The organism is Pseudomonas sp. R37(2017) (genome assembly GCF_002113375.1).
Taxonomy (GTDB): domain Bacteria; phylum Pseudomonadota; class Gammaproteobacteria; order Pseudomonadales; family Pseudomonadaceae; genus Aquipseudomonas.
In genome coordinates, this window is record NZ_NEHO01000017.1 from 1 (window position 1) to 57,671 (window position 57,671).

46 protein-coding genes and 1 tRNA gene (1 of these 47 running past the window's edge) are annotated in these 57,671 nt (G+C 61.5%); 35 read left to right on the top strand and 12 right to left on the bottom strand.

Annotated features, from left to right (window positions below):
- A partial coding sequence (locus tag CAG47_RS22415) for a retention module-containing protein (protein ID WP_143515910.1) occupies positions 1-2,538 on the bottom strand: 2,538 nt, incomplete at its 3' end.
- Positions 2,539-2,895: 357 nt separating this feature from the next.
- Here CAG47_RS22415 and CAG47_RS22420 point away from each other — a divergent pair.
- The 15 genes from CAG47_RS22420 (at position 2,896) to CAG47_RS22490 (ending at position 22,126) form a co-directional block, all read left to right on the top strand.
- Positions 2,896-4,248: a TolC family outer membrane protein gene (locus CAG47_RS22420; RefSeq protein WP_085727514.1), complete on the top strand. Its 1,353-nt coding sequence runs from the start codon at positions 2,896-2,898 to the stop codon at positions 4,246-4,248.
- A gap of 42 nt (positions 4,249-4,290) precedes the next feature.
- Positions 4,291-6,447 carry a type I secretion system permease/ATPase gene (locus tag CAG47_RS22425; protein ID WP_085727515.1) on the top strand — a complete coding sequence of 719 codons (2,157 nt, stop codon included), beginning with the start codon at positions 4,291-4,293 and terminating at the stop codon, positions 6,445-6,447.
- Positions 6,437-7,801: an HlyD family type I secretion periplasmic adaptor subunit gene (locus CAG47_RS22430; protein WP_085727517.1), complete on the top strand. Its 1,365-nt coding sequence runs from the start codon at positions 6,437-6,439 to the stop codon at positions 7,799-7,801. The genes CAG47_RS22425 and CAG47_RS22430 overlap by 11 nt, the downstream gene beginning before the upstream one ends.
- Before the next feature lie 400 nt (positions 7,802-8,201).
- Positions 8,202-9,089, top strand: a complete 888-nt coding sequence (locus CAG47_RS22435) for a TauD/TfdA family dioxygenase (RefSeq protein WP_085727519.1) — start codon at positions 8,202-8,204, stop codon at positions 9,087-9,089.
- A gap of 18 nt (positions 9,090-9,107) precedes the next feature.
- Positions 9,108-10,133, top strand: coding sequence for an ABC transporter substrate-binding protein (locus CAG47_RS22440; RefSeq protein ID WP_085727521.1), 1,026 nt, complete (start codon positions 9,108-9,110; stop codon positions 10,131-10,133).
- A gap of 5 nt (positions 10,134-10,138) precedes the next feature.
- On the top strand, positions 10,139-10,999 hold the full coding sequence (locus CAG47_RS22445) for an ABC transporter ATP-binding protein (RefSeq protein WP_085727523.1): 861 nt from the start codon (positions 10,139-10,141) through the stop codon (positions 10,997-10,999).
- A 21-nt stretch (positions 11,000-11,020) separates the two neighbouring features.
- The gene (locus CAG47_RS22450) at positions 11,021-11,887 is read left to right on the top strand and encodes an ABC transporter permease (RefSeq protein ID WP_085727525.1); all 867 of its coding nucleotides are present in this window, start codon (positions 11,021-11,023) and stop codon (positions 11,885-11,887) included.
- A 98-nt stretch (positions 11,888-11,985) separates the two neighbouring features.
- Positions 11,986-12,915: a LysR family transcriptional regulator gene (locus CAG47_RS22455; RefSeq protein ID WP_085727527.1), complete on the top strand. Its 930-nt coding sequence runs from the start codon at positions 11,986-11,988 to the stop codon at positions 12,913-12,915.
- A 225-nt stretch (positions 12,916-13,140) separates the two neighbouring features.
- Positions 13,141-14,673, top strand: a complete 1,533-nt coding sequence (locus CAG47_RS22460; protein WP_085727529.1) for an MFS transporter — start codon at positions 13,141-13,143, stop codon at positions 14,671-14,673.
- Between the two features lie 26 nt (positions 14,674-14,699).
- Positions 14,700-15,770: an HlyD family secretion protein gene (locus CAG47_RS22465; protein WP_085727532.1), complete on the top strand. Its 1,071-nt coding sequence runs from the start codon at positions 14,700-14,702 to the stop codon at positions 15,768-15,770.
- Positions 15,767-17,344 carry an efflux transporter outer membrane subunit gene (locus CAG47_RS22470; protein ID WP_085727534.1) on the top strand — a complete coding sequence of 526 codons (1,578 nt, stop codon included), beginning with the start codon at positions 15,767-15,769 and terminating at the stop codon, positions 17,342-17,344. The genes CAG47_RS22465 and CAG47_RS22470 overlap by 4 nt, the downstream gene beginning before the upstream one ends.
- A gap of 80 nt (positions 17,345-17,424) precedes the next feature.
- Positions 17,425-18,204, top strand: a complete 780-nt coding sequence (locus CAG47_RS22475; protein ID WP_085727536.1) for an efflux RND transporter periplasmic adaptor subunit — start codon at positions 17,425-17,427, stop codon at positions 18,202-18,204.
- Positions 18,201-19,520, top strand: a complete 1,320-nt coding sequence (locus CAG47_RS22480) for an efflux RND transporter periplasmic adaptor subunit (RefSeq protein ID WP_085727538.1) — start codon at positions 18,201-18,203, stop codon at positions 19,518-19,520. The genes CAG47_RS22475 and CAG47_RS22480 overlap by 4 nt, the downstream gene beginning before the upstream one ends.
- Positions 19,521-21,617 (top strand): HlyD family efflux transporter periplasmic adaptor subunit, encoded by a 2,097-nt coding sequence (locus tag CAG47_RS22485; protein ID WP_085727540.1) that lies wholly within the window; start codon positions 19,521-19,523, stop codon positions 21,615-21,617.
- A gap of 11 nt (positions 21,618-21,628) precedes the next feature.
- On the top strand, positions 21,629-22,126 hold the full coding sequence (locus CAG47_RS22490) for a GNAT family N-acetyltransferase (protein WP_085727542.1): 498 nt from the start codon (positions 21,629-21,631) through the stop codon (positions 22,124-22,126).
- 23 nt (positions 22,127-22,149) lie between these two features.
- On the opposite strand, the gene CAG47_RS22495 is transcribed toward CAG47_RS22490, so the two are convergent.
- Both CAG47_RS22495 and CAG47_RS22500 read right to left on the bottom strand, forming a co-directional pair.
- Positions 22,150-22,461 (bottom strand): hypothetical protein, encoded by a 312-nt coding sequence (locus tag CAG47_RS22495; protein WP_085727544.1) that lies wholly within the window; start codon positions 22,459-22,461, stop codon positions 22,150-22,152.
- 53 nt (positions 22,462-22,514) lie between these two features.
- Positions 22,515-23,102: a phage tail protein gene (locus CAG47_RS22500; protein ID WP_085727546.1), complete on the bottom strand. Its 588-nt coding sequence runs from the start codon at positions 23,100-23,102 to the stop codon at positions 22,515-22,517.
- Positions 23,103-23,410: 308 nt separating this feature from the next.
- Here CAG47_RS22500 and CAG47_RS22505 point away from each other — a divergent pair, with 308 nt between their 5' ends.
- The 4 genes from CAG47_RS22505 to cysC all read left to right on the top strand — a co-directional run bounded on the left by CAG47_RS22505 (position 23,411) and on the right by cysC (position 35,600).
- Positions 23,411-24,256: a sulfotransferase gene (locus CAG47_RS22505; protein WP_085727548.1), complete on the top strand. Its 846-nt coding sequence runs from the start codon at positions 23,411-23,413 to the stop codon at positions 24,254-24,256.
- A 155-nt stretch (positions 24,257-24,411) separates the two neighbouring features.
- On the top strand, positions 24,412-33,453 hold the full coding sequence (locus CAG47_RS22510) for an Ig-like domain-containing protein (RefSeq protein WP_371917237.1): 9,042 nt from the start codon (positions 24,412-24,414) through the stop codon (positions 33,451-33,453).
- Between the two features lie 43 nt (positions 33,454-33,496).
- Entirely contained in the window at positions 33,497-35,011 is a 1,515-nt protein-coding gene (locus tag CAG47_RS22515; RefSeq protein ID WP_085727553.1) for a TolC family protein, read from the top strand.
- Positions 34,995-35,600, top strand: a complete 606-nt coding sequence (cysC, locus tag CAG47_RS22520) for an adenylyl-sulfate kinase (protein ID WP_085727555.1) — start codon at positions 34,995-34,997, stop codon at positions 35,598-35,600. The genes CAG47_RS22515 and cysC overlap by 17 nt, the downstream gene beginning before the upstream one ends.
- Before the next feature lie 12 nt (positions 35,601-35,612).
- On the opposite strand, the gene CAG47_RS22525 is transcribed toward cysC, so the two are convergent.
- Both CAG47_RS22525 and CAG47_RS22530 read right to left on the bottom strand, forming a co-directional pair.
- Entirely contained in the window at positions 35,613-36,371 is a 759-nt protein-coding gene (locus CAG47_RS22525; RefSeq protein ID WP_007975649.1) for a slipin family protein, read from the bottom strand.
- Between the two features lie 2 nt (positions 36,372-36,373).
- On the bottom strand, positions 36,374-36,907 hold the full coding sequence (locus CAG47_RS22530) for an NfeD family protein (protein WP_085727557.1): 534 nt from the start codon (positions 36,905-36,907) through the stop codon (positions 36,374-36,376).
- 199 nt (positions 36,908-37,106) lie between these two features.
- On the opposite strand from CAG47_RS22530, the gene CAG47_RS22535 reads away from it, so the two are divergent.
- From CAG47_RS22535 to CAG47_RS22585, 11 genes are all read left to right on the top strand, one after another.
- Positions 37,107-37,568, top strand: coding sequence for an aminoacyl-tRNA deacylase (locus CAG47_RS22535; protein WP_085727560.1), 462 nt, complete (start codon positions 37,107-37,109; stop codon positions 37,566-37,568).
- Between the two features lie 132 nt (positions 37,569-37,700).
- Positions 37,701-37,946, top strand: coding sequence for a DUF2789 domain-containing protein (locus CAG47_RS22540; RefSeq protein ID WP_085727562.1), 246 nt, complete (start codon positions 37,701-37,703; stop codon positions 37,944-37,946).
- Positions 37,947-38,028: 82 nt separating this feature from the next.
- Positions 38,029-38,274, top strand: coding sequence for a type II toxin-antitoxin system prevent-host-death family antitoxin (locus CAG47_RS22545; RefSeq protein WP_085727564.1), 246 nt, complete (start codon positions 38,029-38,031; stop codon positions 38,272-38,274).
- Entirely contained in the window at positions 38,264-38,545 is a 282-nt protein-coding gene (locus CAG47_RS22550; RefSeq protein WP_085727566.1) for a type II toxin-antitoxin system RelE/ParE family toxin, read from the top strand. Before CAG47_RS22545 ends, CAG47_RS22550 begins: the two co-directional genes overlap by 11 nt.
- A gap of 129 nt (positions 38,546-38,674) precedes the next feature.
- Entirely contained in the window at positions 38,675-39,103 is a 429-nt protein-coding gene (locus CAG47_RS22555; protein ID WP_177409062.1) for a MarR family winged helix-turn-helix transcriptional regulator, read from the top strand.
- Positions 39,100-41,172 (top strand): FUSC family protein, encoded by a 2,073-nt coding sequence (locus CAG47_RS22560; protein WP_085727572.1) that lies wholly within the window; start codon positions 39,100-39,102, stop codon positions 41,170-41,172. The genes CAG47_RS22555 and CAG47_RS22560 overlap by 4 nt, the downstream gene beginning before the upstream one ends.
- The gene (locus tag CAG47_RS22565; RefSeq protein ID WP_007987399.1) at positions 41,169-41,378 is read left to right on the top strand and encodes a DUF1656 domain-containing protein; all 210 of its coding nucleotides are present in this window, start codon (positions 41,169-41,171) and stop codon (positions 41,376-41,378) included. The genes CAG47_RS22560 and CAG47_RS22565 overlap by 4 nt, the downstream gene beginning before the upstream one ends.
- Positions 41,375-42,262 carry an HlyD family secretion protein gene (locus CAG47_RS22570; RefSeq protein WP_085727574.1) on the top strand — a complete coding sequence of 296 codons (888 nt, stop codon included), beginning with the start codon at positions 41,375-41,377 and terminating at the stop codon, positions 42,260-42,262. The genes CAG47_RS22565 and CAG47_RS22570 overlap by 4 nt, the downstream gene beginning before the upstream one ends.
- Positions 42,259-43,707: an efflux transporter outer membrane subunit gene (locus CAG47_RS22575; RefSeq protein ID WP_085727576.1), complete on the top strand. Its 1,449-nt coding sequence runs from the start codon at positions 42,259-42,261 to the stop codon at positions 43,705-43,707. Before CAG47_RS22570 ends, CAG47_RS22575 begins: the two co-directional genes overlap by 4 nt.
- A gap of 93 nt (positions 43,708-43,800) precedes the next feature.
- Positions 43,801-44,436, top strand: a complete 636-nt coding sequence (locus CAG47_RS22580) for an NADH:ubiquinone oxidoreductase subunit N (protein WP_085727578.1) — start codon at positions 43,801-43,803, stop codon at positions 44,434-44,436.
- 281 nt (positions 44,437-44,717) lie between these two features.
- Complete coding sequence (locus CAG47_RS22585) at positions 44,718-46,223, top strand: YdgA family protein (protein ID WP_085727581.1); 1,506 nt, start codon at positions 44,718-44,720, stop codon at positions 46,221-46,223.
- A gap of 63 nt (positions 46,224-46,286) precedes the next feature.
- Here CAG47_RS22585 and CAG47_RS22590 read toward each other — a convergent pair whose 3' ends face one another.
- On the bottom strand, positions 46,287-47,816 hold the full coding sequence (locus CAG47_RS22590; RefSeq protein ID WP_085727583.1) for an FAD-dependent oxidoreductase: 1,530 nt from the start codon (positions 47,814-47,816) through the stop codon (positions 46,287-46,289).
- Between the two features lie 139 nt (positions 47,817-47,955).
- Between CAG47_RS22590 and CAG47_RS22595 the strand changes: the two genes are divergently transcribed.
- Complete coding sequence (locus tag CAG47_RS22595) at positions 47,956-48,516, top strand: YbhB/YbcL family Raf kinase inhibitor-like protein (RefSeq protein WP_085727585.1); 561 nt, start codon at positions 47,956-47,958, stop codon at positions 48,514-48,516.
- A 35-nt stretch (positions 48,517-48,551) separates the two neighbouring features.
- Entirely contained in the window at positions 48,552-48,818 is a 267-nt protein-coding gene (locus tag CAG47_RS22600) for a hypothetical protein (protein ID WP_256577515.1), read from the top strand.
- A gap of 77 nt (positions 48,819-48,895) precedes the next feature.
- On the opposite strand, the gene CAG47_RS22605 is transcribed toward CAG47_RS22600, so the two are convergent.
- The 4 genes from CAG47_RS22605 to CAG47_RS22620 all read right to left on the bottom strand — a co-directional run bounded on the left by CAG47_RS22605 (position 48,896) and on the right by CAG47_RS22620 (position 50,648).
- Positions 48,896-49,225, bottom strand: a complete 330-nt coding sequence (locus CAG47_RS22605; RefSeq protein WP_085727589.1) for a hypothetical protein — start codon at positions 49,223-49,225, stop codon at positions 48,896-48,898.
- Between the two features lie 62 nt (positions 49,226-49,287).
- Positions 49,288-49,818, bottom strand: coding sequence for a DUF5384 family protein (locus CAG47_RS22610; RefSeq protein ID WP_085727591.1), 531 nt, complete (start codon positions 49,816-49,818; stop codon positions 49,288-49,290).
- A gap of 10 nt (positions 49,819-49,828) precedes the next feature.
- Positions 49,829-50,338: a hypothetical protein gene (locus CAG47_RS22615; protein WP_085727593.1), complete on the bottom strand. Its 510-nt coding sequence runs from the start codon at positions 50,336-50,338 to the stop codon at positions 49,829-49,831.
- A gap of 233 nt (positions 50,339-50,571) precedes the next feature.
- Positions 50,572-50,648, bottom strand: a tRNA-Arg gene (locus CAG47_RS22620).
- 349 nt (positions 50,649-50,997) lie between these two features.
- Here CAG47_RS22620 and gabD point away from each other — a divergent pair.
- The 3 genes from gabD to CAG47_RS22635 all read left to right on the top strand — a co-directional run bounded on the left by gabD (position 50,998) and on the right by CAG47_RS22635 (position 55,254).
- A complete protein-coding gene (gene gabD, locus CAG47_RS22625; RefSeq protein WP_085727595.1) occupies positions 50,998-52,440 on the top strand; it encodes an NADP-dependent succinate-semialdehyde dehydrogenase in 1,443 nt (480 codons plus the stop codon).
- Positions 52,441-52,625: 185 nt separating this feature from the next.
- On the top strand, positions 52,626-53,903 hold the full coding sequence (gabT, locus tag CAG47_RS22630; RefSeq protein WP_085727597.1) for a 4-aminobutyrate--2-oxoglutarate transaminase: 1,278 nt from the start codon (positions 52,626-52,628) through the stop codon (positions 53,901-53,903).
- A gap of 136 nt (positions 53,904-54,039) precedes the next feature.
- Positions 54,040-55,254: a response regulator gene (locus CAG47_RS22635; protein ID WP_085727599.1), complete on the top strand. Its 1,215-nt coding sequence runs from the start codon at positions 54,040-54,042 to the stop codon at positions 55,252-55,254.
- Positions 55,255-55,393: 139 nt separating this feature from the next.
- Here the strand turns inward: CAG47_RS22635 and CAG47_RS22640 are convergent, their stop codons facing one another.
- Positions 55,394-56,383: a sensor domain-containing diguanylate cyclase gene (locus CAG47_RS22640; RefSeq protein WP_085727601.1), complete on the bottom strand. Its 990-nt coding sequence runs from the start codon at positions 56,381-56,383 to the stop codon at positions 55,394-55,396.
- 216 nt (positions 56,384-56,599) lie between these two features.
- Positions 56,600-57,671, bottom strand: the 3' portion of a protein-coding gene (gene desA, locus CAG47_RS22645) for a delta-9 fatty acid desaturase DesA (protein WP_085727603.1). It continues 113 nt past the right edge of the window; 1,072 of the gene's 1,185 nt are visible here — the last part of the coding sequence; its start codon lies beyond the right edge, outside the window; its stop codon occupies positions 56,600-56,602.

Consider the following 57,671-nt stretch of genomic DNA (forward strand, 5'->3'; position numbering starts at 1 on the left):
GGGGCCATCGACGCTCGAGGTGCCGGTCAACACACTGCCGCTGACGGCGGTGTCTTCGGCGGTGCTCACGCTTTCACTGAGGTCGGTGAAGCTGTCGTCGACCGGGGTGACGTTGATGGTCAGGGTCGAGGTGACATTGCTGCCGGAGCCGTCGGTGACGGTGTAGCTGACCGTCGGCACGCTGCCGTTGTAATTCTCGGCAGGCGTGAAGGTATAGGTGCCGTTGGCACCGATCACCAGGGTGCCGACGTTGGCGATGGTCGCTGTCTGGCCGGCGTTGAACGTGCCAGGCACGCCGTCGATGGTGAAGTTGACCACGCTGACTGGGCCGTCGACGCTCGAGGTGCCCGTGAGGACGTTGCCGCTGACGGCGGTGTCTTCGGCAGTGGTCACGTTTTCACTGAGGTCGGTGAAGCTGTCGTCGACTGGGGTGACGCTGATGTTCAGGGTCGAGGTGACGTTGCTGCCGGAACCGTCGGTGACGGTGTAGCTCACTGTGGGTAAGCTGCCGTTGTAGTTGGCGTCCGGGGTGAAGGTGTAGGCGCCGTTGGCGCCAATGACCAGGGTGCCGACGTTGGCGATGGTCGCGGTCTGCCCGGCATTGAACGTGCCGGCCATGCCGTCGATGGTGAAGTTGACCACGCTAACCGGGCCATCGACGCTCGAGGTGCCGGTGAGGACGCTGCCGCTGACGGCGGTGTCTTCGGCGGTGGTCACACTCTCGCTGAGGTCGGTGAAGCTGTCATCGACCGGGGTGACATTGATGGTCAGGGTCGAAGTGACATTGCTACCCGAGCCGTCGGTGACGGTGTAGCTCACGGTTGGCACGCTACCGTTGTAGTTGGCGTCCGGAGTAAAGGTGTAGGCGCCGTTGGCGCCAATGACCAGGGTGCCGACGTTGGCGATGGTTGCGGTCTGCCCGGCATTGAACGTGCCGGCCATGCCGTCGATGGTGAAGTTGACCACGCTGACCGGGCCGTCGACGCTCGAGGTGCCCGTGAGGACGTTGCCGCTGACGGCGGTGTCTTCGTTGGTAGTCACGCTTTCACTGAGGTCGGTGAAGCTGTCGTCGACCGGGGTGACGCTGATGGTCAGGGTCGAAGTGACATTGCTGCCCGAGCCGTCGGTCACGGTGTAGCTGACGGTTGGCACGCTGCCGTTGTAGTTGGCGTCCGGGGTGAAGGTGTAGGCGCCGTTGGCGCCGATCACCAGGGTGCCGACGTTGGCGATGGTCGCGGTCTGCCCGGCGTTGAACGTGCCAGCCACACCGTCGATGGTGAAGTTCACCACGCTGACCGGACCATCGACGCTCGAGGTACCGGTCAACACACTGCCGCTGACGGCGGTGTCTTCGGCGGTGCTCACGCTTTCACTGAGGTCGGTGAAGCCATCATCAACCGACGTGACGCTGATGTTCAGTGTCGAGGTGGAACCGTCGGTCACGGTGTAGCTCACCGTCGGCACTGGACCGTTGTAGTTCTCGGCCGGGGTAAAGGTGTAGGCGCCGTTGGCGCCGATCACCAGGGTGCCGACATTGGCAATGGTCGCCGTCTGCCCGGCGGTGAAGGTGCCATTGACGCCATCAATGGTGAATGTAACCACGCTCAGCACGTTGTCGATGTCGCTGTCGTTGCTCAGCACGTTGCCGGTCGCCGCGGTGTCTTCGGCGGTGACTTGGGTATCGGCAGTCAAAACGCTCGGATCATCGACCGCTGTCACGGTGAGATCCAGTGTGCTGCTGGAGCCGGTGTTGGTGGTGTACGTAACTTGCGGTACGGCACCGTTATAGTTGGCGTCCGGAGTAAAGGTGTAGTTGCCATCGGCACCGATGGTCAACGTACCGACGCCGACGATGGTCGCTGTCTGGCCTGCGGTGAAACTGCCGGTCACGCCAGCGATGGTGAAGCTGGTGACACTGAGCGGCGTTTCGGCATCGCTGTCGTTGGTCAGTACATTGCCCGTCGCGACGCTGTCTTCGGCCAGTGTGGCTGTATCAGTGGTCAGTACGCTCGGAGTGTTGGCGGACGCGATGGGCGTGGTGGTCGTGATGTTCTGGTTGCCGGTATCAAGCGTAGTGAGGGCAGCAGTGGACTCAAGACCGTTGGTGGGGAAGCCGATAGTCGGGTCGACACGGCCAGCCGTGGCGTCCAGCATGACAAAGCTGTGACCGCCATCGGCGGCACCCCCACCAGAACCTGTGGCAGTCGGGCCGGCGGCGGTGGCTTCAAGGTCTTTTGTCGGGTCGGCACCGGCAACAATGGCCTGTTGCAGCTCTTCTACCGAAGGCGCGGCTTGCGCGGTGGCGGTTGCCAGGTCAGTGCTGGAGTCCGGAGCGTCGGCGCTCCACTGGGTGTCACGGCCCAGATCGAGGGTGCGGCCATCGGCCAGTTCCAGGGAGACGGCACCGGAAAGAGCGGTGTCGATCTGGTCACCGGCGAACAGCTTGTCGCCTTCAACGAGTACACGGCGGACGCCCTCCGGGGACACCACGAAAACTTGACCGACAATGCTTTTGACGATGGCAACAACACTGCTCATTGAAGACTCTCCGGGTGTCACGTTCAGTTGACTTCCATGGACCTGATAGCGCTCCGCGCCGACCAGTCTGGACGTTCTTTGCAAAATAGATGCACAAATTTGACGCTTCAATTCGTCAATATTTTGGCTATATTTTTTCGCTATTAACTTTATGCCAAAGTATTGACCTTCTTGGAGTCATCCTAAACAATCGTCCCAGTAATGTCACATTGATATTTGAGCTGTGACCCGCCCTCGGTCTGTGATCCAGTTCCGCTTTTTTAACTTTCCGACATACGGTCATTTCGCTTGCCATCTTCCAACACGGCGCGCTGTTCCGTCGTGATTCAAGACAAGAAGTCCCGGGAAATTCCTACAATGCGTTCGCCTTTGTTCATGGCTCTACCTTTCGCCCTCGCCGCGTCTTTCGTCCAGGCACAATCCTTACCAGAAGCCATGCAACAAGCACTGGATGTCCATCCGGAGGTCCAGGCCGGCGTCAACAGTCGGTTGGCGGCTGATTACCAGTTGAAGGCTGCGCAAGGTGGATACCTGCCTCGGGTCGACCTGTTGGGCGGTTATGGTCGCGAAGGCACCGATAGCGTGACTACACGCACTGACGGCAATAACAATCACTGGGAAACCCTGAATCGCAGCGAGTCGAGTTTGCGACTGACCCAAATGGTTTTTGACGGTTTTGCGACGTCCAGCGAAGTAGGGCGTCAACAAGCCACCGTCAATTCCCGCGCCTATTCGCTGTTGAGTACTTCCGAGCGTACCGGGCTGACCGTGGCCCAGGTTTATCTCGATGTGCTGACCCGTCGCGAATTCGTGCGTCTGGCCGAGGACAACCTCAAGAGCCACCAACGCATTTACGACCAGATCCAGCTGCGCACCCAGCGCGGCGTCGGCAGCGGTGCCGACCTCGATCAGGCGGAGGCGCGGATGGCCCAGGCACGTAATAACCTGATCACCGAGCAGACCAACCTGGCTGACGCCGAAACCAACTACCTCTCCGCTGTCGGCCAAATGCCGGATCAACTGGAGCGTCCGGCGAGTTTTCTGGCGCTGATGCCGGCCAATCTGAATGAAGCTCGCGCGCAGATGCTGGAAAACAGTCCGATCCTGCGCTCGGCCGAATCCGATATCGCCGCTGCCGAGAAGCAGTACGACACGGCCAAGTCGACTTTCTACCCACGCTTCGACGCTGAGTTGGGTCGTACCGCGGACAACGACATCGATGGCCAGAACGGCCACGACAACGAATGGCAAGCCATGCTGCGCATGCGCTTCAACCTGTATTCCGGCGGCAGCAACAAGGCTGACCTGGAATCCAAGTCCTACCTGTCGAACCAGGCGCTGGACATCCGCAACAACGCCTTGCGCCAATTGAATGAGGAACTGGGCCTGGCCTGGAACGCCTTGAACAATGCCAACGCGCAGGTGCCGATCGCCCAGCAATACGTCGATCACAGCACCGCCGTGCGTACCGCTTACCAGCGTCAGTTCACCCTCGGCGAACGCTCCCTGCTGGATTTGCTCGACAGCGAGAACGAGCTGTTCACCTCTTCGCGCCGTCTGGTGGAGATCAAGAACATTCAGTTATTTACTCAATACCGAATCAAGGCGACCATGGGCGAGTTGCTCAAGAGCCAGGGAGTGGTCGCACCATTGGCATCCGTTGTGCAGAACGACGTGAAGCCCAAGGTCCAATTGCCCGGTTTGAATTGAGCAGGACCTTCATCGTTCAATTGTCAGCCAAGAGTGCCGAGCGTGGAATCAGAAGTCAGTCGGGTTCAACTCATTCATGATCCGCGCGCGATGCATGACGATCCGCTACTGGATGGTCTGCTCGCTCTTTGCATGCTGCACCAGAAGCCTGCCAGCGCGGCAATGCTTACCACCGGCCTGCCGCTGCCCGAGCAACGCTTGAGTGCCGACCTGCTGCCTCGCGCGGCAGCTCGCGCGGGGCTGCAAGGTCGGGTGCTGCAACGCAGGCTGGAAAATATTCCGGTTATTGCCATGCCGGCATTGTTGCTGCTCAAGGACGGTCGCAGTGCCGTCCTGCTCGGCTGGCAAGGCGAAGATCAGGCGCGGGTGCTGCTCAGCGAAAGCGATGGCGGTGAGTCCCTGGTCAGCCGCGAGCTGCTGGCCGACGACTACACCGGCAAGGTCTTTTTCGCCCAGCCCCAGCACAAATTCGACGTCAATCACGGCACGCTGATTCCGCGTGCGCGCTCGTGGTTCCGCGACACCCTCAAGCGTTCGCGCTGGTTGTACACCGACGCCATCGCCGCCAGTTTCCTGATCAATATCATTGCCATGGCCGCGCCGTTGTTCGTGATGAACGTCTACGACCGCGTCGTGCCGAACCAGGCCGAAGCGACGCTGTGGGTGCTGGCGCTTGGCATCTCTGGCGCCTACCTCTTCGACCTCATCCTGAAAAGCCTGCGCAGCCTGTGCCTGGATCTGGCGGGCAAGAAAACCGACCTGATCATCTCGGCCACGCTGTTCGAGCGCATCGTGGGCATGGCCATGAAGTACCGGCCGGCGCGGGTCGGCAGCTTTGCCCAGAACATCCATGAGTTCCAGAGCCTGCGGGATTTCCTCGCTTCGCTGACCCTCACCAGCCTGATCGACCTGCCGTTCACCCTCCTGATTTTCCTCGTCATCGCGATCCTCGGCGGGCATCTGGTGTGGATACCGGTGCTGGCGTTCCCGATCGCCCTGGCCATCGGCTATGCCTTGCAGAAACCCCTGGTGGCGACCATGGAACGAACCATGGCGCTGGGGGCCGAGCGTCAGTCGAGCCTGATCGAAACCCTGGCCGGCCTGGATGCGGTGAAGGTCAACAACGCCGAAAGCGAACGCCAATATCAGTGGGAACAGACCATCGGCACCCTCAGCCGCCTTGAACTGCGGGTGAAAATGCTTTCCGGCCTGGCGATGAACATCACCTTGCTGATCCAGCAACTGGCCGGCGTGATCATGATCGTCTTCGGCGTGTATCAGATCATCGACGGTAACCTGAGCATGGGTGGCCTGGTTGCCTGTTACATGCTCAGTGGTCGTGCGCTCAGTCCACTGGCGTCTTTGTCCGGGTTGTTGACCCGCTATCAGCAGGCACGGGTGACCATGACCTCGGTCGACCAGATGATGGAGCTGCCCCAGGAGCGCAATTTCGAGGAGCGCCCGCTCAGCCGCAAGGTGCTGCAAGGTGGCATTGAGTGCCGCCAGCTCAACTTCACTTACCCGCAACAACAGAACCCGGCGCTGAAGAACATCACCCTGTCGATTCGTCCCGGCGAGAAAATCGGCATCATTGGCCGAAGCGGCTCGGGCAAGAGCTCGCTGGCGAAATTGCTGGTGGGGCTGTACCAACCGGATGATGGCGCGTTGTTGGTCGATGGTGTGGATATCCGCCAGATCGACGTCAGCGAACTGCGCTACAACATCGGCTATGTGCCCCAGGACATTCAGTTGCTCGCCGGCACCTTGCGCGACAACCTGGTTTCCGGCGCGCGCTATGTCGAAGACGAACTGGTGCTGCAAGCGGCAGAGCTGGCCGGCGTCCACGAATATGCGCGCCTGCACCCTCAGGGTTATGAGCTGCAAGTGGGCGAACGCGGGCAGAACCTCTCCGGCGGTCAAAGGCAAAACGTCGCCCTGGCCCGTGCATTGTTGCTCAACCCGCCGATCCTGCTGCTCGACGAGCCGACCAGTGCCATGGATAACACCGGCGAAGAGCGTCTCAAGCAGCGTCTGGCGGCCGTGATCGAGAACAAGACCATGGTGCTGGTAACGCACCGGGCATCGCTGTTGTCGCTGGTTGAGCGGCTGATCGTGATCGACCGCGGGCAGATACTCGCCGACGGCCCGAAAGCCGCGGTGATGGAAGCGTTGAAGAAGGGGCAGATCAGTGTTGCTTAAGTCGGGTAAGGATTCGATCCGTCGCTACTTCAAAGGCTCTGCTTCACTGCAGGGCCAGCCGCTGCCGGAGGTCAACAAGGCACTGATCGAGGATGCGCCACGGGTCGTGCGTCTGACGATCTGGGCGATCATCGCGTTCTTCGTGTTCCTGATGCTCTGGGCCAACTTCGCGGTCATCGACGAAGTGACCAAGGGCGACGGCAAGGCGATTCCATCGTCGAAGATCCAGAAAATCCAGAACCTTGAAGGCGGCATCGTTTCCGAGCTGTTCGTCAAGGAAGGGCAGATCGTCGAGGCTGGTGCACCACTGGTTCGCCTGGATGACACTCGATTTGCGTCGAACGTCGGCGAAACAGAGGCCGATCGGTTGTCGATGGTGCTGCGGGTCGAACGCTTGAGCGCCGAGGTCGATGACCGTCCGCTGAACTTCCCCGAGGATGTGCTCAAGGCCGTGCCGGGCCAGGCCAAGAGCGAAGAGTCGCTCTATATCAGCCGCCGCCAGCAGTTGCATGACGAGATTGGTGGCTTGCAGGAGCAATTGATCCAGCGTCAGCAAGAGCTGCGCGAATTCACCTCCAAACAGGCGCAGTATCGCCAGCAATTAGGCTTCCAGCGCCAGGAAATCAGCATGTCCGAGCCGTTGGTGGCCCAGGGCGCGGTATCGCCGGTGGAAGTCCTGCGTCTCAGACGCGCCGAAGCGGAGACCCGTGGTCAGCTCGACGCCACCACCCTGGCTATTCCGCGAGCCGAATCGGCAATCAAGGAAGTGCAGCGCAAGATCGACGAAACTCGCGGCAAGTTCCGTAGCGAAGCCCTGACCCAGCTCAATGAAGCACGTACCGATCTGAACAAGGCCCAGGCCACCGGCAAGGCCCTGGAAGACCGGGTCAGCCGCACGCTGGTCACTTCGCCGGTGCGCGGTATCGTCAACAAGTTGCTGGTCAATACCATCGGTGGGGTTATCCAGCCAGGCAGCGACCTGGTGGAAATCGTACCGCTGGACGACACCTTGCTGGTCGAGGCGAAGATCCGCCCGCAGGACATCGCGTTCCTGCACCCGGGACAGGAAGCGACGGTGAAATTCACCGCCTATGACTACACCATCTACGGCGGGATGAAGGCCAAGCTGGAGCAGATCGGTGCCGATACCATCACCGACGACGACAAGAAAACGACTTACTACCTCATCAAGCTGCGCACCGACCGCAGCCACCTGGGCACCGATGAAAAGCCGTTGCTGATCATTCCGGGGATGGTGGCCTCGGTGGACATCATTACCGGCAAGAAGACCATCCTCAGCTATCTGATCAAGCCGATCATCAAGGCGCGGTCCGAGGCGCTGCACGAGCGGTAGGCATTCATCGAGGCTGATGGCCTCTTCGTCGGAACGCCGCCCGGAGCAGGCTCGCTCCCACATGGATATTTGCTGGAACACAATTTTGTGCCAAGCGCAGACCCCCTGTAGGAGCGAGCATGCTCCGGGCGGCGTTCCGACGATGGCGTCAACGGAAATACAAAGATCTACGTCAGAAAGTGACAATTAACGTCACACCACGATTCCTCGATCCCCCGTAGCAATCGCCATATCGTTATTCGTTAACGGTATTTAAATTTCAATTCTTATATCTATAAAGTTAATCCCCTGCGTACCTGCCGACCAATCGGCGCGCCGCACGACACGAACCAACACGGGATTTCCGTGAGTTTCTGATCGACGCGCGCGCCTTTGAGCGTGCCGTGCGTGGGAGTGATTTATGTCTGCAGCTTCAGCTTCGCCAAGCATCGCGCCACAATTCTTTGAAGTCCGCCCGTTCGGCGGTGCGGTGGGTGCCGAAATCATCGGTCTCGACCTGTCCCGCCCGATCAATGATCAGGATTTCGCACGCATTCACCGCGCGCATCTGGATCATCACGTGGTGGTGTTCCGTGACCAGCGCATCACCCCCGAACAGCACATCGACTTCAGCCGTCGTTTTGGCGTGTTGCAGATCCATGTACTCAAGCAGTTCCTGCTGGCAAACCACCCGGAAATCCTCATCGTTTCCAATATCGTCGAGAACGGCCAGAACATCGGCCTGGGCGATGCCGGCAAGTTCTGGCACTCCGACCTCTCCTACAAGGAACTGCCGAGCCTTGGCTCGATGCTGCACGCCCAGGAGCTGCCATCGGAGGGCGGCGACACGCTGTTCGCCGACATGCACAAGGCCTGGGACACCTTGCCCGAGGCGCTGCGCAAAGCGGTGGAAGGCCGCTCGGCCGCGCACTCCTACACGGCGCGTTACAGCGAAAGCAAATTCGAAGGCAACTGGCGCCCCACCCTGACCCCTGAGCAACTGGCCCAGGTCGCCGAAGTCGTCCACCCGGTCGTGCGCACCCATCCGGAAAACGGTCGCAAGGCACTGTTCGTCAGCGAAGGGTTCACCACCCGCATCCTTGGCCTGCCGGAAGACGAGAGCCAACAACTGCTGAGCGAGCTCTACGCCCACAGTGTGTTGCCGCAAAACATCTACCGCCACCAATGGCAGCCCCATGACCTGGTGTTCTGGGACAACCGTTCGCTGATCCACCTCGCCGCCGGCTGCCCCAGCCATCTGCGCCGCAAGCTTTACCGCACCACCATCCAGGGCGACGCGCCTTTCTGATCTATCGGAGATTTGACCATGTCCAAACGTCTGTCCTTTGCACCCCTGGCCGCCGCCATTGGCCTGGGATTCAGCCTGATCGCCGGGAGCCTGGTGGCGCCGACCGTGGCCCACGCCGAAGGTGAAATCCGTATCGCCGAACAGTTCGGCATCGTTTACCTGCTACTGAACGTGGTGCGCGACCAGAACCTGATCGAGAAGCACGGCAAGCAGGAAGGTATCGACATCAAGGTCGACTGGACCCAGCTCTCGGGCGGGGCGGCGGTCAACGATGCGCTGTTGTCCGGGTCCATCGATATTGCCGGTGCCGGCGTCGGTCCGTTGCTGACCATCTGGGACCGTACCCACGGCAAACAGAACGTCAAGGCCGTGGCTTCCCTCGGCAACTTCCCGTACTACCTGGTGAGCAACAACCCCAAGGTCAAGACCATCGCCGACTTCACCGAGAAGGACCGTATCGCGGTGCCGGCCGTGGGGGTTTCGGTGCAGTCACGCTTCCTGCAATACGCAGCCGCCAGGCAGTGGGGCGACCAGGAGTTCAATCGCCTCGACAAGTACACCATCGCGGTTCCGCACCCTGACGCGACAGCGGCACTGGTGGCCGGTGGCACCGAGCTGAGCGGGCACTTTTCCAACCCGCCGTTCCAGGATCAGGAACTGGCCAACCCCAACGTGCACGTGGTGCTGAACACCTATGACCTGCTCGGGCCGAATTCGCCGACGGTGCTGTTCGCTACCGAAAAATTCCGCAATGAGAACCCGAAAACCTACAAAGCGTTCATTGACGCTTTGACCGAGGCGGCGCAATTCGCGCAGAACGATAAAGGCGCGGCAGCCGACACCTACATTCGCGTCACCAAGGCCAACATCGACCGCGCCGCATTGCTGAAAATCATCGACAACCCGCAATTCGAGTTCAGCGTCACGCCGAAAAATACCTACCCGTTGGCCGAGTTCCTCTACCGCGTTGGCGCGATCAAGAACAAACCGGATTCGTGGAAGGACTACTTCTTCCAGGACGCCAAGCCGCTGCAAGGGAGCTGACCGAAATGAATGCCCCTTTGCAAGGCCATACGGTCAGCAAACCGATCGCGGCAGCCCAGGCGTTGCTGTCGGTCGACAACGTCAGCCTTGAATACCGTACGCCGCAGCGTGTGGTGCGGGCGACCCATCAAGTCAGTTTCGAGGTCGACCCGGCGGACCGTTTTGTCCTGCTCGGGCCGTCCGGTTGCGGCAAGTCGACATTGCTCAAGGCCGCCGCCGGATTCATCCAGCCCGTGGAAGGCGAGATCCGTCTGCAAGGCCAGCGTGTCGATGCGCCGGGGCCGGACCGGATCGTGGTGTTCCAGGAGTTCGATCAACTGCCGCCATGGAAAACCGTCAAACAGAACGTGATGTTTCCGCTGCTGGCCTCGAAAACCCTCAAGCGCAAAGAGGCCGAAGCGCGAGCGCTGCATTATCTGCAGAAGGTGGGTTTGGCGGCGTTTGCCGATGCCTATCCGCACACCTTGTCCGGTGGCATGAAGGCACGGGTTGCCATTGCGCGGGCGTTGGCGATGCAGCCGAAAATCCTCCTGATGGACGAACCCTTCGCCGCCCTCGATGCGCTGACCCGACGCAAGATGCAGGAGGAACTGTTGCTGCTCTGGGAAGAGGTGCGCTTCACGCTGCTGTTCGTCACACACTCCATTGAAGAGGCGCTGGTGGTGGGCAATCGCATCCTGTTGCTGTCACCCCATCCGGGGCGAGTGCGAGCCGAAGTCCACAGCCATCAATACGATTTGCACAGCCTTGGCGGTGTGGCGTTTCAGGAGTCGGCACGGCGCATCCATCGGTTGCTGTTCGATGAAGGCCAATCAGCGCAAACCGAGCATGAGCTGGGCTTCGCCGACATCCGCATTGCTTATTGAGCCAGTTGAGAGGAGGGCCCGATGAGCCATTTATCATCCCCGCGTGAAGCGTTCGAAACGGTTTTGCAGCCACTGATCAGCGTGCCGCTGGAGCGTGAATTGCCCCTCGGCCAGCGCCTGTGGCAGCAAGGTTGGTTGCGTAAAAGCCTGATCCTGATATTGCTTGCGGTGCTATGGGAAGCCGTGGCGCGGTATCAGAGCAATGATCTGCTGCTGCCGAGTTTTCTGCAGACCGCTCACGCACTGTACGACGGCCTGCGCAGTGGTGAATTGCTGGGCAAGGTGTGGATTTCCCTGGTGGTGCTGCTCAAGGGATACCTGATCGGCATCGTCCTGGCATTTGCCCTGACCACGCTGGCGGTGTCGACCCAGTTTGGGCGCGATCTGCTCAGCACCCTGACCTCGATGTTCAACCCGTTGCCGGCGATTGCGCTGCTGCCGCTGGCGCTGTTGTGGTTCGGCCTGGGGCAGAACAGCCTGATTTTCGTGTTGGTGCATTCGGTACTCTGGGCCTTGGCGTTGAACACCTACGCCGGGTTTCTCGGCGTCTCGGAGACCTTGCGCATGGCTGGGCGCAACTATGGTCTCAAAGGCATGCGCTTTGTGCTGTTCATCCTGATCCCGGCAGCGTTGCCGTCGATCCTGGCCGGCCTGAAGATCGGCTGGGCGTTTGCCTGGCGCACGTTGATTGCCGCTGAGCTGGTGTTTGGTGCGACCAGCGGGAAGGGTGGGCTGGGGTGGTACATCTTTCAGAATCGCAATGAGCTGTACACGGACAAGGTGTTCGCTGGCCTGGCGGTGGTGATTCTGATCGGGCTGCTGGTGGAGAATCTGGTGTTCGATTCGTTGGAGCGGGTGACAGTGAAACGATGGGGGATGGTGCGCTAGAAACATCGCGAAGGCAGCCGACTCTTCATCACCGAACCAGACGGGATGTTTGCTAGCATTGCGCTTGGATCAATTTTGGTCAGATATGAGTGCTTGCCATGCAACTCCCGGACATGAATCTGTTGGTCGCCCTCGACGCTTTGCTCGACGAGGGCAGTGTGGTGGGCGCCGCGCGGCGGATGAACCTGAGCCCGGCGGCCATGAGCCGGACGTTGACGCGCATCCGCGAAGCCATTGGCGATCCGATTCTGGTACGCGCCGGCCGTGGCCTGGTGCCAACGCCCAAGGCGCTGGAATTGCGTGAGCAAGTGCGCAGTGTGGTGGAACAGGCCGGGCTGCTGTTTCGCTCGGCCGATGCGGTGGAACTGAGTTCGCTGCGGCGTCGATTCAGTATTCGGGCCAACGACTTCTTTGTCGGCGTTTACGGCGGCAAGCTGTTCGACACCCTTGACCGGCAGGCGCCGCACTGCGAGTTGCGTTTCGTCCCGGAAGGCGATGGCGATGATGAGGCGTTGCGCGAAGGGCGGATCGACCTGAGCGTCAGCAACACCCGGCCACTGACCCCGGAGGTGAAGATTCAGAACCTGTTTTCCACCCACTTCGTCGGCCTGGTACGCGAGGATCATCCGCTGCTGGACGAAGAGATCACGGCAGAGCGCTATGCCGGTTACTCCCATATCAGCATGTCCCGGCGTGGCATTGCCCGTGGTCCGATCGATACCGCGCTCAATGCCCTGGGGCTGGAGCGACGGGTGGCGGTGATCGCGCCAAGCTTTCATGCGGCGATGTTTGCCTTGCCCGATTCCGACCTGATTCTGCCGGTGCCCAAGGAAGCCTTGCTGAGTGTGCGCCGGCTGGGATTGAAGCTGCGCTCGTTCGACCTGCCGATTCCTTTGCCGACCCTGATGCTGACCCAGGCCTGGCACCCGCGTTTCGACAAGGATCCGGCCCATCGCTGGTTGCGTGAAACACTCAAGACCTGCTGCGACGAAACCTGGCTGGCCGCTCAACCTGAAAATCACCGCTGAACCCTTGTAGGAGCGAGCATGCTCGCGATGGTCGTTAACGATAACGCGTGTTTGCTGGTTAAACGCGGCGCCTTCAAGTCCATCGCGAGCATGCTCGCTCCTACAGGGGGGGGGAGGTTTGTATTGTTGTGTCTGGCGCACTTATAAGCTGCGGATAAGTTGATTTTCGTCAGGCATCGCGCTTCTTAGAATGCTTCGGTCTTTCCACACCGGAGCTCGCAGTACATGACTTCTCTCACGGCCCCGGCACCTCTCGCTGCGGCCAGCACGGCAATTGCGCCGCCAGTCTTCGGCGCGCGGATCATCATCGGCCTGGCAGGCGTATTGCTGGCGGTGCTGGTGTCGGGCCTGAACGAGATGGTGACCAAAGTCGCCCTGGCCGACATCCGTGGTGCGTTGGCCATCGGCTACGACGAAGGAACCTGGCTGGTCGCCTGTTACACGGCGACTTCCGTGGCGGCCATGGCCTTCGCGCCGTGGTGTGCAGTGACGTTCTCGTTGCGGCGTTTCACCCTGTGCGCCATCGGCCTGTTCACCTTGCTGGGCGTGCTGTGCCCCTTCGCCCCGAATTACCAAAGCCTGTTGTTGCTGCGCACCTTGCAAGGCCTGGCGGGCGGGGCATTGCCGCCCATGCTGATGACCGTGGCCCTGCGGTTTCTGCCGGCCAGCGTGAAGCTGTATGGCCTGGCCGGTTATGCCCTGACGGCGACGTTCGGCCCGGGCCTGGGCACGCCATTGGCCGGGTTGTGGACCGAGTATGTCGGCTGGCAGTGGACTTTCTGGCAAATCGTCGCGCCTTGCCTGATTGCCATGGCTGCAGTGGCGTATGGCTTGCCCCAGGACCCGCTGCGCCTGGAACGCTTCAAGTCTTTCAACTGGCGCGGCGTGCTGTTGGGTTTTCCAGCCATTTGCATGCTGGTGATCGGCATTTTGCAGGGCAATCGCCTGGACTGGTTCGAGTCCAGCCTGATTTGCGGACTGCTCGGTGGCGGGTTGTTGCTGCTGGTGCTGTTTTTGGCCGGCGAGTGGTCGCAACCGACACCCTTTTTCAAGTTGCAGATGCTCGGCATCCGTAACCTGTCTTTTGCCCTGCTGACCCTGGCGGGCGTGCTGGTGGTGCTGCAGGCGGTGATCATCATTCCGTCCAGCTACCTGGCGCAGGTCCAGGGTTATCGCCCGGTGCAGACCGCTCCGATCATGTTGCTGGCGGCGTTGCCGCAATTGATTGCGCTGCCGTTGGTGGCGGCGCTGTGCAACTTTCGCTGGGTCGATTGCCGTTGGGTGTTGGGCCTTGGCTTGAGCATGCTGGCGCTGTCGTGCGTTGGTGGCTCGCACCTGACGTCCGCATGGATTCGCGACGATTTCTACGTGCTGCAATGGCTGCAGATTTTCGGCCAGCCCATGGCGGTGCTGCCGCTGCTGATGCTGTCCACCGGTAGCATCAACCCGATGGAAGGGCCATTCGCGTCGGCCTGGTTCAACACCGTCAAAGGCCTGTCGGCGGTCATCGCCACCGGGGTGATCGAAGCACTCACCACGGCACGCCTGCACTTTCACTCGACCATGCTGGTCGACCGCCTCGGCAACTCGCCGCTGACCGAGTACGACAGCGCAAGCCTGGCTCATCGTCTGCATGAGCAAGCGCTGGTGCTCGTTTCCTCTGATCTTTACCTGTGCATGGCGGGTATCGCCGTGGCCTTGATCCTGTTGATTTTCTGGCTGCCGACGCGGATCTACCCACCGCGCGCACCCACCTGAATGCTCCACTGATACAGAAGGTTTTGATGAACACTCAAGCAAAGCAGAAAGTCGTGGTTGCCGTGGCCGCCGCATTGGCCGTCGGTGTGTTGCTGTACCTGGCGATGCCCGGCCTGTTCGGCAAGCGCACCCGACAGAACACCAACGATGCTTATGTCTCGGCGGACTTCACCCTTGTTGTGCCGCGTGTCGCCGGGTTCATCAAGCAAGTGCTGGTCGAGGATAACCAGCAGGTCAAGGCCGGGCAGTTGCTGGCACTGATCGATGACCGGGATTTGCGCGCCGCCGCCGAGGCCGCTGACGCCGAAACGCTGGTGGCCAGGGCGCAACTGCAAAACGCCACGGCGACTCTGGAGCGCCAGGCCTCGGTGATTGCCCAGGCGCAATCCTCGGTGGTTTCGGCCAAGGCGGAAATGGCCTTTGCCGAGCATGAATTGAATCGCTACAACCACCTCGCCGGAGTGGGCGCCGGCACGGTGCAAAATGCGCAACAGGCGCAAACGCGCATCGACCAGGCCTCCGCGCGGCTGGCCAATGCCACGGCGGTACTGGCGGCGGAGCGCAAGCAAGTGGAGATCCTCACGGCCCAGCGCGATGCCGCCGAAGGGGGGCTGAAACGGGCGCAAGCGAAGCTGGAAATGGCCAGCTACGAGTTGTCCTATACGCGGATCGTCGCGCCACAGGACGGCATGGTCGGCGAACGCGCGGTGCGGGTCGGTGCCTATGTCACGCCGGGCAGCAAAATCCTCGCGGTAGTGCCGCTGGCACAGGCCTATGTGATGGCCAATTTCCAGGAAACCCAACTGACGGATGTGCAGCCGGGCCAGGCTGTGCAAGTGCGCGTCGACAGTCTGGGCGGTGCGGCACTCAACGGTCGAGTCGAAAGCATTGCACCGGCCACCGGGGTGACGTTCGCCGCCGTCAAACCGGACAACGCCACCGGCAACTTCACCAAGGTGGTGCAGCGAATACCGGTGAAGATCGTGCTGGAACCTGGGCAAGCGCTGGCCGAGCGCTTGCGGGTGGGGATGTCGGTGGAGGCGAGTATTGATACTGGCAGCGATGCGTCGTCTGCGCGAGAGGTGACTCAGCGATGAAGGACGGTGTTGGCTGGTCAGACGCTTTCGCGAGCAGGCTCGCTCCCACAAGGGATCTGCGTAATGCTGAAGTTTCCGGGATCACAGTCAGTACACTGTGGGAGCGAGCCTGCTCGCGAAGAGGCCTGTGGCAGCGACTCACCTTCAGTGCCTTACTCGTCATGAGTCTCAGCGCCTGCACCGTCGGCCCCGATTTCCAAAAGCCCGACACCCCACGGATCGCCGAATGGGCAAAACCCTCAAGGGCAGCCACCAGCCAGGCCGTCGCCGAAACGATGGACGAGCGCTGGTGGGAAGTGTTCCGCGACCCGAAACTCTCGGCCCTGAGCCAGCGCGCCCTGACCGACAACCTCGACCTGAAGCTGGCCGGCAGCCGCTTGCAGCAAAGTCGTGCAGTACGGCAGGTCATCACGGCCGACCGCTACCCCAACACGGCCGTCAGCGGCAGTTACGGACGCAATCGCAACAGTGCTGAAGGCCTGAGCGACCCGTCGGGTCACAATGGCCAGTCGGCTTTCAACCTTTGGAGCGCCGGGTTTTCCGCCTCCTGGGAGCTGGATTTCTGGGGCCGCGTGCGTCGGGAAACCGAAGCCGCCGACGCCAACCTGGAAGTCGCCGAGAATGACCGGCGCGGCGTGCTGCTGTCGGTACTGGCCGACACCGCGCAGGATTACATTCAGTTGCGCGGCGTGCAGAACACCCGGCTCGTCACCGAACAAAACCTCGATGTCGCCCGCCACAGCCTGAAGCTTTCGCAACTGCGCCTGGTCGACGGCGTCGCGACGGATCTGGATGTCGCCGAAGCCGCCGCGCAGGTAGCGGCCATCGAATCGCGCCTGCCCGCGCTGGAGCAGCGTCAGTGGCAACTGATCAATGCCTTGAGCCTGTTGATGGGTGAACCGCCCCAGGCATTGGCCGCGGAGTTATCCACAGACGCACCGGTGCCACAAACACCGCGACAGATCGCCATCGGCCTGCCTTCGCAACTGGCTGAACGGCGGCCGGACATTCGTCAGGCCGAAGCCCGGCTGCATGCCGCCACGGCCGGCATTGGCGTGGCCAAGGGTGATTTCTATCCGCGCATCACCCTGTCGGGGAACATCGGTTCACAGGCCATGCAACTGAGCGATTTCGGTTCCTGGGGATCGCGCTCGTTCGGGATCGGCCCGCAATTGAGCTTGCCATTGTTCGACGGTGGCCGCTTGCGCGGTGTGCTGAATGTGCGTGAGGCGCAACAACAGGAAGCCGCTATCGCCTATCAACAAACCGTGCTGCGCGCCTGGCATGAAATCGATGACCAACTGACCGTCTACAATGCCAGCCAGTTGCGTCGCGACAGCCTGGCCGAAGCCGTGCGCCAGAACCGTATTGCGCTGGACACCGCACAACGGCAGTACGTCGAAGGTGTGGTGGATTTCGTCACCGTGCTCACCGTGCAAGGGGCCTTGCTGGCCACGCAGGAGCAGTGGGTCGAGAGTTCGACCGGCGTGTCGCTGGCGGCCGTCGGGTTGTACAAGGCACTGGGTGGCGGTTGGGAGTCGGTGTATCCGTTGGCCGAGACGGCACAACGTTAAATAAGCAGGCAATGATGGCCATCTGCTTGACGCTAACTACCGCTGTCGTAGACTCCGATGATCCGAAAGGGAGTACGGTCATGCGGTTTTTCTGTGTGTTGGGGTTGGGTTGTTTCTTCGCCGCGAGCGTTGTCCAGGCGCAAACGCCCGGGGCAGACGATCCGCTTGCGCAAATGGATGCAGGCGCCAGTGCTGCGACCAGCGCCGAGGCCCGCGGTGTATTGCGCGCCCGGGACCAGGCCGTTCTGGCCAGTGAGGTGCCCGGACGGATTGTCGAATTGCCATTCAGTGAGGGGGAGTCGTTCAAGAAGGGCGATACCCTGGCGCGGTTCGATTGCTCCGCCTATCAGGCGCAGCTCAATGCCGCTCAAGCGGCCAGCCGTGGTGCGGGTGAAGAACTGGCGCACAATCGGCAACTGGCCGCGCTGAATTCGGTCGGGCGTTTCGAAGTGGCACGTGCCGAGGCCAAGGTCAGCGAAACCCAGGCGCAGTCCCAGGTGTATCAAGTGCAGGTCAAGCGTTGCAGCGTGCTGGCGCCGTTCGATGGCCAGGTCGTCGAACGCAAGGTACAGCGCTATGAAAGCGTACCTGCCGGTGCACCCTTGCTGGACGTGGTCGACAATCGCACCCTGGAAATCCATCTCCTCGTCCCCTCGCGCTGGATGGCCCGACTCAAGCCCGGCCAGACCTTCAGCTTTGTTCCAGATGAAACCGGCAAGTCGTTGGAGGCTACGGTCAAGCGCCTGGGCGCGCGAATCGATGAAGGCAGCCAGACCCTGCTGCTGGTGGCCAGCGTGCCCGACGCCAGCGGGTTGCTGGCGGGCATGAGTGGCACGGCGCATTTCGCGGAGTTCAAGTGAACGCGCCGGTGAACGGCGGCGCCGAGCAGGTGTTCGCGCGCTTTCTTGACCTTGAGCGCCAGACCCGCGCCGCCCAAACCTCCGCTCAATTGGCCTACAGTCTGGTCAATGATGGCCAGGCACTGTTTGGCTTTCGCCATGCGGCATTGTTGATCGCCGGGAAGGTGCAGGCCGTGACCGGTGTCAGCGCGGTGGAGCCGAATGCACCGTTTGTCGCGTTCGTCGAGCAGGCGGTGGCGCAGTTGTTCAAGCGCGACCAGTTGCACCCGGCACGGGTCGTTCCCGCCGATGCCTTCGATGAGTCGCTGCAGGCGCAATGGCAAAGCCTGTCGGCGGCCCAGGTGTTCTGGTTGCCGCTGATCGATCGCCAGGGCGAGGTGTTCGGCGGGTTGTGGCTGGCCCGGGACGTTGCGTGGAACCCTGCCGAACAAGTATTGCTGGCGCAGCTGGGCGATACCTACAGCCACGCCTGGCAAGCATTGCAACCGCGCAAGCCTTGGCGCCTGCGCTGGACACGCAAACGCCAGGCGCTGCTGGTCGCCGTGCTATTGCTCGGGCTGTTGATCCCGGTGCGCCAGTCCGTATTGGCACCGGCCGAAGTGGTGCCGCTGGGCGGTCGGGTGGTGGCGGCGCCACTGGACGGTGTCATTGCCGAATTTCTGGTCAAACCCAACCAGACGGTGAAGGCCGGCGAATTGTTGCTGCGCTTCGAAAGCACCACGCTCAAGGCCCAGGCCGATGTCGCCGAGCGCGCCCTCGGGGTTGCCGAGGCGGAACTCAAGGCCAACTCCCAGCGCTCTTTCGCCGATGCCGAGTCCAGCTCGAAACTGGACTTGCTGGCTGCCCGCGTTGAACAGAAACGCGCCGAGCGCGACTACGCCCGTGAACTGCTCAAGCGCAGCGAAGTGCGCGCCGAGCGCGATGGCATCGCGGTATTTGCCGACGCCGAGCGCTGGACCGGCAAGCCAGTGCAGACGGGCGAGCGGCTGATGGAAATCGCCGATCCGGCTCAGGCGCAATTGCGTATCGAACTGGCCGTGGGGGATGCGATCTCCCTGGAGCCCGGTGCTGAAGTCGCTTTGTTCCTCGACAGTGACCCGCTGCAACGTCATCTGGCGAAACTCGAACGTTCGGCCTATGAAGCGCAACCCACGGCGGGCGGGCAATTGGCCTATCGCCTGGATGCGAATTTCGACGCGGCGCCCCCGCGCATCGGTTTGCGCGGCACGGCAAAGATCTTCGGTGACCGGGCGCCGCTGGCGTTGTACCTGCTGCGTCGCCCGTTGGCCGGTTTGCGTCAGAGCGTGGGCCTGTAGATGAGCCTGCCCGGCCTGCGTGCCGACCTGCAGTTGTCCCCGGCAGCGCCGGCGCTGGACGGCGCGCCCTGCTGGACGCTGGCCGACCCGGTGCAAGGGCGTTACTTCAAGCTCGGTTCGACGGCGATGCGTTTGTTGCGTCACTGGTCGCTGGGTGAGCCCGAACAAGTCCTGCGGGCGGCCAATCGTGAGCCGGGACTGGCGCTGGACGGAACGGATCTGGAGCAATTGCTGGCGTTCTTGCGCAGTCACGATCTGATTACCGCCCTCGATCCCCGGCAGCGCGCCAGTTACTGCTTCAAAGCGGCGGCCCAGCGCCAGAGCTTGTGGCAAGTGTTGCTGCACCAGTACCTGTTTTTTCGTATTCCGCTGTGGCGCCCCGAGGGTTTTCTCAATCGTGCCTGGCCCTGGCTGGAGCGTTTTGGCCCGCGAGCGCTGCGCTATGGATTGCCAACCGTGCTGGGGTTGGGGGTATTTCTGGTGTCGCGAGACTGGCAGCGATTTATCGCCACGTTTCCGCACTTGTTCAGTCTTGGCGGCGCGCTGGCGTTTGGTGTGGCCTTGTTTTTCGCCAAGCTCTGCCACGAGCTCGGTCACGCGTTCATGGCCAAGCGCGCCGGGTGCCGGGTACAGAGCATGGGCGTGGCGTTCATGGTGCTGCTGCCGATGTTCTATACCGATGTCAGCGATGCCTGGCGGGTCAATGATCGCAAGGCTCGATTGCTGATTGGCGCTGGTGGCGTGCTGGCGGAGCTGCTGTTGGCGTGCCTTGCCTTGCTGGCATGGTCGTTGTTGCCCGACGGGCCGGCCCGCACTGCGGCGTTCATGCTCGCCAGTGCCACCTGGATCACCACATTGGTGGTCAATCTCAACCCATTCATGCGCTTTGACGGTTATTTTCTGCTCAGCGATTTCTGGCAGGTCGATAACCTGCAAGGCCGGGCGTTTGCCTTGTGCCGCTGGCGCTTGCGCGAGTTTTTGTTCGGCTATGGCGCAGCGGCGCCGGAGCCTTGGTCGCCGACAATGCAACGGCGTTTGCTGATCTGGGGGTATGGCTCGTGGTTATGGCGCGCAGCGTTGTTTTTCGGAATCGCTCTGGCGGTCTATCACTTGTTCTTCAAGGTGTTGGGGATCTTCCTGATGCTGGTGGAACTGGTGTGGTTCATCTTTCTGCCCATCATGAGTGAATGGCGCCAGTGGTGGAGCCGCCGCGAACAGGCGCATGGATCGCGGGTGCTGCTCAGCGGTCTGGCGTTGCTCGGGTTGTTGTTGGCGCTGATCGTGCCGTGGCGCAGTGCCGTCGAGGTGCCGGCCATGCTCGAAGCGGGCCGGGTCAGTACCTTGCATGCGCCGGTGGCGGCAAGGATCAAAACGGTGAATGTGCGCGACGGACAGTCGGTGGCGCAGGGTGAAGTCCTGATCGAGCTGGAGTCCCCGGATCTCGATTCGCGCCAGGCCATCGCGCGCCGGGAAATCGAGATTCAGCAGTTGCAGATGCGCCGTCAGGCCAGCCGAAGTGAAACGGCTTCCGATGCCGCAATCGTCGAGCAGCGCCTGGCCGAAGCGGTCGCCGAGTACCGGGGGCTGGCGGCTCAGCGCGAGCGCTTGCTTTTGCGCGCCCCCTTTGCCGGCACTGTGCGTGATCTGCTGCCGCAATGGACGGTGGGGCGCTGGCTGTCGACTCGGGAACCGCTGGCCCGGGTGGTCGAGGAGGGCGTGCGCTTGCGCGGCTATCTGGCCGAGGCAGAACTCTGGCGTGTGTCACCGGGCGCCACCGGACGGTTTATCGCCGATGACCCGATGCATCCGTCGATTGCGGTGCAACTGAGTGAAATCGACACCAACGGTGTGGCGTTCGTCGATCAAGAGGCGCTGACCTCCGATCACCACGGACCGATTGCCGTGCGTCGCGATCAGCAGCAACGGGCCGAGCCGGTGCAGGCGCAGTATGGCGCGCGATTGACTACCCTCGAACCGGCGTCGACGCCGGTGCAGCCGTTGCGTGGGGTGGTAGTGTTGCAGGGCAGCGGCGAGTCGTTATTGGGGGTCGCCTGGCGACGCATGGCGGCGCTGGGGGTCAGGGAAAGCGGTTTTTAAGGAGAGCGACAATGACGAACAGTAGTGCTGTGGCAGCCGAAGGTTTGGTGGTACGGCCTTCGCGAGCCAGTGATGGACCTTTTTTGCAGCGCCTGTATCAATCCGCCCGACCGGACCTGCAATGGATCGACGGCGGCGTCGAGGTGGTCGAGCAGATTGTGGCCCAGCAGTTCCAGGTGCAGGAGCAAGGACTGGGGGAAAACTTTCCCAATGCCATGAATTACGTGGTTGAGAAGCTCGGCACGGCGATTGGCGCGTTGAGCACTGATTTCGGACCGAACGAGATTCGCGTGCTGTATCTGGCCTTCATCCCGGCGGCGCGGGGGCAGGGGTATGGGCGGGCGGTGTTGCAGGGGGTGCAGAAAGCCGCCCAACAGATTCGTTGCCCGGTGGCGACGGTAGTCTGGGCCAGTAATCCCCATGCGCTTGAGCATTACCTGGCCCTGGGTTTTGCAGTGCAGGAGTACAACGTCGCGGCACGAAGGCTGGTGTGGTATCCGCAAGGCTGAAGGCGCTGCTAGCCAGAAAATGGTTAGTTGAAGGCGATGTAGAAGTAGCATCGCTGCGGATCACGTCCCATCGACGGTACCCGGGAAACGAAAATGTTTTCCACTTCACCCAGTTCCGGCAATTGCAGCATGCATGGACCGTTCACGAAATCGGTCGGGACCAGGCTGTTGAGCTCTACGCTGAATGGCATGCGCTCACTGTTGCGCATGCGGGCGCCAGGTGAGTCTTCAAGGTGTTCGATCTGCACCGGCAATTCGCTGCCGTCGGGCAGTCGAAGGGCGACGGTCTGGCCCAGCAGGGTCTGGAAATGATGGCTTTGAACCGCTTGCAACATGGTCAGGCTCCGATAGTGAACAGTGCCGGGGGCTTGCGACCCCCGGCGAATCTTCAGCCGCGCGATGGAAAAATCCCTTGCAGGGCGATGCTGAAGTTGATGACCAGGAACGGGTTCATCACGCTCATGGGTTGGGTCCCGCCAGTGGAGGCAATCTCTCCGGTGACGGTGGTGGTCACGCCCTGGAGCGCCACCGCCGTTGCCCCTTGTTGATCGGAGTAGATATTCGCCGTCCCCGGTCCGCCGCTCGAAGCGCCGATAAAGGAGTTGGTTGCCGTTGGCACGCTTACGGGATTGCTCGAGGGATTGGCCAGTTGCAGGGTAGTGGTGGCGGTCAGTCCGGATATCTGGTGGGTGTGGTTGGGCATGTTGCTGATGGTCGCGGTGACGTTTTCGGTGCCGGAAATCTCGCCAATGGTGCGCGTGCTGAGATTGACGCCGGTGCCCTGGGCCATCGGTAATCGACCTTGCAGGTTGGGTAGCATGAAGGTGGTCTGGCCGTTGCCGCCGTAGTTCACGCCGATCAGCGCGAACAATGCATTCCATTGCGAAATGCTTAACGTCTGGCCATTGCAAAGGGCCCAGTTCTGGGGAGCGAAATCAAAGGCGAAAGGCTGGATAGTGCCGATAAATACTTCCATGAATCCTCATCCTTCAGGTTGGTGGTTGGCGCGCCACGCAACTGCCAGACACCTGGGGGTGTCGACTCCTTTTCCTGTACGTGGCTCGGTCACGCCACGCCACAGCGTAGACGTAGATTGTGGGTGTCGTGGCGGGGTTGTGTTTGTCCGATGGACGCGCCCCCCCGGGGCTGTCGTCCTTAAAATCCTTCAATGTCGCGAAAAGCTCGGTATCAAGTCGAATTAGCTTCAAATTGATATCAAAACACCACTAGGCGAACACATTTCCATCAGATACGCTTTGTCCTACAAAAGGACTTACCGTCACGGTGAAGGGATTGCACCAATTCCACTTTATTTCCGGCTTGCCACGCTCAGGTTCGACGCTGCTTTCTGCCATTCTTTTGCAGAACCCGCGTTTCCATGCCGGAATGAGCAGCCCTGTGGGTACCCTGTTTTCCGGTGTCCTGGAACAGTGCAGTGCGGGCAGCGAGTTCGGCGCGGTGATCGACACCGACATGCGCCGCCGCCTGTTGCGCGGCCTGTTTGATTCCTTCTATGCCGACAAGGCTGACAAACCGGTGGTGTTCGACACCAATCGACTCTGGAGCGCCCGGCTGCCGGCCATCAACGATCTGTTTCCCAAGGCCAAGGTGATCGCCTGTGTGCGCAACGTCGCCTGGATCATGGACAGCATCGAGCGGCTATACCGCGCCAACCCCTATGAAAACACCAAGCTCTTCGGCGATGCCGTCGAGCGCAACACCGTCTACAGCCGCTGCGAAACCCTGGCCCAGCGCAATCGCCTGGTGGGTTTCGCGTGGGCGGCGCTCAAGGAAGCCTACTACGGCGAACAGGCCGACTCCTTGCTGATCATCGACTATGACTTGCTGACCCAGGCTCCGGAGCGGGTGCTGCGGCTGGTCTACGACTTCATTGGCGAACCCTGGTTCGAGCACGACTTCGAGCGCCTGGCCTACGATGCACCGGAGTTCGACCAAGCCCTCGGGGTGACCGGCCTGCACAAGGTCAGGCCCAAGGTTGCGTTACAGGCCCGGCGCACCATTCTGCCGCCGGATCTGTTCAAGCAATATTCAGACTTGTCCTTTTGGCTCGATGGCTCTGCCAGCGCCGCCAATGTCATTCGTATGAAGTCCGACGCCGCGAACATTTGATCGCGGCGTTTTTCATTGATGCGTTACGTACATTCGTTCGAGTTCGGGTGAGCAGCATGTGGTGGACCATTTTTGGCGGGGCAAAGGCAAAAGCACGGGTAGCCGAGGATCAGCGGACGCCAGCGGCGCCCATGATCATGTCCCTTGAGCCGCGCATGCTGTTCGACGGCGCCGTCGCCGCCACGGTGGCCGATACCGCGGCCCAGGCCGATAGCCATTCCACGGCCGATGCCGCCAAGGCACCGACCGCCGATCACCCGACGGCCAGCAAGGACACCCACGGCCAGGCCGATGCCACACCGGCGGCCAGTCCCGTTGCCGTACCCGGGCAGAGCGTGGTGTTCGTCGACTCCCGGGTGAAAGATGCCGACAGCCTGCTCCAGGGTGTCGCCCCCGGAACCCAGGTCGTGAAACTGGACGCCGGCAAGGATGGACTGCAACAGATCGCCGACTACCTCGATCAGCACCAGGGCATCAGCTCGGTGCAGATCATTGCCCACGGCAATGCCGGCGACCTGTGGCTGGGTGACAGCTATCTGTCGGCTGACAACGTCGAGGCTCGCAGCGCGGTGTTGGCGGAAATCGGCAAGGACATGAACGCTGGCGGCGATATCCTGATCTACGGCTGCTACACCGCCGAAGGCGAACGTGGCCTGAGCTTCGTCGATTCGCTGGCACAACTCACCGGCCGCGACGTGGCGGCCTCCAACGACCGCACCGGGTTGGGCGGCGACTGGGAGCTGGAGATTGCCACCGGCACCATCGAAAGTGCCAGCGTGCTGTCCAACCAGGCGATGCAGGATTATCAATGGGGGCTGGCGACCCAGACCGTCTCCAGCAACGCCGACAGCGGCGCCGGTACGCTGCGCCAAGCCCTGAGCGATGCGGTTGCAGGCGATATAGTCACCTTCAACGCCGGCATGACGATCGGCCTGAACTCGCAACTGGTCATCACCAAGAACCTCACCGTCGATGGCGACCTGAACAACGACGGGGTCGCCGATGTGACTCTCAACGGCCAGTACAAGACCCAGGTGCTCAAGGTCAATAGCGGTGTTACCGCCACCCTCGATGGCCTGGTCATCACCCATGGTCTGGCGGTCGGCCAGGGCGCTGCTGCTGGCACGGATGGCGTTAACGCGATGGGCGGTGGCATCGTCAACGCCGGTGACCTGACCCTGAAAAACGTCACGGTGACCAGCAACGCGGCTTCGGGTGGCGGCGGTGGCGGTGGTGTCGTTGCGCCTTATGCCGGCGGCCCGGTCGGCGGTGGCGGTGGCGGTGGCGGTGCGCTGGGCGGACAAATCGGTGGCCACGGCGGTACCGCCGGCACGGGTACCGGGACCTATGCCGGTACCAACGGTAGCGCCAACACCGGCGGCAACGGCGGCTCCTACAGCACCACCTACATGGGCGGGCGCGGGGGCAGCAGCGTCGGCGGCGCAGGGGCTATCGGGGCAAGTGGCTACAGTAGCGGCGGCGCGGGTGGCACGGCGAACAATGGCACTATTTCCATTGGCGGCGGTGGCGGTGGTTCCGGTTGGGACCGGGCCGGCAGGGCCGGCGCATCGGCCAGCGGCGGTATTTACAACGCCACTACCGGCACCTTGACCGTCATCGGCAACTCGGTGATCTCCGGCAACATCGCTGCCGGCGGTGGCGGCGGTGGCGGTGGCGGTACTGGCGGCTCCGCCGACCCCGGTGGCGCGGGCGGCAAGGGCGTCGGCGCCATCTGGAACAAGGGCACGCTGTTGATGACCGCCGCCAACTTCGCGGCGATGACCGGCAACATTGGCGGCAGCGGTTCCGGCGGCCCAGCCATGGGCGGAGGTGCCACGGGGAGTACTCCGACAGCGGTGGCCAATATCTACAACGACGGCGGTATTCTCAACACCGCCTATGCGGCAGGACCCACCGCGACCATTGTAGTGGCGGACACCGCGCTGAAAGTCGGCGAGACCTCGCTGGTGACCATCACCTTCAGCGAGGCGGTGACTGGTTTCACCAATGCCGACCTGACCATCGCCAACGGCACCTTGAGCGCCGTGAGCAGCAGCGACGGCGGCATCACCTGGACCGCCACCTTTACCCCGACTGCCAGCATCACCGACACCACCAACGTGATTACCCTGGATAACACCGGGGTGGTCAACGGTCTCGGCACGGCTGGCGTGGGCACCACCACCTCGAACAACTACGCCATCGATACGGTGCGGCCGACCGCGACCATCGTGGTCGCGGACAACGCCTTGAAAGTCGGTGAAACCTCATTGGTGACCTTCACTTTCTCCGAGGCGGTGAGCGGTTTCACCAACGCGGACCTGACGATTGCCAACGGCACGCTCAGCGCGGTGAGCAGCAGCGACGGCGGCATCACCTGGACAGCGACCTTTACGCCGACCAGCAGCATCACCGATACCACCAACCTCATTACCCTGGACAACACAGGGGTCGTCGACCTGGCCGGCAACGCCGGTACGGGTACCACGGATTCCAACAACTACGCCATCGACACCCAGCGTCCCACCGCGACCATTGTGGTGACCGACACCAACCTGATCGCTGGCGAAACCTCACTGGTGACCATCACCTTCAGCGAAGCGGTCACTGGATTCACCAACGCCGACCTGACCATCGCCAACGGTACGTTGAGCGCGGTGAGCAGCAGCGACGGTGGCATCACCTGGACGGCGACATTCACGCCGACCGCCAGCATCAATGACGCCAGCAACCTCATCACCCTGAACAACACCGGTATTGCCGATCTAGCGGGCAACGCCGGCAGCGGCACCACCAGTTCCAACAACTACGTGATCGACACCCAGCGTCCGACCGCCACGATCGTGGTCGCCGACAGCGCGCTGAAAATCGGTGAAACCTCGCTGGTGACCATCACCTTCAACGAAGCGGTGAGCGGTTTCACCAACGCCGACCTGACCATCGCGAACGGTACGTTGAGCGCGGTGAGCAGCAGCGACGGCGGCATCACCTGGACGGCGACGTTCACGCCAACCAGCAACATCACCGACACCACCAACCTGATCACCCTGGACAACACCGGTGTTACCGATCTGTCCGGCAATTCTGGATCCGGCACCACCGATTCGAACAACTACGCCATCGACACCCAGCGTCCGACCGCGACCATCGTGGTGGCCGACGCGGCTCTGGGCGTCGGCCAGACTTCGTTGGTGACCATCACCTTCAGCGAAGCGGTCACTGGATTCACCAACGCCGACCTGACCATTGCCAACGGTACGTTGAGTGCGGTCAGCAGCAGCGACGGTGGCATCACCTGGACGGCGACCTTCACTCCAGCGGCGGGCATCACCGACACGACCAACCTGATCACCCTGGACAACACCGGCGTCTCCGACCTGGCGGGCAACGCCGGCAGCGGTACCACCGATTCGAACAATTACGTGATCGACAGTCAGCGCCCGACCGCGACCATAGTCATGGCCGACCCGACCCTGAGCGCCGGTGAAACCTCGCTGGTGACCATTACCTTCAGCGAAGCGGTCACTGGATTCACCAACGCCGACCTGACCGTGCCCAACGGCACGTTGACCGCAGTCAGCAGCAGTGATGGCGGCATCACCTGGACCGCGACCTTCACGCCGAACGCCGGGGTCAACGACACCAGCAACCTGATCACCCTGAACAATACCGGGATCGCCGACCTCGCCGGCAACGCTGGCACCGGTACCACCAACTCCGCCAACTTCACGATCGACACCGTACTGCCGACCGCCACCATCGTGGTCGCCGATAGCGCGCTGAGAGTTGGCGAAACCTCGCTGGTGACCATCACCTTCAGCGAGGCGGTCACTGGATTCACCAACGCCGACCTGACCATCGCCAATGGCACCTTGAGCGCGGTGAGCAGCAGCGATGGCGGCATCACCTGGACGGCGACATTTACGCCGACCAACAGCATCACCGATACCACCAACCTGATCACCCTGGACAACAGCGGCGTACAGAACGCGTCCGGCAACGCCGGCAGCGGCACCACGGATTCGAACAATTACGCCATCGATACCCAGCGTCCGACCGCCACCATCGTGGTTGCCGACGCGGCTCTGGGCGTCGGCCAGACTTCGTTGGTGACCATCACTTTCAGTGAGGCCGTGACCGGTTTTAGCCTGGCCGACCTGACCGTGGCCAACGGCACCCTGTCCGGGCTGGCCACGTCTGACAACATCACCTATACCGCGACCTTCACTCCGGCAGCGGGCATCACCGACACCAGCAACCTCATCACCCTGGACAACACCGGTGTCTCCGACCTGGCGGGCAACTCCGGCAGCGGCACCACCGATTCGAACAATTACGTGATCGACAGTCAGCGCCCAACGGGCACCATTGTCATGAGCGACACTGACCTGCGCCCCGGCGAAACCTCGCTGGTGACCATCACCTTCAGCGAAGCGGTCAGCGGTTTCGACAATTCCGACCTGAGTGTTGCCAATGGCACGCTGAGCAACGTTTCGTCGAGCGATGGCGGCATCACCTGGACCGCGACATTCACCCCGACGGTTGGCATCTCCGACGCGACCAACCTGATCATCCTCAACAACACCGGGATTACCGACCTGGCGGGCAACGCCGGCACCGGCACCACCAGTTCGACCAACTACGCGGTGCAGACCCAGGTGCCGACCGCTACTATCGTCGTCGCCGACACTGCCCTGAACGTCGGCGAGACCTCCCTGGTGACCATCACCTTCAGCGAAGCGGTCAGCGGTTTCGACAATGCCGACCTGAGCGTCGCCAATGGCACCCTGAGCAACGTTTCGTCGAGCGATGGCGGCATCACCTGGACGGCGACCTTTACACCCACCGCCAATGTCACCGACACCAGCAACCTGATCAGCCTGGACAACAGCGGTGTGCAGAACGCCTCTGGCAACGCGGGCATCGGCACCACCGATTCGAACAACTACAGCATCGACACCCAGCGCCCGACGGCAACCATTGTGGTCGCCGACACGGCCCTGAACCTCGGTGAAACCTCGCTGGTGACCATTACCTTCAGCGAAGCGGTGAGCGGTTTCGACAATGCCGACCTCAACGTCGCCAACGGCACCCTGAGCGCGGTGAGCAGCAGCGACGGTGGCATCACCTGGACCGCGACGTTCACGCCAGCGGCGGGTATCACCAATACCAGCAACCTCATCACGCTGGACAACACCGGCGTTGCCGACGCAGCGGGTAACGCCGGCAGCGGCACCACCGATTCGAACAACTACAGCATCGACACCCAGCACCCGACCGCGACCATAGTCATGGCCGACCCGACCCTGAGTGCCGGTGAAACGACCCTGGTGACCATCACCTTCAGCGAGCCGGTGAGCGGTTTCACCAACGCTGACCTGTCCGTTCCCAACGGCACATTGAGTGCAGTCAGCAGCAGCGATGGCGGCATCACCTGGACCGCGACTTTCACGCCGGACGCCGCAGTCAAGGACACGACCAACCTGATCACGCTGGACAACACCGGCATTGCCGACCTCGCGGGCAACATCGGCAGCGGCACGACCAGCTCGGCCAATTTCACCATCGACACCGTGCTGCCGACGGCCACCATCGTGGTTGCCGACAACGCCCTGAGCGTCGGCGAGACGTCGCTGGTGACCATCACTTTCAGCGAGGCAGTCAGCGGTTTCGACAATGCCGACCTGAGCGTCGTCAATGGCACGTTGAGCAACGTTTCGTCGAGCGATGGCGGCATCACCTGGACGGCGACCTTTACACCCACCGCCAATGTCACCGACACCAGCAACCTGATCAGCCTGGACAACAGCGGTGTGCAGAACGCCTCTGGCAACGCGGGCATCGGCACCACCGATTCGAACAACTATGCCATCGACACCATGCGCCCGACCGCGACCATCGTGGTCGCCGACACGGCCCTGAACGTCGGCGAAACCTCGCTGGTGACCATCACCTTCTCCGAGGCGGTGAGCGGTTTCACCAATGCCGACCTGAATGTCGCCAATGGCACCCTGAGCGCGGTGAGCAGCAGCGACGGCGGCGTCACCTGGACAGCGACCTTCACGCCAGCGGCGGGTATCACCAATACCAGCAACCTCATCACCCTGGACAACACCGGCGTTGCCGACGCAGCGGGTAACGCCGGCAGCGGCACCACCGATTCGAACAACTACAGCATCGACACCCAGCGCCCGACTGCGACCATTGTCATGGCCGACCCGACGCTGACTGTGGGTGAAACCTCGCTGGTGACCATCACCTTCAGCGAACCGGTGAGTGGTTTCACCAACGCTGACCTGTCCGTTCCCAACGGCACGTTGAGCGCAGTCAGCAGCAGCGATGGCGGCATCACCTGGACCGCGACCTTCACGCCGGACGCCGTAGTCAAGGACACGACCAACCTGATCACGCTGGACAACACCGGCATTGCCGACCTGGCGGGCAACATCGGCACAGGCACGACCAGCTCGGCCAATTTCACCATCGACACCGTGCTGCCGACGGCCACCATCGTGGTTGCCGACAGCGCCCTGAGCGTCGGCGAGACCTCGCTGGTGACCATCACCTTCAGCGAGGCAGTGAGCGGTTTCAGCAACGCCGACCTGAGCATCGCCAATGGCACTCTGAGCGCCGTGAGCAGCAGCGATGGCGGCGTCACCTGGACGGCGACCTTTACACCCACTACCAACATCACCGACTCCAGCAACCTGATCACTCTGGACAACAGCGGTGTGCAGAACGCCTCTGGCAACGTGGGCAGTGGCACCACCGATTCGAACAACTATGCCATCGACACCGTGCGCCCGACGGCAACCATTGTGGTCGCCGACTCTGCCCTGAACGTTGGCGAAACCTCGCTGGTGACCATCACCTTCTCCGAGGCGGTGAGCGGTTTCACCAATGCCGACCTGAACGTTGCCAACGGCACCCTGAGCGCGGTGAGCAGCAGCGACGGCGGCATCACCTGGACGGCCACCCTGACACCGTTGGCAGCAATCACCGACACCAGCAACCTCATCCAGCTCGATAACAGCGGTGTTCAGGATGCGGCGGGCAATGCCGGTAGCGGCGTCACGAACTCGAACAATTACGCGATCGACACCCAGCGCCCGACCGCGACTATCGTCATGGCCGACACCGACCTGCGTCCCGGCGAAACGACCCAGGTGACCATCACCTTCAGCGAAGCGGTCAGCGGTCTGGACAGTTCTGATTTGAGCGTCGCCAACGGCACCTTGAGTGGCTTGAGCAGCAGCGACGGTGGCATTACCTGGACCGCGACTTTTACCCCGACGTCCGCAGTCACCGACACCAGCAACCTCATCACCCTGGACAACGCCGGTGTCACCGACGCGGCAGGCAATACCGGGAGCGGGGTGACCCACTCGGCAAACTACCTGGTGCAAACCAGTGTACCGAGCGCCAGCATCGTGATCGCCGACACGGCGCTCAAGGCGGGGGAAACGACTCTGGTGACCGTCACCTTCAGTGAGGCGGTCAGCGGATTCAGCAATGCCGACCTGAGCATCGCCAACGGTACATTGAGCGCCGTGAGCAGCAACGACGGCGGCATCACCTGGACGGCAGTCTTTACGCCAGCCACGAACGTTACCGACGCCAGCAACCTGATCACCCTCGACAACTCGGGCGTGCAGAACACTTCGGGCAACGTCGGCGGCGGAATCACCGAGTCGAACAATTTTGCCATCGACACCGCGCTGCCGACCGCCACCATCGTGGTTGCCGACACGCAATTGGGCATCGGCCAAACGACCACCGTGACCATCACCTTCAGCGAAGCGGTGAGCGGTTTCGACGTGTCGGACATCAGCGTTGCCAACGGCGTGCTGTCGAACCTGAGCAGCAGCGATGGCGGCGTGACCTGGACCGCGACCCTGACGCCGAAGGCCAATGTCAACGACGCAACCAATCTGATCGTGCTCGACACCGGTCGCGTGCAGGACCTTGCCGGCAACAGCGGCGCAAGCATCGCCATCTCCAACAACTACGCGCTCGATGGGACCCGGCCTACGGTGAACATCGTGGTTGCCAACCCGAACCTCGGTATCGGCCAGACCACCACCGTGACCTTCACCTTCAGCGAGGCAGTCAGCAACTTCGACCTGTCCGACCTGAGCGTGACCAACGGCGACCTGAGCAACCTGCGCAGCAGCGATGGCGGCAAGACCTGGACGGCGACCTTCACGCCGACGGCCAATGTCACCGACCCAAGCAACTTCATCGCCCTGGACACCCGCAATGTCACCGACCTGGTGGGCAACACCGGCAACACGGTGGCGGTGTCGAACAATTACAGCCTCGACAGCGAACTGCCGACCGCCACCATCGTGGTCGCCAACCCGAACCTGGGCGTGGGCCAGACCTCGCTGGTGACCATCACCTTCAGCGAAGCGGTCAGCGGTTTTGATTTGTCCGACATCAGCATTGCCAACGGCACCTTGTCCGACCTGAGCAGCAGCGACGGCGGCAAGACCTGGACGGCGACGCTGACACCGACCGCCAACATCAATGTCGCCAGCAACACGATCAGCATCTACTACGCCGGTATCAGCGACATGGCCGGCAACAGTGGCAGCGGCGTGAGCCAGTCGGATAATTTTGTCATCGACACGGTGCCGACCTCGTCCGTCGTGATCGTTTCGCCAGACCCGGATTTCCGCACCAGTACCCCGGTAACGTTGCCTGATGTGCCCAACGTGCCGCTGCAACCGTTCGTTTTCACGCCTCCGACGGGCAACCTCAGTTCACCGTTGACCTTCCAGCCGTTGTTCGAACAGCGGGTGATCGGCGACGGCATCCGGCCGTTGGGCGATATTTTCATCAACAACGGCGCGATGAGCCCGAGTTTCATCGCTCAGGTTTTCAGCAGCAGTGACAGCGGTGGCGATGGTTCAGGGCATGGTTTCCTCGGGTTCGGTGGCGGCGATGGCGGTGTGTTCAGCACCAGCACGTTATCGAGCCTGTTCAATCAGGACAGCGGTGCCGAACGCGATTCGTTGAACGCCTTTGGCAGTCAGTCGATCAAGTCCGGCGATGTTTCCCAGGGCCTGCGCGGAGTGTTTGGCGCACCGACCCTGGGCCAGCAACTGCAACAACTCAAAGACAACGAGCAGCAGCAGGTCGACAACCTGGCCGCCGCTTTGAAACTGGTCGGCATCAGCGAAATGCAGGCCTGATGAAAACTTCACTTTTGATGTGTCACCCAGGGGCGATGCAAGGATGAAAAGAAGTCATAAGTTGTTCGGCGCCAGCCTGCTGGCACTGGCGATCAGCGGATGCGCTGTCACCAGTGAGCCGATCGAACGCAGTGTCAGTGAGCAGCGGGCCAAAAGTGACCTGCAGAACATGTACAAGGGGCAGGAGCCTCTTGGCGGCCCCTTGACCCTGCACCAGGCCATGGCCCGAGCGGTGAAGTACAACCTTGAAGGCCGATTGAAAGTCATGGAGGAGGCCCTGGCCAAGCGTCAACTCGACCTCGCCAGTTTCGACATGTTGCCACGCATGGCGCTGGACGCCGGATACGTGGGCCGCAACAACGTCAACGCCTCCAGCAGCCAGAGTGTGCGTACCGGCACGCAGTCCCTGGAACCTTCGACCTCCCAGGACCGTGATCGCGATGTAGCGGACCTGACCATGGTCTGGAACGTGCTCGATTTCGGTGTCAGCTACATCAGCGCCAAGCAGCAGGGCGACCAGCGCCTGATCGTTCAGGAGCGTCGGCGCAAGGTGATCAACACCATCGTCCAGGACGTGCGCTCGGCGTATTGGCGGGCGATGGCGGCCGAGCGCCTGCTGACGCAGATCGACAGCCTGATGGCGCGTGTTGAAACCGCGCGCAACAACAGCCAGAGCATGAGCCAGCAACGCATTGGCGATCCGGTGCAGGCCCTCGGTTATCAGCGCTCGCTGATCGAAGCGACGCGCCAGCTGGAGGAGCAGCGCCGGGCGTTGTCACTGGCCAAGACCGAACTGGCGACCCTGATCAACCTGCCAATGGGCACGGAACTGACCCTGGCGACCGATAACGGTTATGAAATTCCCGAGCTCAAGGTCGATCTGGCCAGCCTCGAACAGGAAGCCCTGACCAGCCGCCCGGAACTGCGCGAGCAGGATTATCAGACACGCATCAGCGCCGCCGAGACCCGCAAAGCCATGCTGCGCCTGCTGCCGGGCCTGGAGTTCTCCGCCGGCGGACATTACGACAGCAACTCATTCCTGGTGGAGCAAGGCTGGGCCGACTACGGCGTCAAAGTCACCTGGAACCTGTTCAACGTGATCTCGGCTCCCGCTGCCATCGACGTGGCCAAGGCCGGTGAAGAAGTCGCCGTCGCGCGCCGTCAGGCGATGTCGATTGCGGTGCTGGCGCAGCTCTATGTGGCCAACGCCAACTACCGCGAGGCCTTGCGCCAGTTCAAGACCAATCAGCAATTGTCGGACATCGACGGGCAAATCGTCGGTCAGTTGCGCAACCGTCACCAGGCGGACGGTATTGGTGAACTGGAGCTGATCCAGGGCGAACTCAACACCTTGCAGGCCGACCTGCGTCGTGACCTGTCCTACGCTGACCTGCGCAACGCCTATGGACAAATCTTCGCCAGCGCCGGCCTCGACCCGCTGCCGGATCAAGTGCAATCGACGCAAGTCCAGTCCATCGCCACGGCCCTGGCCAACCGCGAAGCGGCCTGGGCGGCAGGTGATATTGCGGTGCCGGTGACGCATGCCCCAGCGCGTTGATGTGAAGCCCCCGACCGCGAGCATCAGTCGGGCTCAGCGCGAGCGGCGTAACGGCCATCGCGGCACGGCGATCCTGCTGACCGGCCTGCCGGCGGCAGGCAAGTCGACCCTCGCGCAAGCGCTGCATGCCGAGTTGTTTGCCCGCGGCCTGCAGAGCGTGGTGCTCGATGGTGACGGGCTGCGGGTGGGGCTCAATCGAGACCTGGGCTTCAGTGACAGCGATCGTCAGGAGAACATCCGCCGCGCCAGTGAATTGGCTGCGTTGCTGGTGGAGAACGGACAAATCGTGATCCTGGCGATGATTGCGCCGTTGGTGGAACTGCGCGATGTGTTCGCCCGGCGGCTGGGTGACGATTATCGGGCAGTCTGGTGCAGCGCGACCCTGGCGGTGTGCGAGCAACGTGATCCGAAAGGTCACTATGCCCGTGCCCGACGCGGTGAGTTGGCCGGGTTTACCGGGGTGTCTGCGCCGTACCAGGCGCCGGTCGATGCGGCGCTGGTACTCGACACCGGGGTACAGACGGTTGAAGCCTGCCTTGATCGATTGTTGACCTGGCTCGCCGAGTCCGAAGTGCTGCCCAGGTCCTGAAACGGCCGGCGTTCAAGGTTTCGACGACAAGTCCGCCATACCCTTGAGCAACTCGATCGGCAGCGGAAAGACGATGGTCGAGCTTTTGTCGCCGGCAATCGAGCTCAGGGTCTGCATGTAGCGCAGTTGCATGGCCCCCGGTTGGCGGCCCAGCATTTCGGCTGCTTGCATGAGTTTTTCCGAGGCCTGCAATTCACCCTCGGCGTGAATCACCTTGGCGCGCCGTTCCCGTTCGGCTTCGGCCTGCTTGGCGATGGCGCGGACCATCGATTCGTTGAGGTCCACGTGCTTGATCTCGACGTTGGCGACCTTGATTCCCCAGGCGTCGGTCTGGGCGTCGAGCACTTGCTGGATGTCCAGGTTCAACCGTTCGCGTTCGGCCAGAAGTTCGTCCAGTTCGTGTTTACCCAGCACCGCCCGCAGGGTGGTTTGCGCCAGTTGGCTGGTGGCGGCCAGGAAATCCTCGACCTGGATGATTGCCTTCTGCGGATCGAGTACGCGGAAGTACAGCACGGCATTGACCTTGACCGACACGTTGTCGCGGGTGATCACGTCTTGCGGCGGCACGTCCAGCACCACGGTCCGCAAATCGACCCTGACCATTTGCTGGACCACCGGAATCAGCAGGATCAGGCCGGGTCCCTTGACCTGCCAGAAGCGCCCGAGCTGGAACACCACGCCGCGCTCGTACTCGCGCAGGATGCGAAACGTCGACCCTGCCAGTGCGATGAGCAACAGCAGGAGCGCGACAAGACCCAATTGCAAACCCATGACTATTCTCCGCCCGGCGCCGCGTCAGCCGCGGCCACTTGCAGCAGCAAACCCTTGCGTCCCACCACCCGTACCCGTTGTCCGGGTTGCAGTGGCGTTGCGCTGAGCACTTGCCATCGTTCTCCTTGCAGATGAATCCAGCCGCCACAGGCGTTGCCGGCCTGCAATGACGTCACCGCCGTCACGCTGCCGAGTAGCCCGGCATCACCGCTGACGGTGTGGCGCGGTCGCGTTTTCAGGGCGTGAATAACCAGGTAGATCAGCAACAGCGCACTGACCAGCCCCAGGCCGATCATCAGCGGCACGGGCACATCGGTGTTGCTCAGGATCACCGCGCCAATCACGAACATGATGATGCCGCCAAGGCCGATCACGCCGTAGTTGGGCAGGGCAGCCTCGGCGATCAGGAACGCGATGCCGAAGGTGATCAGCCAGATCCCGATGGGGTTGGGCACCAACAGCACAACCGTGTCGGTGGCAAAGACCGATCCGCTCAACGCCAACAGCAACGCAACGGCACAGCAACGCGTGTTCACTTGACCCTCCGGGAGAGTCTTGAGGTGGCTCTGTAGACAGTTTAGTTGACCGGCGAGTTGTACGAATTTTGCTCAATTGTCGACGACGTCCGATGGGCGGATTTCCCGCCGGAGCGCGCCAGCGGGCCTAGACTTTGAGTACCGAAAGAACGTGTTAACCAGCGTCCGCCAGCGGTTGTCGCGGACACCGAGGTGCATCATGCGTATGGCAAGAACCGTGCAGCGCAGCCTGGAAAAGGCTCAATGCAACTACGACATCGTCAGCCACCCACACTCGGCCAGCAGCCTTGAAACGGCGCGGGTCGCAGGTATTCCTGCCGAACGGGTGGCCAAATCGGTGATCCTCGACGATCACCATGGGCATTACCTGATGGCCGTGCTGCCCGCCAGCCGTCATCTGGACCTGAGCAAAGTCCGCAGCAGCGGAGAGTGGCAGGTTTCCCGCGAAAGCAATCTGGCGCACCTGTTCGACGATTGCGAACGCGGCGCCGTACCGGCGCTGGGCGAATCCTATGGGTTGGAGGTGGTCATCGATCCGATGCTGACCCGGCAGAAAGACATCTATCTGGAGGCCGGCAACCACGTCAACCTGGTGCGCATGGACATGCCGGAATTCCTGAAAATGGTGCCGCATGCCGAGGTGCGGGAGTTGAGTCATTGAGAGTTGTTGCGTCAATGCTGCCGTCTTCGCGAGCAGGCTCGCTCCCACAGGGAGAACACATTTTCCTGTGGGAGCGGGCTTGCCCGCGATGACCGCGCAGCGGTCCCCCAACTTGATCATCAGGAGTTCGTCATGGAAAACCCAACCCACAACCTTCCTTCACTGTTCAAACAACTCGGCCTGCCGGACGACGCCGAGAGCATCGATAAATTCATCGCCACCCATTCACCGCTCAAACCGGAACTGCACCTTGCGGATGCCTTTTTCTGGAGCCCGAGCCAGGCAGAGCTTCTGCGTGACGAGATTCTCGATGACGCGGATTGGGCGGAGGTGGTGGATCAACTGGATGTGCTGTTGAGGAAGGGGCGGGGGGTGTAGAAAACTGATAGGCGGTGCTTGAGCGAGGTTGCTCTGATTTCAATAACTGACCAGAATTAAGACCTTATTTGAGGTCTTAATTATGCAAAGTGTATTGGCTGATAGGGCTGTCAGCGTTTCTGAACTAAAGAAAAACCCCTCTGCCGTTTTGAATGGCGCCCATGGAGGGCCCGTCGCAGTACTCAATCACAATCGTGTCATGGGTTACATGGTCCCTGCCGATGTGTTCGAAGCCATGATGGAACGCCTGGATGATCTGGAGTTGGCGGAAATCGTGCGTTCTCGTCGTCATGAGACGCCGATTTCGGTAACGCTGGATGACTTATAAGCTCGAATTTCTGCCGTCTGCACGCAAAGAATGGGACAAGCTGGGGCACACGCTGCGCGAGCAATTCAAGAAGAAGTTGGCAGAGCGGCTCGAACTGCCCCGAATCCCTTCCGACGCCCTCCACGGCATGCCCGACTGCTACAAAATCAAGTTGAAGTCATCGGGATATCGACTCGTCTACGAGGTGATAGATGAGCGAGTCGTCGTTTCTGTGGTTGCAGTAGGAAAGCGCGAACGCAGTGAAGTGTATGAGCGCGCCAGGAAACGTTGATGGTGCTCGGTAGGTCGCTGCACATTTGTTTCAAAACTTGACGGAAAATCCCCTCCAATGCGATATTGATAGTTAGCAAACTAACAGTGTGTATTTTCCCTCGTGCCCAATAACCTCGACGTTCTCCAGATGAACATCAGCAGCGCCATGGTGGTGGCCGCCAGGCATTGGCGCAAAATCTGCCAGACCACGCTGGCCAACTATGGAATTTCCGAAGCCTGTGCCGTTCCGCTGTTGATGATCGGGCGTCTGGGCGAGGGTGTGCGTCAGGTGACGGTGGCCCAGGCGGCAGGGATGGAGAGCCCGTCGCTGGTACGCTTGCTCGATCAGTTGTGCCATGGCGGTTATGTTTGCCGCACCGAAGACGCACAGGACCGTCGCGCCAAATGCCTGAGCCTGACCGCAACCGGTCGTGAGCTGGTGCAGGCGGTCGAAGTCGAGCTGGTGCGCTTGCGCCACGAAGTCCTTGAAGGCATTGACCAGAGTGACCTGGAAGCTACGCTGCGGGTACTGAGAGCATTTGAAGCGGCCACGCCGCCATCGGTGGGCAACTCTTGAACGGATTTTTCTCTGGCATGCCCCCGGCGCGGGACTGGTTCTACGGAGTCCGCACCTTCGCCGCATCGATGATCGCGCTGTACATCGCCCTGCTCATGCAAATGCCGCGTCCGTACTGGGCGATGGCCACGGTGTACATCGTTTCCAATCCATTCCTCGGGCCGACCACGTCCAAGGCGTTGTACCGGGCAATCGGCACGTTTATCGGCGCTGCGGCGGCGGTTCTGTTCGTGCCGATGTTCGTGCAGAGCCCCTACGTGCTGGTGGTGGTGATTGCGCTGTGGACCGGTACGTTGCTGTTTCTGTCCCTGCATTTGCGCACCGCGAACAATTACGCCTTGATGCTCGCCGGCTACACCTTGCCGTTGATTGCCCTGCCAGTGGTGAATAACCCGCTGGGGGTGTGGGACGTGGCCGAAGCGCGGACCGAAGAGATTTTCCTCGGCATCGCGGTGGCGGCAGTGGTTGGCGCGATTTTCTGGCCCCGGCGTCTGGCGCCGGTGTTCAATGATTCGGTGAGCAAATGGTTTGCCGATGCATCGACCTACAGCCTGCGCTTCCTCAGCCGCAGCGTGCAGCCTGAAGAAGTCAGCGCATTGCGAGCATCGATGGTCGCCACCTTCAATTCCCTGGAGTTGATGATCGGTCAGTTGCCCCACGAAGGCTCGCGCCCGCAGACGGTGCGTAACACCAAGGAATTGCGCGGGCGGATGATTCACCTGCTGCCGGTCATCGATGCCCTCGACGATGCGCTGTACGCCCTGGAGCGACGCACCCCGGAGCTTGTGGACAAGTTCGCGCCGTTGCTGGCCGCCACCTGCGAATGGCTTGAGCACAAGGATGCCGATCTCGGCCGCTGGCAAGCGCTGAAGGATCAACTCGAGGCCCTGCAACCTGCACCTGAAGCTCTGGATGACCGCAAGCAATTGCTGTTCTCCAACGCCATTTACCGTCTCGGCGAGTGGATAGATGTGTGGCAGGACTGCCGCAGCCTGCAATACGCCATCCAGTGCGAAAGCCAGGACAGCTGGCGCGCGGTGTATCGGCACTGGCGGCTGGGACGGCTGACACCCTTCCTGGATCGCGGCCTGATGTTTTATTCCGCGGCTTCCACCGTCGCCGCGATAATCGTGGCCTCGGTGCTGTGGATTCTGCTCGGCTGGACCGATGGCGGCAGCGCAGTGATCCTGGCGGCGGTGGCGTGCAGCTTCTTCGCCTCGATGGATGACCCGGCACCGCAGATCTACCGGTTCTTTTTCTGGACGGCGATGTCGGTGGTGTTCGCCAGCCTGTATCTGTTTCTGGTGCTGCCCAACCTGCATGATTTCCCGATGCTGGTGCTGGCGTTTGCCGTGCCGTTCATTTGCGTGGGCACCCTGACGGTCAAGCCGCAGTTTTACCTGGGCATGCTCCTGACCCTGGTCAACACGTCGTCGTTCATCAGTATTCAGGGGGCCTATGACGCGGACTTCCTCAGTTTCGCCAACTCCAACCTGGCCGGTCCCATGGGGCTGCTGTTCGCGTTCATCTGGACCCTGATCGCCCGGCCTTTCGGTGCCGAGCTGGCGGCCAAGCGCCTGACCCGATTCAGCTGGCGTGACATTGTCGGCCTCGCCGAGCCGGCCACGTTGTCCGAGCATCGGCTGCTGGGCATACGGATGCTCGATCGGCTGATGCAGCACCTGCCGCGCCTGGCCATGACCAGCCAGGACTCCGGCGTGGCGCTGCGGGAAGTGCGGGTGGCGCTGAATCTGCTGGACCTGCTCGCTTATACGCCGCGGGTCCTCGGTGTGCCGCAGGTGCTGCTGCGCCAGGTGGTGGCCGAGGTTGGCGAGTACTTCAAGGCCTGTCTGAAGGCCGGTGAACGCCTGCCGGCACCGAGCCCGTTGCTGATGACCCTCGACCGCACCCGCCGCGCCCTCAGCGGCGCCAGCGATGACGAAACCCGTCGGCATCTGCTGCACGCCCTGAGCGGCTTGCGCCTGGCACTGTTGCCCGGCGTCGAATTCGTCGGCTCCGCCGAGCCCGAAGAACCGCTTCCCCATGGCATCGATGGAGCGCCTTTATGATCGGAGACCTGGATCTGAGCGGGGTGTTCCTGCCCACGCTGCTGGTGCTGATGGGCATTACGTATGTGCTGTACCTGTTGGTGCACGGGGTGCTGACGCGCCTGCACTTTTACCGTCTGGTCTGGCACCGGGCACTGTTCAACGTGGCTCTCTACGCCCTGCTGCTTGGCGCCGTGGACTCACTCAGTCGATACCTGATGACATGAAAAAACCGTTCCTAACCCTTGGCCGTGTGGTACTGACCCTGCTGATCGTGAGCTTCGCCGTTGTCGTGGTCTGGCGCATGGTGATGTATTACATGTTCGCGCCCTGGACCCGCGATGGGCATATCCGTGCCGACATCGTGCAAATCGCCCCGGACGTTTCCGGGCTGATCCAGCAAGTGGAGGTGCGCGACAACCAGTTGGTCAAGCGCGGGCAGGTGCTGTTCAGCATCGATCAGGACCGTTTCAAGCTGGCCCTGCGCCAGGCGAAAGCGGCCGTCGCCGACCGTGAAGAAACCCTGGCCCAGGCCCAGCGCGAGGCCAAGCGCAACAAGGGCCTGGGCAACCTGGTGCCGGGCGAGCAACTGGAAGAAAGCCAGTCGAAAGTGGCCCGCGCCCAAGTGGCGTTGATGGAAGCCCAGGTGGCGGTGGACAGTGCACAACTCAACCTCGACCGCTCGGTGATCCGCAGCCCGGTGGACGGCTATGTCAACGACCGCGCGCCACGGACCCAGGAGTTCGTCAGCGCTGGGCGTCCGGTGTTGTCGGTGGTCGACAGCAACTCGTTCCATATCGATGGCTACTTCGAAGAAACCAAACTGAACGGTATCCATATCGGCCAGAGCGTCGACATCCGGGTGATCGGCGACAATGCGCGCCTGCGCGGGCATGTGGAAAGCATCGTCGCCGGTATCGAAGACCGTGACCGCACCAGCGGCAACAACCTGCTGCCCAACGTCAACCCGGCTTTCAGCTGGGTGCGGCTGGCCCAGCGGATTCCGGTACGGATTGCCTTTGACGATGTACCGGCGGATTTCCGCATGATTGCCGGGCGTACCGCCACGGTTTCGATCATTGACGACAAAAACCGGGAGCCCGAGCAATGAGCAAGGCCTCGGGTTTGGCGGTCGCCGGATTAGGCTTGCTGCTGTCGGCGTGCCAGATGGTCGGGCCGGATTATCATTTGCCCGAAGAGGCGGCCGTCCATCGTCCGGACTTGCAGGGCGATCTGGCCGTAGACGGTCAGACGGTGGTGTCCGCGCCGGTGCCAGCCGATTGGTGGCGTCTGTACAAGGACCCGCGACTCGACCAGTTGGTGCAGCAGGCCATGGCCTCCAACACCGATTTGCGTGTGGCGGCGGCCAGCCTGTCCCGGTCTCGCGCTCAGGTCGATGAGGCCGAAGCGGCGGGCGGCTGGAGCGGCGGCGTGCAGATGGGCGCCCAGCGCTTGCAGGAGTCTGGCCAGGCGTTCCTGTTGCCGGAAAAAGTGCCGGTGGCCAACATCGGTGATATCGGCATCAGCGCGTCCTACCAGTTTGACCTGTTCGGCACCTTGCAACGCGGCATCGAAGCGGCCAAGGCCAATGCCGATGCGACGCAGGCTGCCGCCGATACGGCGCGCATTACCGTAGTGGCCGATGTGGTTCGTGCCTACACCCAGGTGTGCGCGGCCAATGAAGAACGGGAAATTGCCCAGCACTCTCTCGACCTGCAAGCCCAGAGCACCACGCTGATCCAACGCCTGCGCGATGCCGGGCGTGGCGACGAAACCCAGGTCACCCGTTCGCAAACCCAATTCAAATCCCTGCGCGCCGACATGCCGCGTTATGAAGCGGCGCGTCAGGCCGGGCTGTACCGCCTGTCGATGTTGCTGGCCAAGCCGGTGGATCAACTGCCGGCCGGCACCGCCACCTGCGACGAGTTGCCAAAAATCGCCCAATTGATTCCGGTGGGCGATGGCGCCGCGTTGCTCAAGCGTCGCCCCGATGTACGGCAGGCCGAGCGTCGACTGGCTGGCGCGACGGCCGGTATTGGCGTCGCGACGGGCGAGCTGTATCCGAACATCAGTATCGGCGCGACCATCGGTACCGTCGGTATCCTCGACGATCTTGGCGACCCGTCCACCAACCGCTGGGGGTTTGGTCCGTCGCTGACCTGGAAAGTGCCGACCAACGGCGCCCGGGCGCGAATCCGCGAAGCCGAAGCCGTGACCCAGGCGACCCTGGCGCATTTCGATGGGGTGGTGCTCAACGCCATTCGCGAAACCCAGACCGGCCTCGCTCAATACACCGCGTTGTTGCAACGTCGTGATGCCCTGGCCGATGCCGAGCAATCGGCAAAACTGGCGGCCGACCAGACACATCGCTTCTTCCAGGCCGGCCGCGCCTCGTTCCTGGCCGACCTGCAAGCCACCCGCACCTACATCGATGTCACGGCGCAATTGGCCGCTGCGAACTCCCAGGTCGCCGCCAGCCAGATCGATTTGTTCCTCGCGCTGGGCGGTGGCTGGGAAAGCGGACGAACGCAAGCGTCGAACGCCAGCAAACCCTGAGGCCGTTGCTATGCTTTGAAGTGTTGGAGGGGCGCTCCGAGCAAAGCGCTCTTTCTTCGTAAAAGGCTCGCGCAGGTCAGGGGGAAACCAATAATGAAAAACCCTTATGCTCTCGGCTTCTGGTGCGCCATCGTGGCATTGGTGCTGCTGTCGGCCACCTATTTCTACGGCATCATGCTGGCCCACCAGATCGACAAGGCTCTGGTGTTCCTCGACAGTGCCGTCGCGCTGATTGCGGTGATGTCCATTGCGGCGGTGGCCTGGGCCTCGGTCCAGAATCAACGCATCAAAAAAAGACAGCTCGAACAAGGCAAGACCCTGGTCCTGATCTGGGACACCAAGGTGGCATTGCGTCGTCTCGAAACAGCGTTCGACCGCTATTTCTGGGGCAGTTACTGGCAACCGGGGCGCACGTTTCAGGAAGTCATGGGCGAGTTGACCGGCACACCGCTGGAAAAAAGCCTCGAATCCCTGAAAAAACAATGCGTGGCGCTGGACCGGCAGGTGGCTGACGACGGGCGGCACTGGCTCAGCAATGCCCGGGAACTGGCCGATGTCGCCACGGCCATGGCCCGTGAGCGCTATCAACTGGACGTCTGCGACCCACGCGCGGAAGTGACGGGCGGGGCAGTGATCAACCGCGACTTCGAAGTGCTGGTGTACACCTGGACGGCGCGGCTCAAAAGCTTCGATCATCAGCTCGATGAGATCGAGGTTCAATACTCCTGAGATCGCTATCGTCGGAACGCCGCCCGGAGCGTGCTCGCTCCTACAGGAATACGCATTTCCCCTGTAGGAGCGAGCATGCTCGCGATGGCGATTGAATGCACAGCGAAAGATTCAAACTCGGCAAACACCCCCCCAAGACACTCTTTCACCTTTAAACATTGGGCCGTTCGTCGCGCCCGGTGCTAATCTCCACTCCACTTTCAGCGCAGTCGAGCCGCAACCCATCATGGGTTCAGGGAAGACGACCACACTTTCAACAACGGACATTGAACGGGTCATACATGAATAAATCAGCAGGCGTGCTACTGGGAATCGTTGTCGCAATCGGTGCCATCAGCGCAGGCGGAGCCTGGTTCACCGGCACCAGGCTCGAAGGTGTGTTGAACACCTCGATTGCCAATGCCAACAAGGAACTGCAAACGGCCATGGTCGGTTCCAACGGCACCGCGTCGCTGGAGCTGGTTTCGCTGGAGCGTCATGTATTCAGCAGCACCGCGCACTACCGCCTCAAGGGCGAAGGCGAAATGTTCGGCGATGCGCCGGTCGAGTTGCTGTTTGTCGATCACGTCGAACACGGCCCGCTGCCGTTCTCGCGGCTGATGTCGCTGAAGTGGTTGCCGGTCATGGCGACCAGTCACTACGAACTGGAAAAGACCCCGCTCACCGAGAAGTGGTTTGCCGCCGCCAAGGACAAATCCCCGCTGACCGGCGTGGTCAACATTGGCTATGACAATGCCACCAAAGGCACCCTCGAATTGCAGCCGCTGGAAATGGCGCTGGATGACAAGTCGAGCATGAAATTCTCCGGCCTGAGCATTGATGTCGATGCCAGCGCCCAGGCGCAGAAGGTCAAGGCCAACGGTTACATGGACAGCCTGAAAGTGACCACGGTGTCCGAAGACCAGGCGCCGGTGCAGGTTGAATTGAATGGCCTGACCCTGGCCAGCAACCTGACAAAAAGCACCTACGGCTTCTACACCGGCGAGAACGTTCTTGAGCTGGCCAGCGGCAAATCGACTTTTGGCGTCAAGCAGTCGGTACTGGACTTCAAGAAGTTCGAAATGAAAAACCTGACCGAAGAAAAGGGCAGCAGCGCTTCCGGTCGCGCCGATTACAAGGTCGGCGACGTGTCCCTGAACGGCAAGTCCATCGGCTCCGGTGCGCTGGCCATGAGCCTGAAGAACCTCGACATTCCGGCCACCCTGTCGTTGATGCAGGTCTACCAGAGCAAACTGCAGCCGTATGAGCGTGCGGCGGCCGAAGCGACGGCAGCGGGCCTGCCGGCACCGGAGCTGAAACTGACCGAAGCCGAAGAGGCACTGCTCAAGTCCAGCCTGGAAAAACTGCTGGCGGCCGGTCCGCAGGTGGCCCTGGAAAACCTGTCGTTCAACACCGCCAATGGCGAGAGCCGCGCCAATCTGGTGCTCGACCTGACCAAGCCGCAAGCCATCGATCTGCCGACCGACCAGTTGGTCAGACAGCTGATCGCGCTGCTGGACTTCAAGCTGCAAGTATCCAAGCCCATGCTGGTCGATGTGCTGACCCTGCAATCGCAAATCGACGGTCAGACCGACGCCAAGCTGATTGCCGACCAGGCCACCGCCACCGCAGACATGTTCAGCAGCATGGCGGTCGGCAGCCAGCTGGCAAAACTGGATGGCAACAACATCGTCACCAACTTGCACTACGCCAATAACCAGGTGGATTTCAACGGCCAGAAAATGACCGTTGAAGAGTTTGCCGGTTTTGTCATGAGCAAGTTCTCGGGTGCTGTCGCCACCGAATAACGGCAGCCCTTTACCCGGTAACGCCCGGCCTCTGCATCGCGCAGACGCTGGGCGTTTTGCTGTCTAGGGTACGTCACGGATCAGGCGCCATGCCTCTTCCCATGGCAACGGCTGTTTCATCCGCTCGGCGAGCATCGCCATGGTCCGATCCATCTCGCAGGCTACCGCCGCCGACACCACGCCGTTTTTTCCGAACAGGCCGATGAAGGGCGGATCGCAAGGGTCGCCCTTGAACTCGACTTCGTCCCAGGATCGGGCATGCCCGAGGTAGTCGTAGGTCTTGCCGAAATGCAAGGTCCAGAAATACGGCACGTCGAGGTAATGCTCGTCGCCACCGAGCATATTGGCCGCAGCGATCCGCGCCTGTTGTTGGGCCAGTCGCCAGTGTTCGATGCGCAGATGCTGATTGTTCATTTGGAACATGGCGATGTCGCCAGCCGCCCAGAGGCCGTCGGCCACGCGCATACCGCCGTCGACGCGCAATGAGTGATCCTGCTCTTTCGCCAGGCCGGTGAAGGCAGCGGTTGCTGGTGTGACGCCGATACCCACCAGCACCAGATCAGCTGGCAAGTGTTGGCCGTTGTCCAGGTGCACGGCTTCGACTTTGTCCGTCCCTTCGATCCGTACCGCATTGCCCAGGGTATGAAACACGACGCCATTGGCCTCATGCCGCGCACGAATGGCCTTGCCGACCGTGTCACCGAACTGTTTGGCGAACGGCACGTCGTGGCGGGCCAGCACGGTTACATTCAGGCCAAGCTGGCGCAGGGACGAGGCGGACTCCATGGCAATGAAACTGTCGCCGATGATCACGACTCGCTGGCCGGCGCGGGCGCTGTCGAGAATCTGCCGTGCATGGATTCTGGAGCGTAAAACAAACACCTGCGGCAGGTCGGCGCCGGGCAGCGTCAGTGGCTTGGGAACGCCGCCGGTGGCCAGCAGCGCGGCGTCGTAGGTCAGAGACTGGCCGTCAGTCAGCCGCAGCGTCCGGTTTGGCGCATCCAGGCTGGCCACCTCGCCTTGCAGGCGTTCGATCCGTTGTTCGCGGTAAAACGCTTCGTCCCGCAGTGGTGGGAGCTCGTGCAGCGGCATCTCCCCGGCGATCACGTATTTGCTCAGCGCAGTGCGGTCGTATCCGGCCTCGGCTTCGCGGTCGATCAACAGCAACCGGCCACCGAAGCCTTTCTCGCGCAGCGCCGCTGCCGCCGCCGTGCCTGCCGCGCCAGCGCCGACAATGATGAACGTCCGCGAATCGTCGGCCGGTGGGCTGTGAGCGTCCGGCAACGGCTGGTCGCCGACCCAGATGTCGCCGTCACGGATTTCCAGGGGGTAGCGCTTGAGGCTGTCCAGGGCTGGCGGTTCACACAACCCGCCATCCTCGATCCGGAACTGCGCCTTGTGCCACGGACAGGTCAGGCGCCCGTTGCATACCGCGCCGTCAGCCAGCGGGGCGCCGGCATGCGGGCATTCGGCCTGATAAGCGCGCAGTTGCTCACCGGCCCGCAACAGCAGAATCCTGCTGTCCTGGACTTGCACTTCCAGACCCCGGTCTTCGGGCACATTGGCGACACGCGCAACGCGATGCAGAGTCATGATTGCTCTCCAGACAGACATTTCACTTATGAGTCTGGCGCCAATCGCGAGGTTCAGCCAATTCCCCCTGCCAAGGCGTGAACGGTCCGGCTATAGTTTGCACGCCGACGACGGCCCAACACGCACAAGGTGCTCCGGTATGCCCCGATTGACCTCAATGAACCCTTGGCTCGCGGCCGCAGTTGTCGCCCTTTGCGTGCAGTTCCCGGCGCAGGCCCAGGAGCGCTTCACCCTGAACATTCCCGGGGTCTCCGATGACCGTCTGTTCACGTTGGCCGCTGCAAGCGATTCCGCAGGCTGTGGCGGGCACAACATTTCCCCGGCGTTGAACTGGAACGCCGGCCCGGCAGCCACCCAAAGCTACGCCATCGTCATGCACGACCCGGACGGCCAGAAAGGCCAGGGTCTCGATAACTGGGTGCATTACGGCATCAAGGCCGGCACCCACCAGATCCCGGCGGGCGCCGGGAGCAAACCCGGCCTCGAGGGCGTCGGCGGCACCAATAGCAAGGCAACCACCGGTTACGTCGGCCCTTGCCCGCCCGTTGGCGACAGCGCGCACCACTACATCATCCAGATCTACGCCCTGGACCTGGCTCCGGACGCCTTGCCTGCCGGCCTGACCCGTGCGCAACTGCTGGAAAAAATCAAAGGCCACGTCCTGAGAAACAGCAGCGTAGTACGGCGTTATCACCGCTAAAGCCTGACCATTGAAGTGCGCAGCGTTCCGCGGATTTGGCATCCAGCCCGGAAAGCGCGCACTATCAGGCTATAGCCGATGCGTTGGAGGATGCCGTGGCAAAAAAAATCGACCGCATCGCCCAAATGCTCAACTGCCCGCAAAAGGGTGAAGAACTACGGCGTGCGATTACCGAGAGTCGCAAGGATTTTCTGCTGAATCAGCCGGAAGAAGACGTTGTTGAAGACGACGACCTTGAAGAAGCGTTTTTCGAGGACGACGAGGATGATGAATACGACGAGTTCGACTGGACCACAGAATGAAAAAAACCGCCTCGGCGGTTTTTTTTGTGGGGCCAGGCAAAAGCCCTGATGTGCTGTGCCTGGCGTACTGACAAGCGTCAGAGCCCGTTGGGAAGAAATTTGGTTGCGCCGCTGACGTCGTCGATTTTCTTGATGCGAAAGGCTTTCAGGCAAGTTTCGTCGCGGGTGTTGGCGTCGGAGCAAAATTGCTTGATGAAGTCGGCAAAGACCATGTCCTGGCCATTAACGGTGAGGACGCGCTTGTAATATTCGCCATTGATGCCTTGGGCTTGACGACTGGTGGTCATCTCCTGATCCACCACCAGACGGCCGTGCAGGTCGACAGCTGAAATCTGGTTTTTGGGATCTTCTTTGAAGCAGGCGCTCAGGAGTAGTCCCGCAGCAATTAGCGTAAATAAACGCAGCATATGAATTCATCTCTGAGAACGGATGCCCCGGACCAGGGGTCCGGGGACGATCGATAGGAAGATTACTCGCCGAACAAGCGACTGGAGCGGTTGACTTCCGCCTTGCCGGCATCTTCCAGCAAAGACTTGGCACCGGAGGTCACATTGCGTGCCGAGTCGGCTTCGGACTGGATCACGTCGGTGCGTGCCGCGCTATTGCGCAACTCCGCATCGATGTAGTCGTTGGCGCGTGCGGTACGTGCGCGCTTGTCCTGTAGTGCCAGGCGGCGCTCCTCCAACTCCAGTGCGCGCAACTCGTCTTCATAGTTTTCTTCACGGGTTTGAACACGCTTGTGTTCAATTTCCTGTGACTTGCGCTGCTCAGCGGCCCTTTGCGCAGCCGCTTGCTGTGCCGCTGCCCGTTGCCGACGATCCGCAGCGATACGAGCATCCTCACGTGCCTGGTCGGCCGCCGCCTGACGCAGGCGTTCGGCCTGATTGGCTGCTTCAGCCTGTTTGGTTTGCTGTTCGATTTGATACAGATTGTCGAACTGGCCTGCCAATGTCGGCATGGCGAGCAGTACGAGGGCGGAGCCCAGAACGATATGTTTCATGTCCGATCCCTTAGCTTTTCTTGGGTTCTGGACAGGTTGCATTCGGCTGAATGCGAGTTTCGTTGGAGACTGTCATCACCATCAGGGAAATTTCGCCAACCTTGAACTCACAAGGGCGACCCACCTGGGTAGACGTGTAGATCTTGCCGCTTTCGGAATAACCAATCAGCACGCCCGGAACCAGGGTGGTGTCATCTACCAGCGAGCCTGCCATGGCGCCTGCAGCGCCACCGGCTACACCGCCGACAATGGCTGTGTCGGTGTTTTTCGTGTTGCCCAGTGCGGCACCACCGATCAGACCCAATACCCCGCCCGCCATCATGGCTGCTTTCTTGTTCTTTTCGTTGCTGACTTTGATCTTGCTCGGCGAAATCGTGAGAATTTTTACCGTTTTAGCTTCCTGCTGAGTGTTTACCTGACTGGCATCGAACACATCTGCTTGATACTCCTCACCGGACGTTTGGCAACCAGCAAGAACAGCAGCGATCGACAGTACCAGGCAACGCTTTAACATCATCATTTCCAATATCTCTATGAGCGTAAGAAATCCCGAGCGGGACAATCCATTGTGATTTGAGGCAATGTGCCATCATTCTAAACAAACTGAAGAAGGTAAGGCCAAGAAAACTTTGGATTGGATGTGGATTCGCTGCTCTGGGCATCGACGCCCTGAGCCTGTTCGATTTCCTGAAGATGACGCCCACAAAAAAGCCCCAGACCCATAAGGCCTGAGGCTTTCTCGTTACAGCGGTATGGCGCACCAGGCGGGATTCGAACCCACGACCCCTGCCTTCGGAGGGCAGTACTCTATCCAGCTGAGCTACTGGTGCAATGCGGGCGCCATGATACTCATATGCGCTGCGGGCGTCCATGCTGCTGAATCGCCTACATTTATTACAAGCGTAACGTGCATTCGCTACGTTGATCAGAAAACATTGGCAAAAGCGTCGTTTTCGTTCTTTTTTTCGAACAGGCTATTGTCCTTTACCCCCTTTGATCCTAGGATTCGTTTGAGATTTCAAACGCTCTTGTCTGGGTGCTGAACCGCACGATTTGAATCAGTGCGCTATTTATGTGCTTCAGCCCGGTGAATGATTTCCCTGACGGCAGCCTATCGAGGCGCCTTTCTACAATCATAATTTGCTCCGCGCGTGCGCGGTGCTGTTAAGGAAAGCCGACATGCAGCTTAAAGACACCCAGTTGTTCCGCCAGCAAGCCTTCATTGATGGCGCGTGGGTCGATGCGGACAATGGTCAGACGATCAAGGTCAACAACCCGGCAACGGGCGAAATTCTGGGCACCGTGCCGAAAATGGGCGCTGCCGAAACCCGCCGTGCGATCGAAGCTGCCGACAAGGCGCTGCCGGCCTGGCGTGCACTGACCGCCAAGGAACGTGCGGGCAAACTGCGTCGCTGGTTCGAACTGATGATCGAGAACCAGGACGACCTGGCTCGCCTGATGACCATGGAGCAAGGCAAGCCACTGGCCGAAGCCAAGGGCGAAATCGTTTACGCCGCTTCCTTCATCGAATGGTTCGCCGAGGAAGCCAAGCGCATCTACGGTGACGTGATTCCAGGCCACCAGCCAGACAAGCGCCTGATCGTGATCAAGCAGCCAATCGGCGTGACCGCTGCAATCACTCCGTGGAACTTCCCGGCTGCGATGATCACCCGTAAAGCCGGCCCGGCCCTGGCCGCCGGTTGCACTATGGTGCTCAAGCCTGCTTCGCAAACTCCGTTTTCCGCGTTCGCCCTGGCCGAACTGGCCCAGCGTGCCGGCATCCCGGCTGGCGTGTTCAGCGTAGTTTCCGGCAGCGCCGGCGATATCGGCAGCGAGCTGACCAGCAACCCGATCGTGCGCAAGCTGTCCTTCACCGGTTCGACCGAAATCGGTCGCCAGCTGATGTCGGAATGCGCCAAGGACATCAAGAAAGTGTCCCTGGAACTGGGTGGCAACGCACCGTTCATCGTGTTCGACGATGCGGACCTGGATAAGGCCGTCGAAGGCGCGATCGTTTCCAAATACCGCAACAACGGCCAGACCTGCGTCTGCGCCAACCGCCTGTACATCCAGGACGGTGTTTACGACGCCTTCGCCGAGAAGCTGAAAGCCGCTGTGGCCAAACTGAAGATCGGCAACGGTCTGGAAGCCGGCACCACCACGGGTCCGCTGATCGACGAAAAAGCCGTGGCCAAGGTGCAAGAGCATATCGCTGACGCGGTCAACAAAGGCGCCACCGTACTGGCCGGCGGCAAGCCGATGGAAGGCAACTTCTTCGAGCCGACCATCCTGACCAACGTGCCGAACAACGCGGCCGTGGCCAAGGAAGAAACCTTCGGCCCACTGGCTCCACTGTTCCGCTTCAAAGACGAAGCCGACGTGATCGCGATGTCCAACGACACCGAGTTCGGTCTGGCCTCGTACTTCTATGCCCGCGACCTGGGTCGTGTGTTCCGTGTGGCCGAGGCCCTGGAATACGGCATGGTCGGCGTCAACACCGGTCTGATCTCCAACGAAGTCGCGCCGTTCGGCGGCATCAAGGCCTCGGGCCTGGGCCGTGAAGGCTCCAAGTACGGCATCGAAGATTACCTGGAAATCAAATACCTCTGCCTGGGCATCTAAGCCCGGCTAGTTGTTGCTTCAAGCGCAAAGGGCACGAGAGCGCTGTCCCTTTGCGCCGCTTCAAACCGGAATTTTCTCGGTGGCCGGGAGCGCCGTGGCAGTCGATCATCGCATGCTGCCGCCGTTGCTCCCCGTCGCTTTATCCTTGAACCACGCCGACCGATGAGCGGCGAATGAGGAATGTAATGAGCAAGACTAACGCTGATTTGATGGCCCGCCGTACCAACGCAGTTCCACGTGGTGTTGGCCAGATTCACCCGATCTTCGCCGATTCCGCGAAGAACGCTACCGTGACTGACGTTGAAGGTCGTGAGTTCATCGACTTCGCCGGCGGTATCGCCGTACTGAACACCGGCCACGTGCACCCGAAAATCATCGCGGCCGTGACCGAGCAACTGAACAAGCTGACCCACACCTGCTTCCAGGTTCTGGCCTACGAGCCGTACGTGGAAGTGTGCGAAAAAATCAACGCCAGGGTGCCAGGTGATTTCGCCAAGAAAACCCTGCTGGTGACCACCGGTTCCGAAGCCGTGGAAAACTCGATCAAGATCGCCCGTGCCGCCACTGGCCGTGCTGGCGTGATCGCGTTCACTGGCGCTTACCACGGTCGCACCATGATGACCCTGGGCCTGACCGGTAAAGTCGTGCCTTACTCGGCCGGCATGGGCCTGATGCCAGGCGGCATCTTCCGCGCGCTGTACCCGAACGAACTGCACGGTGTGAGCATCGACGATTCGATCGCTTCCATCGAGCGCATCTTCAAGAACGACGCCGAGCCGAAAGACATCGCCGCGATCATCATCGAGCCGGTTCAGGGCGAAGGTGGTTTCTACGTCGCTCCCAAAGAGTTCATGAAGCGTCTGCGTGCCCTGTGCGACCAGCACGGCATCCTGCTGATCGCTGACGAAGTGCAGACTGGTGCTGGCCGTACCGGTACTTTCTTCGCCATGGAACAGATGGGCGTTGCTGCCGACCTGACCACCTTCGCCAAATCCATCGCTGGCGGCTTCCCGCTGGCCGGTGTGTGCGGCAAGGCCGAATACATGGACGCCATCGCTCCAGGCGGCCTGGGCGGCACCTACGCCGGTAGCCCGATCGCTTGCGCCGCGGCCCTGGCCGTGATGGAAGTGTTCGAAGAAGAGCACCTGCTGGATCGTAGCAAGGCTGTTGGCGAGCGTCTGGTCACCGGCCTGAAGGCCATCCAGGCCAAGTACCCGGTGATCGGTGAAGTCCGTGCCCTGGGCGCGATGATCGCTGTCGAGCTGTTCGAAAATGGCGACAGCCACAAGCCGAACGCCGCAGCCGTGGCGTCCGTTGTGGCCAAGGCTCGCGACAAGGGTCTGATCCTGCTGTCCTGCGGCACCTACGGCAACGTTCTGCGCGTCCTGGTACCGCTGACCTCGCCAGACGAGCAACTGGACAAAGGTCTGGCGATCATCGAAGAGTGCTTCGCCGAGCTCTGATCGGTAAGTGTGACCTGATCGACAAAAAACCCGCTTCGGCGGGTTTTTTCATGCCTCTGCAAACACATCCTGCGGGTTAACGTTGTATCGAACGGCCAGCATTGGCTAAGGTTTGCGCATTGCCAGGGAGAGCTGTATGACAACCGTCATTTTACCCGCCGTTCCAAGAGTCCTGATTGCCGAGGCCGACCCCTGGTCCCGGGATCTGCTCAAGGAAGTGTTGTTGAACGTACGCTGCGATGCGCGGCTGGATTTGTGCGCCGATGGCCAGCAAGCGTTGGAGCTGTTGGCCGCCAACCCCTATGACCTGGTGATCGCCGATTGGGAGCTGCCCGGCGTCGATGGCCTGAATGTCCTGCGCAGTATCCGCCAGCGCAAGCGCAATCCACCCCTGTCGTTCATTCTGATGAGCAGTCGCAACGACAGTGCCAGCGTGCGTGAGGCCTTGCCGCTCGCGCCGGCCGCGTACCTGACCAAGCCCCTGAACATGGAAAACCTGACCCATCGGTTGCAGGGATTGCTGCTGAACGCTGGCGAAGAAGTCTCGTGCGAAGTGCCGTCGCTGGCGCCGGGCATGACGTTGCCAGTGTATCTGGAGCGTCGGCGAGAGTTGGCCGACGGCGCGCCGCTGATGACCGATGTGCAGGTGGCGGTCAAACGCAGCCTCAATCCCAACGGGCTCGACCTGACGGTGCTGGAAGAGGAAATCCGCACCGATCCGCAGGTCACGGCTGTGCTGATCGCCGCCGCCAACAGCGCGGCCCAGCACCGTGGCGTCGCGGTGCAGACCCTGTCCCAGGCATTGCATTGCCTGGGCACCGGGCAGAGCATGAACCTGATTCTCGGGCTGGCGCTCAAGCGCAGCGCCCGGCTCAGCGATCCGCAATTGGCCGACTATGCCGAGCGTTATTGGGACCTGTCACTGCACACCGCCGAATACGCCCGAACCCTGGCGCGCCTGCTCGATCTGGATCAGGAGCGCTGCTATTGCGCCGGCATGTTGCATCGTCTCGGCGATCTGGCGTTGCTGCGCTGTTTGCAGGAGTGGAAACAGGCTGGCGGCGAACTCGACGAGCTGGAGGAGGTGGGTGAAGCGCTGGTCGAATATGGCGCGGCCTATGGTTCTGCCCTGCGCACGCGCTGGCGTCTGCCGCTGGAGTTGCGAGAGCTGATTGCGGCGGCCTACCAGCTCGGTGGCGGGGTTTATTCCCGCGAAGCGTTGGTGATGAACATGGCGGCACAGATGGCGCGTCTGAGCGAGCATGAGGGCATCGAGGCGCTGGCAAAGAGCCGGACGGCACGGTTGCTCAAGATTGGCTTGCCGGAGCTGATGCGTTTGCGCAGGAAGTAAGTACAACACAAATCCCTGTGGGAGTGGGCTTGCTCCGGGCGGCGATCCGACGAAAGCGGAGTGTCAGTCGACATAGAAGGTGACTGACACGGCCCCTTCGCGAGCAAGCCCGCTCCCACATGGGTTCTGTGGTGGCTGGTCAGGCCGTGACAATCCGGTTCTTGCCGTCGCGCTTGGCCTGATACATCGCCGCATCCGCCCGGGAAAACAGGAGTTCCACGTTTTCGTCCGCGGCGCTCAGGCTGGTCAGGCCCTGGCTGATGGTGATGCCAAACGCCTGGCCTTCCTGCATGAACCTCAATCGCTGAATCTGCCGTTGCAAGCGTTCAGCCACTTGCAGGGCCATCTGCGGCGTGCAGCCGGGAAATACCGCTGCGAACTCCTCACCGCCAATGCGTCCGAACAGGTCGCCGCGACGCAACGCCGCGCGGCCGCTTTCGGCAATGCGTTGCAACACGTTGTCGCCTGCCTGGTGGCCGTAGGTATCGTTGATCGTCTTGAAGTCATCGATGTCCAGCATCAGAAACGACAGCGGCTCGCCCTGTTGTCGGGCGTGTGTGAAGGCGCGGCGGGCGCACTCGAAGAAGTGATGGCGATTGCTGCTCTGGGTCAGGGCGTCGGTGGTGGCCAGGCGATGCAGCTCGGTTTCCATCTGCTTCTTGTCGGTGATGTCTTCGGCGAGACCGACGATGATCACGGGTTGGCCGGGCTCGGCCTGAAGGTTGATAAAGCATTTGTCGCTGAGCCAGCGCACCCGGCCGTCGGCGGTAATGATTCGATACTCGCGGTCTTCGACAGCGCCTTTGTCCAGCACTTCGGCCAGGCTGCGTTTGGCATAGTCCAGGTCGTCAGGGTGAATACTGTCGCGCCATTGATTGCAGTCGGCCAGCAGCCGATCGGCCGAACGACCAAAGATCCGTTCATAGGCGGGGCTGACGTACAGCACTCGGCGGGTTTCCCAATTGAATGCCCACAGTACCGCGTTGACGCTTGTCAGCAGGGTGCTGAGCAACTGCTCGCGTTCGGTCAGGCGTGCGACTTCGCCTTGGGCGTGCATCAGCGCTATCAGGGTCTGCGCAGCCTCGGGCGAATGTGGCGGCGATGAGTCTTGCAGGTTTTTTGGGGCCATCGACACAAATCTCAAAGGACATGCCGCGTGCTCGACAGCGGCCAACACCAAGCCCGCCGGGGGCGAAGTGTCTTTGAGATAGGGCTTTTGGGATGAAGTTCCCGCCTTTGGCGGCGAGGGCGCTGGCTCCCGCCGGGCGGTACTGGTGACGTGATTTTCAGTCAGGCGATAAACCGATGTGGGAGCGAGCAGGCTCGTTCCCACATTTTTATCGGCTCAGACGGCGGCAGGGCGCAGCGAGTAGGTTTTCAACTGATCGGCGAAGTCGCGCAGGGATTGAATCCCGCTGGCTTCGGCTTCGTGTACCCAGTCCTTGATGGCCGCCAGCATGTCATGACCATTTGAGCTGGTCTTGACCCAGATCTGCTGCAGGGCCAGGCGTTTCTCGTAAATTACCTTCAGTGCCTGGCTGTGCTCGAGCATGTTCTGGATGCGCATGTGGTGTTTGTCATCCAGCAGGCTGGTCTCCCGCGAAAGCAGGCGTTTGGCCCGGTGGAACTGGTGACGCACCGAGTGATCGACCTTTTCCAGCTCTTGCTTGACCAGCGGGCCGATGACCAGCTTGCGGTACTGGGCCATGATCTGGAAACGGTTGTTGAGGATCGCCATGGCGGTGTCCATGTCCAGGTTGCCCTTGCCTTCGACGCGGTGGGCAATCGGCGCAACCCGCTGAACCTTGGCCAGGCGCAGGAGGCTGAAGACTTGAATCCACGCCCAGCCCAGGTCGAATTCCCACTTCTTCACCGACAGTTTTGCCGAGTTAGGGTAGGTGTGATGGTTGTTATGCAGTTCTTCGCCGCCAATCAGGATGCCCCACGGCACCAGGTTGGTCGCCGCATCGCGGCATTCGAAATTGCGGTAGCCGATGGCATGGCCCAGGCCATTGACCACGCCGGCGGCCCAGACCGGGATCCACATCATCTGGATAGCCCAGATGGTGATGCCGATGGTGCCGAACAGCAGCAGGTCGATGACGCCCATGATCGCCACGCCCAGCAGCGGGTAAGGTGTGTAGAGATGGCGTTCGATCCAGTCTTCGGGGCAGTTCTTGCCGTAGATGCGCAGCGTCTCGGGGTTTTCCGCTTCGGCGCGGTACAGTTCGGCGCCTTTGCGCAGCACCGTGGACAAACCCTTGATGACCGGGCTGTGCGGGTCATCGACGGTTTCGCATTTGGCGTGATGCTTGCGGTGGATGGCGGTCCACTCGCGGGTGTTCTGCGCCGTGGTCAGCCACAGCCAGAAACGGAAGAAATGCTTGAGGCCCCCGTTCAGCTCCAGAGAGCGATGG

Coding starts and splice junctions, on each gene's coding strand:
- CAG47_RS22420 (WP_085727514.1), top strand. CDS start 2,896: ATGCGTTCGCCTTTGTTCATGGCTCTACCTTTCGCCCTCGCCGCGTCT.
- CAG47_RS22435 (WP_085727519.1), top strand. CDS start 8,202: ATGTCTGCAGCTTCAGCTTCGCCAAGCATCGCGCCACAATTCTTTGAA.
- CAG47_RS22440 (WP_085727521.1), top strand. CDS start 9,108: ATGTCCAAACGTCTGTCCTTTGCACCCCTGGCCGCCGCCATTGGCCTG.
- CAG47_RS22445 (WP_085727523.1), top strand. CDS start 10,139: ATGAATGCCCCTTTGCAAGGCCATACGGTCAGCAAACCGATCGCGGCA.
- CAG47_RS22450 (WP_085727525.1), top strand. CDS start 11,021: ATGAGCCATTTATCATCCCCGCGTGAAGCGTTCGAAACGGTTTTGCAG.
- CAG47_RS22455 (WP_085727527.1), top strand. CDS start 11,986: ATGCAACTCCCGGACATGAATCTGTTGGTCGCCCTCGACGCTTTGCTC.
- CAG47_RS22460 (WP_085727529.1), top strand. CDS start 13,141: ATGACTTCTCTCACGGCCCCGGCACCTCTCGCTGCGGCCAGCACGGCA.
- CAG47_RS22465 (WP_085727532.1), top strand. CDS start 14,700: ATGAACACTCAAGCAAAGCAGAAAGTCGTGGTTGCCGTGGCCGCCGCA.
- CAG47_RS22470 (WP_085727534.1), top strand. CDS start 15,767: ATGAAGGACGGTGTTGGCTGGTCAGACGCTTTCGCGAGCAGGCTCGCT.
- CAG47_RS22475 (WP_085727536.1), top strand. CDS start 17,425: ATGCGGTTTTTCTGTGTGTTGGGGTTGGGTTGTTTCTTCGCCGCGAGC.
- CAG47_RS22485 (WP_085727540.1), top strand. CDS start 19,521: ATGAGCCTGCCCGGCCTGCGTGCCGACCTGCAGTTGTCCCCGGCAGCG.
- CAG47_RS22490 (WP_085727542.1), top strand. CDS start 21,629: ATGACGAACAGTAGTGCTGTGGCAGCCGAAGGTTTGGTGGTACGGCCT.
- CAG47_RS22495 (WP_085727544.1), bottom strand. CDS start 22,461: ATGTTGCAAGCGGTTCAAAGCCATCATTTCCAGACCCTGCTGGGCCAG.
- CAG47_RS22500 (WP_085727546.1), bottom strand. CDS start 23,102: ATGGAAGTATTTATCGGCACTATCCAGCCTTTCGCCTTTGATTTCGCT.
- CAG47_RS22510 (WP_371917237.1), top strand. CDS start 24,412: ATGCTGTTCGACGGCGCCGTCGCCGCCACGGTGGCCGATACCGCGGCC.
- CAG47_RS22515 (WP_085727553.1), top strand. CDS start 33,497: ATGAAAAGAAGTCATAAGTTGTTCGGCGCCAGCCTGCTGGCACTGGCG.
- cysC (WP_085727555.1), top strand. CDS start 34,995: ATGCCCCAGCGCGTTGATGTGAAGCCCCCGACCGCGAGCATCAGTCGG.
- CAG47_RS22525 (WP_007975649.1), bottom strand. CDS start 36,371: ATGGGTTTGCAATTGGGTCTTGTCGCGCTCCTGCTGTTGCTCATCGCA.
- CAG47_RS22535 (WP_085727560.1), top strand. CDS start 37,107: ATGCGTATGGCAAGAACCGTGCAGCGCAGCCTGGAAAAGGCTCAATGC.
- CAG47_RS22540 (WP_085727562.1), top strand. CDS start 37,701: ATGGAAAACCCAACCCACAACCTTCCTTCACTGTTCAAACAACTCGGC.
- CAG47_RS22545 (WP_085727564.1), top strand. CDS start 38,029: ATGCAAAGTGTATTGGCTGATAGGGCTGTCAGCGTTTCTGAACTAAAG.
- CAG47_RS22550 (WP_085727566.1), top strand. CDS start 38,264: ATGACTTATAAGCTCGAATTTCTGCCGTCTGCACGCAAAGAATGGGAC.
- CAG47_RS22555 (WP_177409062.1), top strand. CDS start 38,675: ATGAACATCAGCAGCGCCATGGTGGTGGCCGCCAGGCATTGGCGCAAA.
- CAG47_RS22565 (WP_007987399.1), top strand. CDS start 41,169: ATGATCGGAGACCTGGATCTGAGCGGGGTGTTCCTGCCCACGCTGCTG.
- CAG47_RS22570 (WP_085727574.1), top strand. CDS start 41,375: ATGAAAAAACCGTTCCTAACCCTTGGCCGTGTGGTACTGACCCTGCTG.
- CAG47_RS22575 (WP_085727576.1), top strand. CDS start 42,259: ATGAGCAAGGCCTCGGGTTTGGCGGTCGCCGGATTAGGCTTGCTGCTG.
- CAG47_RS22580 (WP_085727578.1), top strand. CDS start 43,801: ATGAAAAACCCTTATGCTCTCGGCTTCTGGTGCGCCATCGTGGCATTG.
- CAG47_RS22585 (WP_085727581.1), top strand. CDS start 44,718: ATGAATAAATCAGCAGGCGTGCTACTGGGAATCGTTGTCGCAATCGGT.
- CAG47_RS22590 (WP_085727583.1), bottom strand. CDS start 47,816: ATGACTCTGCATCGCGTTGCGCGTGTCGCCAATGTGCCCGAAGACCGG.
- CAG47_RS22595 (WP_085727585.1), top strand. CDS start 47,956: ATGCCCCGATTGACCTCAATGAACCCTTGGCTCGCGGCCGCAGTTGTC.
- CAG47_RS22605 (WP_085727589.1), bottom strand. CDS start 49,225: ATGCTGCGTTTATTTACGCTAATTGCTGCGGGACTACTCCTGAGCGCC.
- CAG47_RS22610 (WP_085727591.1), bottom strand. CDS start 49,818: ATGAAACATATCGTTCTGGGCTCCGCCCTCGTACTGCTCGCCATGCCG.
- CAG47_RS22615 (WP_085727593.1), bottom strand. CDS start 50,338: ATGATGATGTTAAAGCGTTGCCTGGTACTGTCGATCGCTGCTGTTCTT.
- gabD (WP_085727595.1), top strand. CDS start 50,998: ATGCAGCTTAAAGACACCCAGTTGTTCCGCCAGCAAGCCTTCATTGAT.
- gabT (WP_085727597.1), top strand. CDS start 52,626: ATGAGCAAGACTAACGCTGATTTGATGGCCCGCCGTACCAACGCAGTT.
- CAG47_RS22635 (WP_085727599.1), top strand. CDS start 54,040: ATGACAACCGTCATTTTACCCGCCGTTCCAAGAGTCCTGATTGCCGAG.
- CAG47_RS22640 (WP_085727601.1), bottom strand. CDS start 56,383: ATGGCCCCAAAAAACCTGCAAGACTCATCGCCGCCACATTCGCCCGAG.